The sequence below is a fragment of the Streptomyces sp. NPDC052101 genome (genome assembly GCF_040680235.1).
Lineage (GTDB): Bacteria > Actinomycetota > Actinomycetes > Streptomycetales > Streptomycetaceae > Streptomyces.
In genome coordinates this window covers 1-54,751 of record NZ_JBFAWH010000038.1, presented here as the reverse complement: position 1 = coordinate 54,751, position 54,751 = coordinate 1, and the positions used below count along the sequence as shown (strand labels likewise).

Genomic DNA, 54,751 nt, shown 5'->3' with positions numbered 1-54,751 from the left:
GCAGACGATCGTGCAACCTCAACCAAGCTTGAGGTCAACCGGGAAAGTGATGCGCGACCACCGAGCGGAGTGCGGTATTGTTTCCCTGCGCGTTTCGACCGGGGAAACCCCAGGTCAAACGGCACCGGGACGTGGCGCAGCTTGGTAGCGCACTTGACTGGGGGTCAAGGGGTCGCAGGTTCAAATCCTGTCGTCCCGACTTGTGTGAGCACAGGTCAGGGGTCGTGTCGGAGTGATCCGATACGACCCCTTCCGCATGTCCGGGCCCGGACACGGGCCGAGGGCCCCGGCCCGGATGTGCCGCGGCCCCGAGGCCCGTCGGAGCGTCCTCAGACCGTCGGCTCGGTGTCCCGGCGGGACAGGGCCAGGAAGGCCACGAAGCCGACGATCGCCACCGTCCAGGACAGCGTCACCGGCCCCAGTCCCCACTCGAGGCCGCCGCGCCTGCCCGGCAGCGCCATCCAGTCGGCGAGGGACGCGCCGAGCGGGCGTGTGATGACGTACGCCGTCCAGAACGCGGTCACCGCGCCCAGCAGGCGCATACGGTGGGCGACGGCCGGGACGCAGATCGCCGCGGCGAACAGGACGACCGAGCCCAGGTAGCCGAGGCCGATGGTCGCCGTGAGGTCGCCCGCGGCGGTGCCCAGGGCGAACGTGGCGAGGACGGCCGCCCAGTAGAAGAACTCGCGGCGGCGGGTGCGGATGGAGTGGATGGACAGGGTGCGCTCGCTCGCGTACCAGAGGGCGAAGACGGCCGCGAGGGCGGTGAGGAAGAGCGGGGTGGAGAGCGTGTACGGAACGCCGAGGCCCACGTGGAGCACGTCCGCGGCCATCGTGCCGAACACGCTGACCATCACGATCGCCGTCCAGTAGATCCAGGCCACGTAGCGGCGGACGGCGAACTGGAGCACGAGCGCCGCCGCGAACGCGACACCGCCGAGGCCGACCGCCGGGATCGGGCCCAGCAGATGGGCCAGGAAGTCGGAGGCGGTCTCGCCCATACCGGTGGTGAGGACCTTGATGATCCAGAAGTAGACGGTCACCTCCGGCACCTTGTTCGCGCTCTCGCGCAGGCGCGCGCGGGCATGCGTGCGGGGCCGGTCGTCCAGGACGTGCTCTGTGCTCATGGTCCGCACCCTCGCACGCGCAACTGCCGTTTCCCCAGACCTCTTTGCCGTTGTTTTGGGGCTTCTGGTGCAGCTGTTGCCACGGGCCGCCGCGAGCCTGAACGCAACCTGAACGCGTCGGTGAAATCCCTGGTCGGCGGCCTGACGGGCCTGATAAACAGACTGGTCAGGCCGCCTTCGGCGTCAGTACGCGTGGCCGACGTGCGCGAGCGCCTGCCGCAGCAGCACCCCGTGCCCGCCCGGCATCTCGCTCTGCACGGCCGGGGACGCGGCCTCCTGCGGGCTGAACCAGACCAGGTCCAGGGCGTCCTGGCGGGGGCGGCAGTCACCGGTGACCGGGACGACGTAGGCGAGCGAGACCGCGTGCTGACGCGGGTCGTGGTACGGGGTGATGCCCGCCGTCGGGAAGTACTCGGCGACGGTGAAGGGCTGGAGCGAGGTGGGGATGCGGGGGAGCGCGACCGGTCCGAGGTCCTTCTCCAGATGGCGCAGCAGCGCGTCGCGGACCCGTTCGTGGTGCAGGACGCGGCCGGAGACCAGGGTCCGGCTGACCGTCCCGTCCGGGCCGATGCGCAGCAGCAGCCCGATGCTGGTGACTTCGCCGCTGTCGTCCACGCGCACGGGAACGGCCTCGACGTACAGGATCGGCATCCGGGCCCTGGCCATTTCCAGCTCGTCCGTGGACAGCCAGCCGGGCGTCGTCTCGGTCATGTCAGACATTGCTTGATCATACTTTCCGGGTGGGGCGCCCGCCGGGGTCGCGCGCCGAGGCGGATGAGTGGGGTCCGTACAGGCGTCGGGCGTTGTCGCGGCCGGTCCAGGCCGCGATCCGCAGGGCGTCGGGCAGGCTCAGCTCGTCGGCGTCGACGCGGGCCTGCAGCAGATCGGCGAGTCCCTGCCGGAAGCACAGGGCGCCGAGGTGATGGAATTCGGCCACCCCGTAGGCGTCGGAGCTGTAGAGCAGCTTGCGGAACGGGGTGATCTCCAGCGCCTCCTCCAGCACGGTCCGGCAGCGGGCCGGGCCCGTGTGGTGCAGGGCGAGGCCCACGTCCAGGTACACCTGCTCGAACACCGCGGCCAGATAGGCCGCTTGGCGGTGGTAGGGCCAGCAGTGCAGCAGCAGGACCGGGACCGTGCCGGAGACGAGGCGCAGCCAGTCGGTCAGCAGGGCCGGGTCGGCGTGGTGCAGCCGCAGGTCGGCGTCCCCGAAACCGGTGTGCAGCTGCAGCGGCAGTCCGAGGTCCACGGCGGTCCACAGCAGATGCCGTACCAGCACCGGGTCGGTGAGCCGGCCCCCGGCCGCGAGCCAGCGCCGGGCGGCCTCGGTCACCTCGGCTTCCGCCGGGCGCGCCGGATCCAGGGCGAAGCCCGTGCGATAGGCGGCCACCGACTTCACCGCCACCACACCCGGACGGCGTACGGCCTCCTCGGCGGCGGTGCGGAAGGCGCGCGCGTACCCGCCCGGCTCCACGCCCCGCGCGGCCACCGCCTCCGCCACCTGCTCCAGGCGTACGACCTCGCGGGCGGCGGCGCCCGCGGCCTCGGCCAGCTCGGCGGGGGAGGTGAGCGGGTGCGGGGCGTAGCCGGTGTCCACGAAGAACGCCTCGGCTCGCGCGGCGGTCAGGAAGCGGCGGTTGACCTCCTGCCAGCCCAGGGCGGCACGGCGGGCCGTGTAGTCGTCCGGGGGCGCGTGCCGGGGGAGGTCCAGCAGGGGTGCGCAGTGCCGGCGCACGGCCACGCCGACGGGGCTGTCGAAGGGCGACACGCCCGGCCAGGCCTCGCCCTCGGTGAGCAGCGAGGCGAACTCCTCGGGCGCGAGGTCGGCCGTCACCGCGCCGTGGCAGTGGTGGTCCACCAACTCCAGCTCGGCGAGGGCCTCGTGGACCGGTCCCGGCGTGGCCACGGTCAGTACACCCAGCGGTAGGCCGCCGCCACCCGCGCGTCGTCCAGCCCCTCGACGGCCGCCGCCTCGCCGAGCCGTACGGCGGTCACCGCGTCCGCGAGGACGGGGCCCAGCGCGGCCCGCAGCACCTGGTCCGCCCGGAACTCCCGGGTGGCCTGCGGCAGCGACTGCGGCAGCCGCCGTACGCCGAGGGCCGCCGCCTCGTCCGCGCCGTACCGGGCCGGGTCGCCGGTGATCTCCTCGGGCAGCTCCAGCCCCTCGGCCAGACCGTGGAGGCCCGCGGCGATGACACAGCCGAGGGCGAGATAGGGGTTCGCGGCCAGGTCGACCGGTTTGACCTCCAGATTGGCGTCCTGCGCGCCGTGGCCCGCCGTGCCGGTGACCATCCGCAGCGCCGCCTCGCGGGTCTCCCGGCCCCAGCACGTGAACACCCCGGCCCACTGGGACGGTTTGAGCCGCAGATAGCTGGCCGGGCTCGGCGCGGTCACCGCCGTCAGCGCGGGGAGGCGGCCCAGGATCCCGGCCGCGAAGGACTCCGCCTCGGACGTCATGCCGTACCGGCGCGCGCCGCCCGCGTGCAGATTCGTATCGCCACGCCAGCAGGACAGATGCAGATGGCCGCCGTTGCCGACGCCCTCCGCGAACACCGCGGGCGCGAACGACACCCGCAGGCCGTGCCGCTGCGCCACCGCCCGGATCGTCTGCCGGACCAGCACGCTGCGGTCGGCCGCCGCCACCGGGTCCAGCGCGCCCACCGAGACCTCGAACTGCCAGGACGCGGACTCGGGATGGAGCTGGTCGACGGCCACGTCCTGCGCGGCGAACGCGGCCAGCAGATCGGCGGTGTAGTCGCTCAGCTCCACCTGACGGATCGCTCCGTAGGCCGGTCCTGACGCCGCCGACACGAACTCACCGGCCGGCGCCGAGCCCAGCCCGACCGCCCACTCCACCTCGATCGCCGCCTTGAACGCGAGGCCGTGGTGCTGCGCCGCGTCGGTGACGATCCTGCGCAGAAAGGTTCTGGCACAGCAGGGGTGCCGGGCGCCCTCCTGGGTGATCCGGTCCACCGGCGCCCACGCCCAGCCGGGCTGCCCGGCCAGCGCCACCAGCTGGTCCAGGTCCGGAAAGAGCCGCAGATCACCGTCGGGGGAGCCGAGGACGTCGGTGGTGACGATCGAGCCGTCGGCCAGGAAGGTGTCGAACACCGGGGACATGCCGACACCCCAGGACACGGCCGCCTCCAGCCGGGCCGTCGGAATCGTCTTCACCCGGCAGACGCCCGCGGTGTCCACATAGGCCAGCACGATCCCGCGCACGCCCCGCGCCGCCAGGTCCGCGGTGAACCCGGCGACCCGGCGCAGATCCTCCGGGCGCCCGCCGGGCACGGGGTCGGCAAGGGTGGTCATACGTCCTCCTCGGCTTGACTCCTCCCCGGCGGGTCCGCGCGGTGCCGGCGCGTCAGGGTTTCACGGCCACGGCGCCGAACTGCGGCACCGCGGCGGCGGACGCCGACCCCGCACGCCACTGCGAGCAGGGCACCAGGCCCGGCTCGACCAGCTCCAGACCGTCCAGGAATCCGGCGATCTCCGCGCGGCTGCGGGCGGTGATCGGCGGGGTGGCGTTGGCGTTCCAGAACTCCATCGCGGCCACGTTGCCCTCGCCGCCCACGTCGGCGTCGTAGGTCGGATGGGTGAGGACGAGATGGCTGCCCGAGGGCAGCGCCGCCATGAGCCGGCGCACGATGTCGCCGGCCTCGTCGGTGTCCAGGACGAAGTTCAGGATGCCCAGCATCATCAGCGCCACCGGCCGGGTCAGGTCCAACGTTTCGGCGGCGCGCTGCAGGATGCCGTCCGGGTCGCGCACATCGGCGTCCACATAGTCCGTCGTGCCCTCGGGGGAGCTGGTGAGCAGCGAGCGGGCGTGCACCAGCACGATCGGGTCGTTGTCGACGTACACGATCCGGGACTCGGGGGCGATCCGCTGCGCGATCTCGTGGGTGTTGTCCACGGTGGGCAGTCCGGTGCCGATGTCCAGGAACTGCCGTATCCCGCGCTCGGCGGACAGGAACCGCACCGCCCGGGCCAGGAACTCCCGGTCCGCGCGGGCCACCGCCCGGATCACCGGGAACATCCCGGCGACGTGCTCACCGACCCGCTGGTCGACCTCGTAGTTGTCCTTGCCGCCGATCCAGTAGTTCCACACCCGGGCGTTGTGCGCCACGGAGGTGTTCAGCTTCGCCGGTCCGGCTGCCGGGGACTGGCCCTCGGTCACGTCGCCGCCCTTCTCCGGTTGCGGTCCTCCGCCGTCATTGTGCCGCCGGTCGATCGCCCTGTCCCGGGAACCGCGCACCATGGGCGGTTCGGGGCGGCTCCGGGACGCCCCGGTACATAAGGAACACTGGACCGGTACGCCGTCCCCGACCGGAAGCAGGACATGCCCGCCACGCCCACGCCCCTCCTGGACCTCCCCGGCCTGCCCGCCGGCCCCGCCGACATCCGGCTGATCGTCACCGACATGGACGGCACCCTGCTGGACGACGCCAAGCGGATCCCCGACGGGCTGTGGCCGATGCTCGCCGAGCTGCGCCGGCGCGGGGTGCTGTTCAGCCCGGCGAGCGGCCGCCAGTACGCCACGCTGGCCCGGCAGTTCGCGGACGTCGCCGAGGGCATGGTGTTCATCGCGGAGAACGGCACATATGTGGTCCGCGACGGCGTGGAGCTGAGCAGCGACATCCTCGACGCCTCGGTGGCCGCCGGCGTGGCGAGGACGGTACGGCGGCTGGTCGCGGACGGCGTGGACGTCGGCGCCGTGGTGTGCGGCAAGCGGGCGGCGTACGTCGAGCGGACCGACGAGGCGTTCCTGGCGGAGGTGCGCAAGTACTACGTCGAGCACCGGATCGTCGAGGACGTCACCGCCGTCGACGACGATGTGATCAAGGTCGCGCTGTTCGACTTCGGGCCCGCCGAGCACTCCACCGCCCCGGCCCTCGCCCCCTTCGCCGGCACCCACCAGGTCGTCGTCTCCGGCGAGCACTGGGTCGACGTCATGAACCGCACCGCCGACAAGGGCACCGCCCTGCGGGGCCTGCAGCGGGCGCTCGGCATCACCCCGGCGCAGACCATGGTCTTCGGCGACTACCTCAACGACCTGGAGATGCTCGACGCGGCCGACTGGTCGTTCGCCATGGCCAACGCCCATCCCGAGGTCGTCCGCCGCGCCCGCCACCTCGCCCCGTCCAACAACGACAACGGCGTGCTGCGGACCGTCTCCCGCGTCCTCGGCCTGTGACTCGGCTGCCGGGGCGGGCCGCGTCCGTGTCAGGGCTTGCGGCCCACCGCTCCGTACAGTGACACGGGGCCCGCGCCGTCCGGGGGCTCGGTGGGGCGCCAGTCGGCGACCGGTACGACGCCCGGGTCCAGCAGATCGAGTCCCTCGAAGAAGGCGGCCACCTCGTCGCGGGAGCGCGCGACCAGGGTCACCCCGCCCGCCGCGTACGCGGCGATGCCCTTCTTGACGTTCTCCGGTTCGAAGTCGGCCGTCATCGTCGACAGCACCAGGCAGCTGCCCGGCGCCAGTGCGTCCAGCAGCGTCGACACCACCGCGTGGGCGCCGTCCTCGTCGGCGACGAAGTGGAGCAGCGCGATCAGGGACAGGGCCACCGGACGGCCGAAGTCCAGGACCTGGGCGGCCTGTTCGAGGATGGCACCCGGATCGCGCGCGTCGGCCTGCACATACTCCGTCACGCCCTCGGGTGTGCCGCGCAGCAGCGCGTTCGCGTGGGCCAGCACGATCGGGTCGTTGTCGACGTAGACCACCCGCGCGTCGGGCGCCACGGACTGGGCTATCTGGTGCAGGTTCGGCTCGGTCGGTATGCCGGTGCCGATGTCCAGGAACTGGCGCATGCCGTCCTCGGCGAGCGTGCGCGTGGCCCGGTGCATGAAGGCGCGGTTGGCGCGCGCGGCGCGGACGGCTCCCTGGTCGATCTCCGTGATGCGGCGGCCGAGTTGCTCGTCGACGGGGTAGTTGTCCTTGCCGCCGAGGAACCAGTCGTACACCCTGGCCGGATGCGGTCGCGTGGTGTCTATGTACTGCGTGGCCGGCTGGGTCCCCGTCACGTGCTGCTCCTCCGCTCGGCTGGTCACTCCGACGTGCGAACAGCAGTTTGACACGGCTCCGACTCCTCGCGGGCTTCTCTCACCTGCCGGGCGGTCCAGCCGGTCCGATCAGCTGGGGAGCGACCGGTCCAGGAAACGGATCACCTCCGCGAAGACCTCCTTCTTGTCGATCTCGTGGAACACCTCGTGCCGTGCCCCGGCGAAGATCCGCTCGGTCGACCGGCCGCCGGCGAGCCGCTCGACACCGATGCGGCTGCCGGGCAGCGGCACCAGCCGGTCGTCGTCCCCGTGCAGCCACAGCAGCGGCAGCGGGCCCACGTCACCACCCTGCTCGACAGCCCGAAGGGTCCGCGCGAACGCCTCCACCGTCGGCCGCTTCATCGGCCCGTGCCACACCAGCGGATCGGCGGTGTAGGCGGCACCGACGGCCGGGTCCCGGGAGAGCGCGGCCGGGCTGATCGGCGTGTCCGGGATCTCGGGAAGGGCCAGCAGCCGCCCCGGCAGCTCCCAGGCGCCGATCACCGGCCCGGACAGGATCAGCGCGCTCAGTTCGGCGCCGTACCGCTGGGCGTAGCGGGCCGAGATCAGTCCGCCCATGGAGTGGCCGACCAGGACGAGCGGCAGGCCGGGGTGCGCGGCCCGGGCCAAGTCCGCCACGCGGTGCACATCGGTGACCACGTCCTCGAAGTCCTCGATCACCACCCGCTCCCCGGCCGACCTGCCGTGGCCGACGTGGTCGGGCCCGTACACGGCCGCCCCGTGCCCGGTGAGGACGGTGGCCAGCTCGTCGTAGCGGCCCGCGTGCTCGCCGTAGCCGTGCACCAGCAGGGCCAGATACCTCGGTGCCGGGTGCGGCCATTCGTGTACGGCGACCGGGCCGCGGGTGCCGTCGAGAGTGCGCTCGCGCACGTGGGGCATGTCTCCTCCGGCTGACTCGGTGAACGTCTCCGGGGATCTTCCCAGCGGGCCGGTCCGAGGTCTATAGTCCAAAACTAGCAGTGCTAATTAAGTGTCCCGTAGTGTCCCGTGTCGTAGGTAGTCGTCAGTAGTCGTAGGTATAGGTACAGGAGTCGAAGCCGTGCGTCCCGTCCACTTCGCGGCCGCCCGCCGCACCCCCATCGGCAAGCTGCGCGGAGCCCTGTCCTCCGTCCGGGCCGACGACCTGGCGGCCACCGTCATCCGCCACCTGGTGGCCGAGGTGCCGGGGCTCGACCCGGCCCGCATCGACGACGTCTACTGGGGCGCGGCCAACCAGGCCGGCGAGGACAACCGCAACGTCGCCCGCATGGCCGCCCTGCTCGCCGGCCTGCCCGACTCCGTGCCCGGCGCCACCGTCAACCGGTTGTGCGCCTCCGGCCTCGAAGCGGTCACCACGGCCGCGCGCACCGTCGCCGCCGGCGAGGCCGACATCGTGATCGCGGGCGGCTCCGAGTCCATGAGCCGTGCCCCCTTCGTGCTGCCCCGGCCCGACGAGGCCCTGCCGCAGCGCATCGAGACCCACGACACCCGGCTCGGCTGGCGGCTGGTCAACCCGGCGATGAGGGAGCTGCACGGACTGCTGTCCATGGGCGAGACCGCCGAGGAGGTCGCCGAGCGCTACGGCATCTCCCGCGAGCGGCAGGACGAGTTCGCCCTGCGCAGCCACCGACTCGCCGCCGCCGCACGGAAGGACGGCCACTTCGAGGACGAACTGCTGCCGGTGGAGCGCCCGGACGGCATCGTGGTCGAGCAGGACGAGTGCGTCCGCGAGGACACCTCGCTGGAGAAGCTGTCGCGGCTGAAGCCGGTCTTCCGCCCGGGCGGTACGGTCACCGCGGGCAACGCCTCGCCGATGAACGACGGTGCGGCCGGACTGCTGCTGGTCAGCGAGGAGGCCCTGAACGAGCTGGGCCTGGAGTCCCTCGGCCGGTACGTCGCCGGTGCCTCCGCCGGGGTCCACCCCGACGTGATGGGCATCGGCCCGGTCCCCGCCACCCGCAAGGCGCTGGCCCGGGCCGGCTGGAGCGTCGGTGACGTCCAGGAGGCCGAGTTCAACGAGGCGTTCGCGGCCCAGGCCCTGGCCTGTGTCGATCGGCTCGGCATCGACCCCGACCTGGTGAACCCGACCGGCGGTGCCATCGCCCTCGGCCATCCCCTCGGCTGCTCGGGCGCCCGCATCCTGACGACGCTGCTGCACCGGATGCGGCGCACGGGCGCGGAGCGGGGCCTCGCGACCATGTGCGTGGGCGTGGGGCAGGGGACCGCGGTGCTGGTCGAGCGGCACTGAGACGTCTTCAACGGGGGCTCACCGCACGGGGATTCGGCAGCACGAGCCGCAGCAAGGAAACGGAGCAGCACTCCATGGCAACCCTGTCCGTCGCCACCATCCTCGCCGAGAACGCCAGGCGTCGTCCCAACAAGACCGCCCTGGTGGAGGGGGATCTGCGGCTCACCTTCGCCGAGGTGTGGCGCAAGGCGCTGGCCCAGGCGGGTGCGCTCACCGGGCTCGCGGTACGGCCGGGCGACCGGGTCGCCCTCATGGCCCCCAACACCGCCGAGTTCCCGGTCGCCTACTACGCGATCGCCGCGGCGGGCGGGGTCGTCGTCCCCGTGCACCTGCTGCTGTCGGCCGGCGAGGTCGAGCATGTGCTCCAGGACAGCGGGGCGGCCCTGCTGCTCGTCCATCCGGGCCAGGCGGAGACCGGACGGGCCGCCGCCGACGCCCTGGGCGTCCGAGTCGTCGTCCTGGGCGAGGAGTTCGACAAGCTCGCGGCCGACGCCGAGCCGCTGCCGTCGTACGTCAGCCGCGTCGCCGACGACCCGGCGGTGATCTTCTACACGAGCGGGACCACCGGCGTCCCGAAGGGTGCGGTCCTCAGCCACTTCAACATCGTGATGAACGCGACCGTCAACGCCTTCGACGCCAACGACATCCGCGCCGACGACATCGCCCTCGGCGCGCTGCCGCTGTTCCACGCCTTCGGCCAGACGGTGTCGCTCAACTCCACCTGGCGGGCGGGCGCCACACTCGTGCTGCTGCCCCGCTTCGACGCGGCCCGCGCCATCGAGCTGATGGTGAAGGAGGGGGTGAACACCTTCCAGGGGGTGCCGACCATGTACGTCGCCCTCGCGGCGGCAGCGGCGCAGGCGGACCGGCTGCCCGAGCTGCGTGTGTGCATCTCCGGCGGGGCCTCGCTGCCGGTCGCCGTGCTGGAGCGGTTCGAGGAGGCGTTCGGCGCGCGGATCTACGAAGGCTACGGGCTGTCGGAGACCTCGCCCACGGCCACCGTCAACCAGCCGCTGTTCGGGACGAAGCCCGGCACCATCGGCCATCCGCTGTGGGGTGTCGACGTGGAGATCGCCCGTGCCGAGGTGGAGGGCCGCATCGAGCTGCTGCCGCCCGGCGAGCTGGGCGAGGTCGTCATCCGCGGCCACAACGTCTTCTCCGGGTACCTGGGCCGGCCCGAGGCCACCGCGGAGGCCCTGGTCGACGGCTGGTTCCGCACCGGCGACCTCGGCACCAAGGACGACGAGGGCTTCCTCAGGATCGTCGACCGCAAGAAGGACGTCATCATCCGCGGCGGCTACAACGTGTACCCGAGGGAGGTCGAGGAGGTCCTGATGCGTCACCCCTCGATCGCCCAGGTCGCGGTCATCGGCCTGCCCGACGAACTGCACGGCGAGGAGATCTGCGCCGTCGTCGTACCGGCACCCGGCACCGCCCCCGACGCCGCCGCCGTCACCGACTGGTCCAAGGAGCACCTCGGCCGGCACAAGTACCCGCGCCGTGTGGAGTTCGCCGAGGCGCTGCCGCTGGGGCCCAGCATGAAGGTGCTGAAGCGGGAACTCCGGGCACGGTACGCGGAAGGGGCATAACGGGCGGCAGGGGTCACCTGGCGAGACGGTCCTTACGTCGGAGGGTTGTCAGGACATAACATCGGTCCCCGCATGAACACGATGACGCTCTGGCACATGTCCGGCTGGGGGTTCGCCGCGCTCTCCTTCGCGGCCCTGCTCGTCGGCTTCTCCAAGACCGCGGTGAGCGGGGCCAACACGGTGAGCCTCGCGATCTTCGCGGCCGTCCTTCCGGCCCGCGCCTCCACCGGCGTGCTGCTGCCCGTCCTGATCGCCGGTGACGTGCTCGCCGTCCTCACCTACCGGCGCCATGCCCACTGGCCCACCCTGTGGCGGCTGTTCCCGGCCGTCGCCGGGGGTGTCGTGGTGGGCACGCTCTTCCTGATGTGGGCCGACGACGGGATCGTACGGACCTCGATCGGCGCGATCCTGCTGCTCATGGCCGGTGTCACGGTGTGGCGGCGGCGCACGGCGGACGCCGTGGAGCCGCCCGACCCGGTCACCACTCGGACCGGCCGCGCCAAGGCCCGCTCGTACGGCGTGCTCGGCGGGTTCACCACGATGGTCGCCAATGCGGGCGGCCCGGTGATGTCCCTGTATCTGCTGTCCGCCGGATTCCGGAAGCTGGGCTTCCTCGGCACCTCCGCCTTCTTCTTCCTCATCGTGAACGTGTCCAAGGTGCCGTTCAGCGCGGGCCTCGGTCTGATCGACGGGCGCTCGCTGCTCCTTGACGCCGCGCTCGCGGTCTTCGTCGTACCCGGTGCGTTGTTCGGCAAATGGGCTGTGAACAGGATCAACCAGCGACTCTTCGAACAACTCGTGATCGCGGCGACGATCGTGGGCGGAGTGCAGCTGCTACTCCCCTAGCCCCAGCAGCGCCGGGAGGTCCGCGAAGGAGTCCAGGACGTGGTCGGGGGTGCCGCTCGCGCCGTCCAGCGTCTCCTGCTGGAACTTCCCGGTCCGCACCAGCACCCCGGTGAGCCCGGCCCGTTGCGCCGCGAGCACGTCCGACTCCACGTCGTCGCCCACCATCAGCGCCTGCCCGGCGCCGACCCCGAGCCGGGCCAGCGCCGCCTCGAAGAAGGCCCGCGACGGCTTGCCCGTCACCTCCGCCTCGACCCGGGCCGCCTTCTCCAGCCCGAGCAGAAACGCCCCCGAGTCGAGCTGCAGCCCCGCGTCCGTGCGCCAATACAGATTGCGGTGCATGGCCACCAGCCGCGCACCGCGCTGCAGAAACCCGAACGCCCGGTTGAGCGCCGCATAGCCGAACTCCGGCCCCGCACCGCCCAGTACGACCACCTCGGGATCGTCGTCCACCAGGGTGACCCCGGCGATATCCTCCGCGATGTCCCCGCTGTTCAGCAGCGCGCAGCGGGCGCCCGGGAAGTGCTCGGCCAGGTGGGCGGCGGTGACCGAGGGCGCCGTGAGGACGTCCTCGGCACCCACCTCGAAACCGGCCCCGGCCAGCGTCTCGGCGATCGACGCCCGGGTCCGGGACGTCGTGTTCGTCACCAGCGCCACACCGAGCCCGGCCGCCCGGATCCTGCCCAGCGCCTCCACCGCACCCGGCAGCGGCTTCCAGGAGACGGTGAGGACACCGTCGATGTCGATCAGCACGCCCCGCACGGACTCCATGACTCCCCTGACCTCCATGACGGCTACGAGGGCTATGACCGCTATGACGTCAGACCGTAGCGACCCGGACGCCGGAGAGGCCCGCACAACCTCGTACGCTCACCCCTATGCCCGCGCACGTCCTGATCCTCGGCGGCACCACCGAGGCCCGCCGCCTCGCCGCAGACCTGGCCGCCCGTCCCGGCGTCCGGGTCACCACATCCCTGGCCGGCCGGGTCGCCCGGCCGGGAGCGGTGGCGGGCGAGGTGCGGATCGGCGGCTTCGGCGGCGCGCAGGGCCTCGCCGACTGGCTGCGCGCCCACTGCGTGGATGCCCTGGTCGACGCCACCCACCCCTTCGCCGAGGCGATCACGGCCAACGCCGCCCGCGCGGCGGCCTCCACGGGGACCCCGCTGGTCGTCCTGCGCCGCCCCGGCTGGCGACCGGCCCCAGGGGACCGCTGGTACGACGTCCCGTCCCTGGCCGGTGCCGCCGAGGCGCTGCCCGGCCTCGGCCGCCGGGTCTTCCTCAGCACCGGACGACTGGGCCTTGCCGCGTTCGCCCATCTGACGGACCTGCACTTCGTCGTCCGCTCGGTCGAACCGCCCGAGCCGCCCCTGCCGCCGGACACCGAACTGGTCCTCGCACGCGGGCCGTTCACGGTGGCCGAGGAGACGGAACTGCTGCGCGCCCACCGCATCGAGGTCCTCGTGACCAAGGACAGCGGCGGCGAGGCGACGGCCGCGAAGCTGACGGCCGCACGCGAACTCGCCGTGCCCGTGGTCGTCGTACGCCGGCCTCCGCTCCCGCCGGGCGTGGCGGCGGTGCCCGATGTGCCGGGCGTACTGGAACGGCTCGGCCTCCGCCCCGGGTGAGGACCGACTCCCTCAGCCGGCCGACGGGCGACCAGAGTCAGCTGCTGCCCGTGTCGTACCAGCCGGCAGCGGCGGGCCCTAACGGTTCGCCGGTCACGGTTACGACGTCACGAGCACACGGGTGGACCAGTGCCGCATACGGGACGGCCCGCCCGAGTGCCGCCCGCTACCGATCGGCCGAGTTCACTGATCGCCAGGGTTCCTGCGCAGCAGATACGTGTCCATGATCCAGCCCTTGCGCTCACGGGCCTCGGCCCGCACCCGCTCGATGCGCGGAGCGGCCTCGGCGATCGGGCCGGAGACCAGGATCTCGTCCGCAGTGCCGAGGTACGCGCCCCAGTAGATGTCGATGTCGTCCCCGGCGTACTCCCGGAAGGCCTGGTGTGCGTCCAGCATCACGACCACGTCGTCCACGCCCTCGGGGAACCCCTCGGCCAGCCGCCGCCCGGTGGTGATCTGCACCGGCCGGGCCACCCGGTTCAGGCCCGTGCGATGCCGGGCGACCAGGGTGGAGACGCTGCTGATGCCGGGTATGACGTCGTACTCGAACACGACCTCTCCGCGCGCCAGCACCTCCTGGAGAATCCCGAGCGTGCTGTCGTACAAGGCCGGATCGCCCCACACCAGGAACGCGCCGGTGCCGTCCTCGCCCAGCTCCTCGGCGATCAGCCGCTCGTAGATACCGGCGCGGGCACTGCGCCAGTCCTCCACGGCCGGTGAATACGCCGGTCCGCCCGCCTTCCGGTCCCGCTCCGGGTCACGGGCCTCCACCACCCGGTACGACCCCTCGGGCAGATGCGCGTCCAGCATGTCCCGGCGCAACTGGGTGAGGTCGCTCTTCACCTCGCCCTTGTCGAGCAGGAAGAACACGTCCGTGCTCCGCAGCGCTCCGACGGCCTGCAGGGTCAGCTGCTCGGGGTCGCCCGCGCCGATACCGATGACATGAATCTTTCGCACACCCCGAGTCTGCCGCATGCCACTGACACCACGTCCATCGCCTCTGCGGGGCGCGCTGTCGTTCAGTGCGGACGTGGGGCGAGCCGGGGCGCCTCGGTGCGCGCGTCCACCGGTCCGGAGCCGTCGGCCACGCGCTGCGCCAACTCCCGCGCCCACCGGGCGAGGCCCGGCAGGTCCAGCCCGTACAGGCCGTCCGCGTCGCGGGCCACAGCCCACTCCTCGACCGCCGCCGCGCCCCGCCGCAGCAGGCGCGCCCCGCCGACGGCGTTGCCGCGGGCCGCGTGGGTGAGCCCGACCGCCAGCTGGGCCAGGCCCCGCCACAGTGCGCGCTCGTCCTCCGGGCCCGACTTCCAGGCGTCCTCGAACACCTCGTGCGCATGGAACGGCTTCCCCGCGTCCAGCAGCGCCTGTGCCTCGGTGACCGTCTCCCGAGGCGTCCGTACGACCCCCTCCGGTTGCCGGGGGACGCCCTGCGCGTCGTACGGCAGCGGCCGCCCGAGCCCGTCCCGGGGCCGCGCGCTGCGTGCCCGCCCGTCCGCGTCCCGGTCCCTGGCATCCGATGCGTCCGCGTTCGTCATACCGCCGATTGTCCCCCGCCCACGCCGGGCCCTCTTCGGCGCACCCCCGCGCGTGGGGTAAAGTTCTGTTCGCGCGATCACGCGGGCCACCGCGAGTGAGCGCATCGGGACGTGGCGCAGCTTGGTAGCGCACTTGACTGGGGGTCAAGGGGTCGCAGGTTCAAATCCTGTCGTCCCGACTTATGAGAATGAGTCAGAGGCTGTGCCGGAACAATCCGGCACAGCCTCTCTCATTTCTGGGCTTTCTGGGCTTTCTGGGCGGGCGAAAAGGTGAACTGCCCTGGGCCGAGGCGCGCTTCGGATCGAGTCGGCCGAACACAACCGCGAGCGGCTTGGCCCGGCTCACTGATCGAAGGCCCTCACTCACTGGTCGGCGTCGGGAAGCCAGGTGCTGCGCACCACCTTGTCCTCGCCCGCGCTGGCGAGATAGCGGCCGTCCGGATAGAACGCCAGGGCGTTCACCGAGCGGGCATGCCTGACGGTGAGCAGTGACTCCCCGGTACCAGCCCGCCATACGCAGACCGTGCCGTCCCTGCTGCCGGTGGCGACGAGGACGCTGTCGGGGCTGAACGCCACTGCTCGCAGACCGCTGTTGTGCTTCACCTGGAAGAGCGGGGTCCAGGCCTCCGTCTCGCTGATCCGGGCGGTACGGTCCTCGCTGCAGGTGGCGATCTTGCGCCCATCCGGGGAGTAGGCGGCACCGAGGACGAAATCGCCGTGCGGAATCCGCGCCTGCTGCCGTCCGGTGATCAGGTCCCAGACGTACGCGTTCTTGTCCTCGGACGCCGTGAGCAGCAGGCGCCCGTCCGGGCTGAAGGCGACGGCCTTGACCGCACGGGCATGGGGCAGGGACAGCAGACGGTTCCCGGTGCGTACATCCCACACGCAGGCCGTCGCATCCGCGCTCCCGGTGGCCAGGTATCGACCACTGTGGTCGAAGTCCACCGCGTTGACGAAGTGCTGGTGGGCCAGTTCGGCGGCCAGCGACCCGGTTGCCATCTCCCAGACGCGCGCAACGTTGTCCGTGCTGCCGGTCGCCAGTCCCTCGCCGTCGGGACTGAAGGCGAGCGCGTTCACCATCGTGCTCCATCCGCCGAGCCGGCGTGCCCAGGCCGGCCGGCCGGTGGTCATGTCCCAGACCCGCACGAGTCTGCGGGAGCCGGTGGCAAGCAGCCGGCCCTGCGGATGGACGGCCAGACTGACCACCCAGTGCTCGGTGTCGATCTCCGGTAGGGGGGTGATGCCCGGGGAGGGCTTCCTGCGGGGCGGCGGCGTCCCATGAGCAGGCGATGGCGAGGGCTCTGCGGCGGGCGCCTCGGTGTGCTTGGCACGCTCCGCCTCCCGCTGAAGCTCGTTGATCTCGTGGACCACGGTCCGCGCCGGAGCGGACGGTCGCGGGGAGGTGAGGTCGAAGAGCCGGGCGTCGCCGCTGCGCTGGTACAGGACGGGAGTGAAGCACTCCAGGCTGTCATCCTTGTCGGTGCGCAGCGCGATGCGGGCGGTGCGCACCGCCTCGTCGACCGGCCGGTTCGCTGCGAGAGACTGGTAGAAGGCCCGGGCGAAGAGGACGGCCGCCTTGTCGGTCACTGGGAACTGCATGGCCACGACGGCCGGCACCGTGTACTCCAGCTCGGCCGCAGTGCTGGAGAACAGATCCTGTCCGCGGGAGGTACCGGTCTCGCAACTGTTGAGCACGACCAGGCGCGGTGCCGGATCGGCGATACTGATCAGCGAGCCGAGCGCCTCGGCGTGCAGGGGATCCTCCCGGCCCTGCTCGTCCGCGAAGACGATCATCCCCTGGCGTCTGAGATCGTCGAACCTCCCGTGACCCGTGAAGTGAAGGATGTGGCAGCCGCGCAACAGGGCCTCGAAGAGATCCTGCTTGGTCTGGCCGCCCACCCACTCCAGCTGCACCACCCGCTCGTCGATCAGCGGTTTCAGAGCGGTGTCGAGGCTCTTCCGCTCGGCCTCCGCGTCCAGCGCCCCCAGCGAGCCGGGCAGGGACACCATGCCGAGGATGTGCAGCGGCGGCTCCACCCGCAGCGGTGAGACCGGCTCCAGAATCTCGACGTAGCGGATGATCGGGTGGTGCAGGCATAGGTATCCGCCGAGCTTGGCGTCGTGCAACAGCTCCCACGGCAGCGCCGCCAGTTCCGGGGAGCGGACCCGCAGCACCATGCGCAGCTTCTGCCCATGCTCCTGTGCCTTCTGCCTGCTGGAGAGGTAGAGAGCCTTGATCGCGCTCTGGAAGACGGCGTCGCACAGCATCCCCCCGACCTGTCGGGCGGGCGCCTCCAGCTCGGTCCCCGCACCCCGTGAGCGCACGGCGGACCCGAGCACCGCAGCCTGCAACGAGGGCATCCTGCCCAGCAGATCTTGCGCGTCGATCTCGGCAACCGTACGGTCCTCACCGCACGGGGATGACACCTCGATGCTGTAACCGGCGGGTGCCTCGCTCATTTCGAGGACGAAGTCGAATCCATCCGCCATGGCGCCGCGCCCTTTTCTCCCGCAGGCCGGTCAGCTTCCATCGGGGGTCTGCGAGGGCGTCGGGGGAGTGGTGTCTGTCGGCCCTGGGGGCTGTGAGGTGTTGTCTACCCAGTTGGTGAAGTCGGAGAATTTCTGTGGGTCCGATTCCTCGGCCATGACGACGATGTTGTAACGCCGGTCCGTGTATATCGCCACGGTGGAATTGCCGTCCATGTAACAGGCGTAGTCGCCGTCGGTGATCGACTGGTCACTGAGGAAGTAGGTCGTCTTGCTGCCCCTCTTGTAGTCGTCAATGGTGTTGCACTGGGTTCCTTGACGGTTCGAGGGGCTGGATTCCTGCATCCAGTACGTCTGCATGGAATTCACGTCGGGGAACATGACGTACCAGACGCTGTCCGGGACACTGCCCTGCGTGCTGCAGTCCAGCTCCACCCCTTTCTTCGGGGATTCCACGGCTTCCGTGCAGTTCAACGTGGACTTGACGTCGGGTGGAATGTGAGCCCTGAGGTCGGCCAGGGTGGGGGCGCTCTTCTCCGTCCCGGTCCACATCCCCCAGAATCCGCCCGCCAGCAGCAACACGCCGAGTGCAGCGAGCACGACGCGCGGTGCTCGGTGCATCTTGGGGATGGTCATGAGGCGGCGGGAGATGCCGCTGCCGATCAGGGCGGCAGCCAGCAGGAGAACTCCGATGACAATGAGAACGATCTCGACGGCGAGTGGCATGGCTCCGCTCCTCCGTGGGTGAAGCCGCATCATCTGCGGCCGAAACCCACCCGCCCTGCCCTCGTCTTCAGCGCACGCTGGGAAATAAGAGAACCATCAACTACCTAGCCATACTTGGTTTTTCGTGCTAATCCAGAGTTTATGGCGATTATGGAGTTCCCGCTACATGACGGCGGTGCCGTGCTCGTCAGAGTCTCCGACGAGCAGGCGCCGGGCCCCATGCTCACCCGGGGCGCACCGACCTCCGCAGTGATCGAGAAGGCCGAGGGCACATTCGACTCCCTCGCCCACGCCGTGCGCGTGGTGGCTCATGGCATGGCTGTCCAGATGGACGACCTCGTCCAGCGCCCGGACGTCCTCCTTGTGGAATTCGGTGTCGAACTGAACGCCCAGGCCGGGGCGGTCATCACCTCGGCTGGCGCCACGGCTCAACTGAAAGTCAGCCTGACGTGGAACAAGGCCTGACACCGTGTCCTGAAGGCGCTTGCTGGTGAGAAGTCACGTCGCGCCTGGTGCGGCCCCGGATGCGGTTCAACAGCGCGGTCAGCGTGGCCGGGTACCAGGCGGCGCCTGTGCGCGAGGGTGCCGCCGCGCTCGGCGTACGCCGACATGTTCGGGGCCAACACCAGGCGCCTCCGGGTGGGCGCGGAAGAACCACGCCGGAGGCGCCCCATGCGCGTGGTGCGCTTCACGTAGGTCTCTTTCAAGTGCCGGTGCTTCAGCCCTTGTTGGAGCCGAGGGTCAGGCCGCTGACGAACTGGCGCTGGAGGGCGAAGTAGACGACCAGGGTGGGGATCGCCGTCAGGAGGGAGCCTGCCGCCACCAGGTTGGGGTCGGTGAAGTACTGGCCGGAGAGGTTGTTAAGGGCCGAGGTGATCGGCATGTTCTCGCCGGTCGAGATCAGGACGAGGGCCCAGAAGAAGTCGTTGTAGATCCAGATCGACAGCAGGGTGGCCAGGGCCGCCATCGCGGGCTTGCACAGCGGCAGCGTGATCTGCCAGTAGAGCCGCCATACCGAGGCGCCGTCGACCAGCGCGGCCTCCGTCAGCTCGTGCGGCAGCGAGCGCATGTAGTTGCTCAGCACGAAGGCACAGAAGCCGGACTGGAACGCCACGTGGATCAGGACCAGGCCGAGCGCGGAGTCGTACAGCTTGCCGCTCGCCGTGATGCCCGGCAGGTCCGTCAGCAGGTACAGCCGGTACAGCGGGGTGACGATGACCTGCTGGGGCAGCAGGTTGCCGGCTGTGAAGACCAGCAGCAGGGCCAGGTTGAGGCGGAAGTCGAAGCGGCTGACGTAGAACGCCACGCAGGAGGACAGGAACAGGGTCAGCAGGACGGCCGGTACCGCGATGACCAGCGTGTTGCCGAAGTAGTGCAGCATGTCCGACTGCTGGAAGGCGTTCGTGAAGTTCTCGAAGCTCAGCTTGTCGGGCCAGGAGACATAGCCCTTGGTGCTGGTCTCGCTGTACGGACGCAGCGCCGAGAAGATCGCCCACAGGAGCGGGGCCAGCCAGGCCAGGGCGGTGCCCGCGAGGAAGACGTGCAGCAGGACACGGGCGGGACGGACCGGGGCGCGGCGCTTCAGCGGGAGAGTGGTGCTGCTCATGCGCGGCGCTCCTTGCGGAAGGTGGCGATCAGATAGGGGATGATCACGGCTAGGGAGATCACAAGGAGCACCACGGCGATCGCGGAGCCGTAACCGATCCGGCTGGATTCGCCGATGATGTTGTTGGTCACCAGGATCGACAGCAACTCCGTGCCCTGGGCTCCCTTGTTGAAGACGAAGACCAGGTCGAAGGCGCGCAACGCCTCGATGATGGTGACGACCAGGACGACCGTGTTGGTCGGGCGCAGGGTGGGGAAGATGACGTTCTTGAACGTCTGCCACTCGCCCGCGCCGTCCAGCGCGGCGGCCTCCCTGAGCGAGGGGTCGACGCTCTTCAGGCCGGCCAGGTACAGGATCATCATGTAGCCGGTGTGCCGCCAGGACGCGGCGATGAGGACCGCCCAGAGGTTCAGGTGCGGGTCGCCGATCCAGTCGATGTAGTGGCCGGGCTTGTTGGCGCCGATGATGCTGTTGATCAGGCCGGTGTCCGGGTTGTAGACCAGCTGCCAGACGAAACCGATGCAGGCCATCGAGATGACGACCGGCAGGAAGAACGCGGTCTGGTAGACCCGGCTGAAGCGGATCCGCTTGTCCAGCTGCACGGCCAGGAACAGGCCGAACGGCGTCGGGATCAGGATCAGCACCACGAACCAGACCACGTTGTGCTGGACGGCCGGCCAGAACTGCGGGTTGTCGTTGAAGAGTTGCTTGAAGTTGTCCAGGCCCACCCACTTGATCGAGTCGAACCCGATGCCGTCCCAGGTGGTGAAGGCGAGGAAGATCGAGGCGATGGCGGTGACCCACACCAGGAGCACGTGCAGGATCGTGGGCACGCCCGCCATCAGGGCGAGCGTCATCCGGTCGCGGCGGGTCAGCAGGCGCCGGCGGCTCTGCACGGCCCGCTTCCTTTGCGGCTTGGGCCCCGCGGGCGGCACGGTGGCCGCCTGCGGGGTCTGCGTCGTCGTATCCGTCGTCATCGGGTCGCTCACTCGGACGCGAAGATCGTCTTCTTCTGGCGCTCGATGGACGACAGCAGGCTGTCCACGCCCTGGGGGTTCTGGAGGAACTTCTGCAGGCCCGGCTGCATCACCGTGGAGGTGAAGTCGGGCCGGGAGTCGCGGTCCATGAACTGGGTGAGGCTCTTGGCGCTGCCGATCATGTCGAACGCCTTCTTCTGCAGCGCCGAGTACGCGGAGGTGCTCGCCTTGCTGGAGGCGGCGACCACGCTCGGGTCGCCCTTGAGGTACATCTCCTCGGCCGCCGGAGAGCCCAGGTACTCCAGCAGCTTGACGACACCGGCGTGGTTCTTCGGGGCCTTGCTGACCATGAAGCCGTCGGTCGGCGCCTCGACCGTGTCCTGGCCGTACGCGGAGTTGATCTCAGGGAAGGGGAAGAAGTCGAGGTCGTCCAGGTCGGCCTTGTTCGTGAACTGCTGGGCCACGAAGGAGCCGAGGAGATACATGCCGGCCTTCTTCGAGACCAGCGTCTGCGCGGCGTCCTGCCAGGTACGGCCCATGAAGCCGTCCTGGTGGTAGGGGAGCAGCTCGGCCCAGTGGTCGAAGACGGCCTTCACCTTGGCGTCGGTCCAGGAGGCCTTGCCCGCCATCAGCTGCACATGGAAGTCGTAGCCGTTGAGGCGGAAGTTGATCTGGTCGAAGGTGCCCATGGCCGGCCAGGCGTCCTTGTCGCCGAAGGCGATCGGGATCAGGCCGTCCTTCTTCATCTGCTTGCACAGGGCCACGAGTTCGTCCCAGCCCGCGGGGACCTTGTAGCCGTGCTGCTGGAAGACGCTCTTGCGGTAGAAGATCGCCCAGGGGTACGTCGTCAGAGGCACGAAGTAGTACTTGCCGTCCTCGCCCTTGCTGAGCTTCTTCATCGCGTCCGGGAAATTGTCCCCGATCTTCTGCCACACGTCGTCGATCGGTGTGGCCAGCTTCTTCGCCGCGAAGAACTGCATGCGGTAACCGGCGAACCAGTTGAACACATCGTCCGGCGTGCCCTGCAGGTAGGAGTTGATCTGCTCCTGGAAGGTGTTGTGGTCCTTCGTGTTCACGGCGACCGTGATGCCGGACTGCTTCTTGAAGTCGGCGTACACGGCCTCGAAGGCCTTCTTCGGCACGGCGTCCGAGGCGTTGGAGCCGAGCGTGACGGTCTTCGGGTCGGAGGAGGAACCGCTGCCTCCACAGGCGGACAGCAAGGGTATGCCGGCACCGGCGAGCAGGGCGGCACCGCCCGCTCCGCGCAGCAGCGAGCGACGGCTGGGACCCGGGACGGAAAGACCGGAGGGGGAGAGGCGCATGGCGGCTCCTGAGGAATACAGGGCTCGGTCAAGGGGATGAGTTGATCACCGAAAGATCGTCGAAACCGCTCAGAAACCAACTCGACCGAACATCGTGGGCGTAATAACAGCCCCAAGTCCGCTCATGCGTCAATAGGTCGGCCTCCACTCGACGGTCTCTTGCCCGAAACGTAATCGTCATCGTTACCTGCGTGTTCGCCGCGGCGCAGGCGCGACAGCCCCCACGGCTCGGGCGGCCGTGGGGGCTGTGTGAACACGAGTGGTTCCGCTTCCGGTTCTGACCAGCGGTTCGGGTTCTGAGGGGCGGGGTTCGGGTTCCGGCGTTCAGGTTCTGGGGTTCGGGTTCCGGGTTCAGGTTCTTACGAGCAGCTGGAAGTCGAAGGCGTACCGCGAGGCCCGGTAGACATGGCTGCCGTACTCCACCGGCCGGCCCGTGACGTCGTACGCGGTGCGTCGCATGGTCAGCAGTGCCGCGCCCTCCCTCTCGTCCAGCAGGGCGCCCTCCTCGGCCGTCGCGCTGCGTGCGCCGATGGACTGGCGGGCGCTGTGCAGGACGATCCCGGCGGACCGCAGCATGCGGTACAGACCTGTCGACTCCAGCTGCCGGGTGGGGAGTTCGAGCAGGTCGGCCGGCAGGTAGTTGCACAGGAACGCCACCGGCTGGTCGTGGGTGCGGCGCAGCCGCTCCAGCGTGATGACCTCGGTGTGCTCGGGGAGGGCGAGGGCCGCGGCCACCTCCGGGGGCGCTGGGATCCGTTCGTTGCGCAGCACCCGGGTGGTCGGGCCCTGTCCGGCCGACTCCAGGTCGTCGTAGAGGCTGCTCAGCTCCAGCGGTCGCCTGACCTTGCTGTGCACGACCTGGGTGCCCACCCCGCGGCGGCGCACCAGCAGTCCCTTGTCGACCAGGGACTGGATGGCCTGGCGCACGGTGGGCCGGGACAGGCCGAGCCGTACGGAGAGGCCGGCCTCGTTGCCCAGGAGGTCGCCCGGGGCCAGCGTGCCGTGTTCGATGGCCGCCTCCAGCTGCTGGGCGAGCTGGTAGTAGAGCGGCACCGGGCTCGTGCGGTCCAGGGTGAAGGCGAGCGGGGCGAGCGCGCGATCACCCGGTGCCGTTCGCTGCTCGGTGCGGTGTACTGGGCTCATGCCTCTCAGGTGTAGGTCCGGGGAGGCGAAGGTGTCAATGGTTTGTACTTACATTCGGACCTGCTTGTGAAATGATGTCTTAACAAAGTATTGACAGCGGGCTCGCCAAGGACTTTGATCCCGTCCCAACGCAACAGCGTCCCTTCCCCCGTCGCACGCACAGTGAGGTGCAGGAAAGATGGACCGCTCTTCTCCCTCCCGCTTCCGGAGACTGGCCCCGGCCGTGGCCGTCGCCGCCGCGACCGCCCTGACGCTGGCGGGCTGCGCCAGCGCCCATGGCGGCAAGAAGGCCGAGGAGGCGGCACAGAACGCCTCGGCGGGCAAGGCCAACACCCCGCGCATGACCGTCGCCCTGGTCACGCACCAGGCACCCGGTGACACCTTCTGGGACACCGTCCGCAAGGGCGCCGAGGCCGCCGCGGCCAAGGACAACATCAAGCTCGTCTACTCCGCCGACCCCAACGCCGGCAACCAGGCCAACCTGGTGCAGAACGCGATCGACCAGAGGGTCGACGGCATCGCCGTCACCCTGGCCAAGCCGGACGCGATGAAGAGCGTCATAGGCAAGGCCCAGCAGGCCGGCATCCCCGTGGTGGGCCTGAACTCGGGCCTGAGCGACTGGAAGAAGCTCGGCCTGCTGGAGTTCTTCGGGCAGGACGAGAGCGTCGCGGGCGAGGCCTTCGGCGACAAGCTGAACACCACCGGCGCCAAGAAGATCGTCTGCGTGATCCAGGAGCAGGGCAATGTGGGTCTCACCCAGCGCTGCGACGGTGTGCAGAAGACGTTCAAGGGCACCACTGAGACGCTGTATGTGAACGGCACGGACATGCCGTCCGTGCGGTCGACGATCACGGCGAAGCTGAAGCAGGACAGCTCCATCGACACCGTCGTCACTCTCGGTGCCCCCTTCGCCCTCACCGCCGTGCAGTCGGTGGGCGACGCGGGCAGCAAGGCCGAGGTGGCCACCTTCGACCTGAACAAAGACCTGGTGAAGGCGGTCCAGAACAATTCGATCGAGTTCGCCGTCGACCAGCAGCCCTATCTGCAGGGCTACCTGGCGGTCGACGCACTGTGGCTCTACAAGTACAACGGCAACTACAGCGGTGGCGGGGTGCAGCCGGTACTGACCGGCCCGGCCTTCGTCGACAAGTCCAATGTCGACAAGGTCGCCGAGTTCGCCGCGAAGGGGACCCGGTGATGAGCATGGCGCAGCAGGCTGGGCCGGCCCTCGGCAGACCGCCGGCGTCCGGTCCCAAGGAGGCCGACGGCCGTACCGCCCGGCGCCCGCTGGCGCTGCGGCTGCTGGCCCGCCCCGAGGTGGGTGTCTTCCTCGGCGCGGCCGCCGTACTGGTCTTCTTCCTGATCGTCGCGCCTTCGGTCCGCCAGGGCAGCTCGATGGCCACGATCCTCTATCAGTCCTCGACGATCGGGATCATGGCGCTGCCGGTGGCACTGCTGATGATCGGCGGCGAGTTCGACCTGTCCTCCGGCGTCGCCGTGATCTCCTCGGCGCTGACCGCGAGCATGCTCAGCTACCAGCTGACCATGAACGTGTGGACCGGGGTGATCGTCGCCCTGGCGGTCTCGCTCGCGATCGGTTTCCTCAACGGCTGGATGGTCGTCAGGACCGGCCTGCCCAGCTTCCTGATCACCCTGGGCACATTCCTGATCCTGCAGGGTGTGAACCTGGCCGTGACGAAGTGGGTCACCGGCAATGTCGCCACCGACGACATCAGCGACATGGACGGCTTCGACCAGGCGAAGAAGGTCTTCGCGTCGAGCTTCGACGTCGGCGGCGTCCAGGTGAAGATCACGGTGGTGTGGTGGCTGGTCTTCGCCGCGTTGGCCACCTGGGTGCTGCTGCGCACCAAGTACGGCAACTGGATCTTCGCGGTCGGCGGCAACAAGGAGTCCGCGCGGGCGGTGGGTGTGCCGGTGACCTTCACCAAGATCACCCTGTTCATGCTGGTCGGCTTCGGCGCCTGGTTCATCGGCATGCACAACCTGTTCTCCTTCAACACCGTGCAGTCCGGTGAGGGCGTGGGCCAGGAGCTGATCTACATCGCGGCGGCCGTGATCGGCGGCTGCCTGCTCACCGGCGGCTACGGCTCCGCGATCGGCCCGGTCTTCGGCGCGTTCATGTTCGGCATGGTCAACCAGGGCATCGTCTACGCCGGCTGGAACCCCGACTGGTTCAAGGCGTTCCTCGGCGTGATGCTCCTGGGCGCCGTCCTGATCAATCTGTGGGTCCAGCGCACGGCGACCCGGAGGTAGCACGATGACTGACAAGGCAACCGGCTCGCACGGCGCGGTCCTCCAGGACGCCGTACCCCCGCAGAACGGCCCGCTGGTCGAACTGCGCGGCGCGGGCAAGTCCTACGGCAACGTCCGCGCCCTGCACGGCGTGGACCTCACCGTCCACGCCGGCCAGGTCACCTGCGTCCTGGGCGACAACGGCGCCGGCAAGTCCACCCTCATCAAGATCGTCTCCGGGTTGCACCAGCACACCGAGGGCGGGTTCCTCGTCGACGGCGCCCCGGTGCGCTTCAGCAGCCCGCGCGAGGCCCTGGACCGTGGCATCGCCACCGTCTACCAGGACCTGGCCACGGTGCCGTTGATGCCGGTGTGGCGCAACTTCTTCCTCGGCTCGGAGAAGACCAAGGGCCCCTGGCCGCTGCGGCGTCTGGACATCGCCGCGATGAAGACGACCGCCGACCACGAACTGCGCGAGATGGGCATCGTCCTGGACGACCTGGAACAGCCCATCGGCACCCTCTCCGGCGGCCAGCGCCAGTGCGTGGCCATCGCCCGCGCCGTCTACTTCGGCGCCCGCGTCCTCATCCTGGACGAGCCCACCGCCGCCCTCGGCGTCAAGCAGTCCGGCGTGGTGCTCAAGTACATCGCCGCCGCCCGCGACCGCGGTCTGGGCGTCATCTTCATCACCCACAACCCGCACCACGCCTACATGGTCGGCGACCACTTCAGCGTCCTGCGCCTGGGCACCCTCGAACTGTCCGCCGACCGCAGCGAGGTCTCTCTGGAGGAGCTGACCAACCACATGGCCGGCGGCGCAGAACTCGCCGCCCTCAAACACGAACTGGCCCAGGTACGCGGCGTCGACACCGAGGAACTCCCCGAAGAGAGCGACCTCACCGCACCCGTCGCACCCTCCCCGGAAGGAACCCCCTGACCATGGCCACCCCCACCCCGCTGGACCGTATCCGGGTCGGCTCGGCCCCCGACTCCTGGGGCGTCTGGTTCCCCGACGACCCGCGGCAGGTGCCCTGGGAACGCTTCCTCGACGAGGTCTGTGAAGCGGGCTACGAGTGGATCGAACTCGGCCCCTACGGCTACCTCCCCACCGACCCCGCGCGCCTCGGGGACGAGGTGGCCCGGCGGAACCTGAAGGTCTCGGCGGGCACGGTCTTCACCGGTATGCACCGCGGCCCGTCCGTCTGGGAGGAGACCTGGGCCCATGTCAGCCAGGTCGCCGCGCTCACCCAGGCGACGGGCGCGCGGCACCTGGTGGTCATCCCCTCCTTCTGGCGGGACGACAAGACCGCCGAGATCCTGGAGCCGCCGGAGCTGACCGGGGAGCAGTGGGCGCACCTGACCAAGGGCATGGAGCGGCTCGGCCACGAGGTCAAGGAGACATACGGCCTGGACATCGTCGTCCACCCGCACGCCGACACCCACATCGACACCGAGGACCACGTCGAGCGGTTCCTCGACTCCACCGACTCCGAGCTGGTCAACCTCTGCCTGGACACCGGGCACTACGCCTACTGCGGCGGGGACAGCGTCAAGCTCATCGAGACCTACGGCGAGCGCATCGGCTACCTCCATCTCAAGCAGGTCGACCCGCAGGTCCTGGCCGAGGTGCAGGCCAAGGGGACTCCGTTCGGGCCGGCCGTGGCCCAGGGCGTGATGTGCGAACCGCCCTCCGGCGTACCCGAGTTGGGCCCGGTGCTGGAGGCGGCGCAGCGACTGGGCATGGAGCTGTTCGCGATCGTCGAGCAGGACATGTACCCGTGCGAGCCGGACAAGCCGCTGCCGATCGCGGTGCGCACCCGGCGCTTCCTGCGGTCCTGCGGGGCCTGACCTGCCACAACACCGCGCAGGGGATCGTAGGGTCCCCTGCGCGGCGCTGTTCCTGCGGGGCCGCGACGGATTCGGACCCGCGATGGCCGGGAACGAACCGTTGCACGTGGGCGTTGACAACGATGACGGGGGACGCCCGCGAAGACGGGAGGACGAGATGACGCAGCGCGGGGAACTCGACGAGAGCGCACAGGACACCATCGACGCGGCGGTTCTGCGCCGCACCCGCTTCGGCTCACTGCCCGAGCGGATACGCCCACAGGACACGGTGGAGACCAGCCCGGCCACCAAGCCGGACCCGGACCGGGACACGTACAACCCCGACGAGTGGCTGATCCGTTACTGCGGCTGAGAAAGAGCCGCGGCTGAGACAGGGCTGCGGCTGAGACACACGGGCGACGCCGGGCAGGTGCCCGGCGCCGCCCCGTCGGCTCAGGCCTGCCGGACCTCCGCCAGCGTCACCGGCCGGTGCTCGTTGAGCGACAGGGTGCAGGCCTCGGCGATCCAGCCTGCCTCCAGCGCGTCCTCGACGGTGCAGGGGGAGGGACGGGTGCCGGCCACGACCTCGGTGAACGCGGTGAGTTCGGCGCGGTAGGCGTCGGTGAAGCGGTCCATGAAGAAGTCGTGCGGGGTGCCGGACGGGAAGGTCACCCCGGCTTCGACCGAGCGCAGCGGGAGCTTGTCGTCCAGGCCGACCGCGATCGAGTCCGCAAAGCCGTGCAGCTCCATACGGACGTCGTAACCCCGCGCGTTGTGGCGGGAGTTGGAGACCACCGCGATGGTGCCGTCGTCCAGGGTGAGGATCGCGCCGGTGGTGTCGGCGTCGCCCGCCTCCCTGATGTAGTCGGCGCCCCGGTTGCCGCCGACCGCGTACACCTCGGTGACCTCATGGCCGGTCACCCAGCGGATGATGTCGAAGTCGTGCACGGAGCAGTCACGGAAGATGCCACCGGACGCGGCGATGTACGCGGCCGGCGGCGGCGCCGGGTCCAGCGTCGTGGAGCGAACCGTGTGCAGCTTGCCCAGCTCGCCCGCCCGGACGGCGGCGCGCGCGGCGCTGAAGCCCGCGTCGAAGCGGCGGTTGTAGCCGATCTGGATCGGCACATCGCTGCCGCGCACGGCCTTCAGCACCTCGACGCCCTCGCTCATCGTCCTCGCGACGGGCTTCTCGCAGAAGACCGGGACGCCGGCCTCGACGCCGGCCAGGATCAGGGCGGGGTGGGCGTCGGTCGCGGCCGCCACCACGATGCCGTCCACGCCGGCGGCCAGCAGCGCCTCCGGCGAGTCCACGACCTCGGCCCCGAACCGCTCCGCGGCGGCCTTGGCCGCGTCCGCGAACGGGTCGGTGACGACGAGCGAGTCGACGGCGGCGAGGCCGGAGAGGGTCTCGGCATGGAAGGCGCCGATGCGGCCGAGGCCGAGGATTCCGATGCGCATGAGGATGAGGCTCCTTGCAGTTCTTACGGGGACGAGCGGAGAGAGAGGTTCAGTCGAGGCCGCCGAGCACGTTCTGGTCCCAGTCGATCACCGACCCGGTGACCACGCCGGAGCGATCGGACAGCAGGAACACCACGAAGTCGGCGATCTCGTCCGGTTGGCCCAGCTTGCCCATCGGCAGCTTCGCCGCGGCCTGCTCCCGCCAGTCGTCGCCGGCGCCGTGGAAGGCGCGCTGCGTGGCGTCCTCGCCCTCCGTGGCGGTCCAGCCGATGTTCAGGCCGTTGATCCGGATCCGGTCCCAGCGGTGGGCGTGCGCCGTGTTGCGGGTCAGGCCCACGAGGCCTGCCTTGGCGGCGACGTACGGCGCCAGGAACGGCTGACCGCCGTGCGCCGAGGAGGTGATGATGTTGACGATCGTGCCGGGCGCCTTGCGCGCCACCATGTCGGCGACCGCCGCCTGCATCGCGAAGAACGGCCCCTTGAGGTTGATCGCGACATGCGCGTCGAACAGCTCCGGGGTCGTGTCCAGCAGCGTGCCGCGCGAGGTCAGCCCCGCCGCGTTCACCAGGCAGTCGATCCGGCCGTAGCCGTCCACCACCTCGGCGACGGCCGCCTTGGCCTGATCCGCGTCCGCCAGATCGGCGCGCACGAACACCGCCCTGCCCCCGGCCGCCGCCAGCTCGGCCACCAGCGCCTCACCCGGTTCCGTACGGCGGCCGGTGACCGCCACGACGGCGCCCTCCCGGACGGCGGCCCGCGCGATCGCGGCACCGACCCCCTGGCTGCCTCCGTTGACCAGCACGACCTTGTCGTCGAGAAGTCCCATGACCTGTCCCTGACCTTCCTCAGCTCTCTCGGCGTTCCGCACCGGCCCGCAGCTCCGCACGGAGCCGCTCCGGGCTCCACTCCTCGCGCACCGCCCGCCGCAGCACGTCCGCCGGCGTGGGCGGGGCCAGACCGTCGACCGGCGGGTCGCTGTCGAGGTTGGTGGGGAAGGGGTAGCCCTCGGCGCTCGCCGCGATCACGTTCTCCAGCCATTCCCCGCCGGCACCCTCGGCCGCACGCCGCAGCAGCACCGGGAACACCGCGTTCGCCACGGCCTCCCGGTCCACCGTCTCCATCGCGCGCCCGAAGGCGGAGGAGACCTGCAGCAGATTGGCCGTGCGCCGCACGTCCGCCGTGCGGTTGGTGCCGGCGGCGTGGAAGAGCGCCGGGTTGAAGAAGGCCGCGTCGCCCTTGGCGAGCGGGAGCTGCACGTGGTGCGCCTCGAAGTACGCCCGGAACCCGGGCAGCCGCCAGGCCAGATAACCCGGCTCGTACCGCTGTGAGTACGGCAGCCAGAGCGTCGGACCCGACGCCACCGGCATGTCGCAGTGGGCGACCGCGCCCTGGAGGGTGAGCACCGGGGAGAGCCGGTGCACATGGGCCGGGTAGGCGGCCGCCGTCGTGTTGCTCAGGAAGCCGAGGTGGTAGTCACGGTGCGCGGTCTGCCCTGCGCCGCCCGGGTTGACCACGTTGACCTGCGAGGTCACCTGGTAGCCGGGGCCCAGCCAGGCCGAGGAGACCAGGGCCAGGACGTCGTTCGCGTAGTAGTCGGCGAACGCCTCCGCGTCGTACAGGGCCGTCTTCTCCAGCGCGTTCCACACCCGGTCGTTGGCGCCCGGGGCGGCGAAGTGGTCGCCGGCGCCGGCCCCGCAGGCCCGCTGCTCGGCGATCAACGCCTCGAAGACCTCGGTGACCCGGTCGACGACGGACGGGTCCGGGTAGGCACCCTTGACCACGACGATCCCCGGCCCGTCGGCGAACGCCCGCACCAGCTCCGCCCGCACGACGTACCGGTCCTCGGCGGTGCGCAGCCGCTCGCCCTCGTACACCAGGACGTTCTCCGCGACCGAGGCGGCGTGCGGGTAGTCCGCCAGATGTGTCGTCCGGTCGATCAGGGCACGGAAGGCGCCGAGGTCGCAGTCCTGCTCGGACAGCCAGACACGGCCTGGCACGGAAGCCACGGACATCGGTGTCCTTCTTTCGGTCACGAGAGCCGCACAGCCCTGTCATTCTTGTCAGTACAAACCCCTCGAACAACCAGCAGCCAGCCATCAAAAACCCCTCAAGGAGCCGGGCCATGGGCCATCCGTTCCCGATCCGGGAGATCGCACGCCAGGCGGGCCTCAGCGAGGCCACCGTGGACCGTGTGCTGAACGGCAGGGGAGGGGTGCGCGCGAGCACCGCGCAGGAGGTGCACCGGGCCATCGCCGACCTCGACCGGCAGCGCACCCAGGTCCGGCTGGTCGGCCGTACCTTCATGGTCGACATCGTGGTGCAGGCGCCCGACCGGTTCTCCACCGCCGTGCGCGCCGCCCTGGAGGCGGAACTGCCCTCCCTGCACCCGGCCGTGGTCCGCTCCCGCTTCCACTTCCGTGAGACCGGCCCGGCCGCCGAGCAGGTCAGGACCCTGGACCGGATCGCCCGGCGCGGCTCCCAGGGCGTCATCCTCAAGGCACCGGACGTCCCCGAGGTCACCGCCGCCGTGGGCCGCCTCACCGCGGCCGGCATCCCCGTCGTCACCCTCGTCACCGACCTGCCCGCCAGCGGCCGCCTCGGCTGCGTCGGCAGCGACAACCGCGCCGCCGGCGCCACCGCCGCCTACCTCATGGGCCAGTGGCTCGGCGATCGGTCCGGCAATGTCCTCACCAGCCTCAGCAGCGGCTTCTTCCGCAACGAGGAGGAGCGCGAGATGGGGTTCCGGAGCGTGATGCGGGCCCGGCACCCCGAGCGGACCCTGGTGGAGATCGCCGAGGGGCAGGGCCTGGACGCCACCCAGTACGACCTGGTCCGCGCCGCACTGCGACGGGACCCGGAGATCCGGGCCGTGTACTCCATCGGCGGAGGCAACGACGCCACCCTGCGCGCCTTCGCCGACCTCGGCCGCACCTGCGCGGTGTTCATCGCCCACGACCTCGACCAGGACAACACCCGGCTGCTGCGCGAGCACCGGCTGTCCGCCGTACTCCACCACGATCTGCGCCAGGACATGCGGGAGGCCTGCCATCTGGTGATGCGGGCACACGGTGCGCTGCCCCCGGCCGGCCCCGCGCTGCCGTCCGCGATCCAGGTCGTCACGCCGTACAACATGCCCGCGCAGACGGCCGAGTGAAGGGGGGGCGAGCCGGTGACCCGTACCGAGCACGTGGAGATCGAGGGCGTACCGCTGCTCGCGACCCTCGTACCGGGCAGCGACATCGGGCTGCTGGCCCTGCACGGCAGCCTCGAAGGAGGTACGGCCGAACTCGCCGACCTCGTGACCCGCCGCTGCGGTGCCACCAGCCTGGTCTTCACCCAGCCGGGCGTACGGCAGCCCGTGCACATCCCGTCCCCGCGCATGGCGGCCGCCCCCTGCGCACTGCTGCGGGAGTTCCTGGACCGGGTCTCCCTCACGGTCTCCCTGCACGGCCATGTGCGCCCCGGGGCACAGCACACGGTCTTCCTCGGCGGCGCCAACCGGGCCGCGGCCCATGTCGTCGCCGAGGCGTTCGCCGCACAGGCCCCGCATTTCCCGGCCGTCGTCGACCTGACGGCGATCCCGCCCGGCCTGCGCGGCGTACATCCCGCAAACCCGGTCAACCTGACCCGCCTCGGCGGAGTCCAGGTGGAACTGCCCCTTCAAGCCCGTACGAGCGGCGGCACCGACATCCCGCCGGGAGCGGTGGCCGACGCGCTGGCGGCGGGTGTGGAAGCACTGGGCAGGGCGGCTCCGGGAAGGGGCGCGACCAGCCACCGCGGCGCCCCGGACTCCTGACGGCATACCGTGGCACCTCCGGGGGCGCCCTCAGCCGACCCCGACCTCCACCCAGCAGCCCCGCTCGGCCGACCGGGTCATCGCGTCCAGCGCGGCACCGCTGGCCACCGCATCCGCGAGCGTCGCGCCGTAGGGCACACCCTCGGCGACGGACCGCACGAACCGATACGCCTCGATCACCTTCAGGTCGTCGTACCCCATCGCATTCGCCGCCCCCGGCTGGAACGCCGCGAACTCACCGGCACCCGGCCCGACGTACACCGTGCTGACGGGCTGGTCCTGATACGTTGAACCCCGGCTCACCGCCAGCTCGTTCATCCGCCGGAAGTCCCAGAGGACGGCCCCCTTCGTGCCATGCACCTCGAAGCCGTAGTTGTTCTGTTCGCCGACCGAGACCCGGCAGGCCTCCAGGACCCCGCGGGCGCCGGAGGCGAAGCGCAGCAGGCAGTTGACGTAGTCCTCGTTCTCGACCGGGCCGGGCTCGCCGCCGGAGGCGAGCGCGTGGCCGGCGGTGGCGCCGGTCGGGCGGGCGCGTTCCGGGAGGAAGATCGCGGTGTCGGCGGTGAGCGAGGCGATGTCGCCGAGCAGGAAGCGGGCCAGGTCGGCGCCGTGCGAGGCCAGGTCGCCGAGCACCCCGCTGCCGCCGCGCGCCCGCTCGTACCGCCAGGTCAGGGCGGAGTCCGGGTGGGCCGCGTAGTCGCTGAAGAGGCGGATGCGGACGTGGGTCACCGTGCCGATCTCACCCGAGGCGATCAGCTCGCGGGCGGCTTCGACGGCGGGCGCGTTGCGGTAGTTGAAACCGACCGCTCCCTGTACGCCGGCCTTGGCGACCGCGTCGGCGACGGCGCGGGCGTCCTCGGAGGTCAGTCCGACCGGCTTCTCGATCCAGATGTGCTTGCCGGCCTCGGCCATCGCCACGCCGATCTCCCGGTGCAGGAAGTTCGGCGCGGTGATGCTCACGGCCCGCACCCGGGGATCGGCGGCCACCTCCCGCCAGTCGCGGGTCGCGGAGGCGAACCCGAACTGCCCTGCGGCCTCCTCGGCCCGCCCCGGCACCTCCTCGGCGACGGTGATCAGCCGGGGGCGCAGGGGAAGACGCGGATAGTGGTGCGGCAGCCGCGCGTACGCCTGGGTGTGCACCCGGCCCATCCAGCCGAACCCGACGACGGCGACACCCAGCTCATCCACCATGACAGCCCCTCCTGGGCGCATTGGACCGGTCCATGTTCCTGTCCAGACCACCTTTGTTCGGACATGGGCCCGTGTCAACCCTCCGAAAGCGGAACCACGAGGAAACGACGGGGACAGAGGATGCCCGGTCATCCCATTGGCGATGCCCGGTCGCCCCTTTGACAGAGCGGCACACGGCATGGAACGGTCCATGTCATGAGACAGCCGACCATCCGTGACGTGGCCGAACAGGCCGGAGTGTCCAAGTCACTGGTCTCGCTGGTGCTGCGCGACTCGGGACCGGTCAGCCCCGTGAAGCGGGAGGCGGTGCTGCGGGCCGTGCGCGAGCTGGGCTACCGGCCCAACGCGGCCGCCCGCAGCCTGAGCGAACAGCGCACCCGCACGGTCGGCGTCCTCCTCGACGACCTGCGCAACCCCTGGTTCGTCGATCTCCTCGACGGCCTCAACTCCCCGCTGCACGCCGCCGGTCTGCACATGCTGCTCGCCGACGCCAGGTTGAACCGGCGGACGGGGCACGACCTCGCCGAACCGTTCCTGGACCTGGGCGTCGACGGGCTGGTGATCGTCGGCACGGTTCCCGGCGCGGGCGGTCTCGGCGTGCTCGCGCAGCGGATGCCGGTGGTCGTGGCGGGCGCCCGCGAGCCGCAGCCGGCGGGCGTGGACGTCGTCGCCGGGGACGACGAGCACGGGGCCCGGCTCGCCACCGAGCATCTGCTCGGCCTCGGCCACCGCAGGATCGCCCACCTGGCGGGCCACGGCGCGGTCGGCGCGTTGCGCCGGCGCGGCTTCGAGGCGGCGATGCGGGCACACGGCGCCGAACCGGTCGTGGAACAGGGCGACCTGACCGAGGAGGGCGGCTACCGGGCGACCGTGCGCCTGCTCAGCCGTCCCGAGCGGCCGACGGCACTCTTCGCCGTCAACGACATGGCGTCGGTGGGCGCGCTCTCGGCGGCCGGGGAACTGGGGCTGGGCGTACCGCGCGATCTCTCGGTGGCCGGCTACGACAACACCAGCATCTCCCGGCTGCGGCACCTCTGGCTGACCACCGTCGACACCGCCCCGCACGAGATCGGCCGGCGCGCCGCCCGTTGCCTGCTCGACCGGTTCGAGCGGCCGGACCGCGAGGGGCGCGTCCACCTCGCCGAACCGACACTGGAGATCCGGGGTACGACGGCGCCGCCCTCCTGAGGCGTCCTCACAGGGTGATCGCGTACGCCTTGCGCAGTGTCTCGTGCACCGTCCATGTCGTACGGTCGCCCGCGCGCAGCACGGCCATGTCGCCCGGTCCCACCGTCAGCGTCGGCCCGTCCGCGATCTCGATCGTCGCCGAACCGCTGATCACCACGAACAGCTCGTCCGCCTCCGTGTCGGTGACCACGCCGGGCGTGATCTGCCAGATCCCGCGGATCTGCCGGCCGTCCGGCGACTCCCAGACCACCTTTCCGGTGACCTCCGGATCCCCGGAGACGATCTGCTCCGGGTCGAGGGGCTCGGGTACCAGGTCGGCGTCGGGGATGTGCAGTGCGAAGCTGTGCGTCATGCGGCGAGCCTAGCCAGCGCCCGGGGCGCGCCGCCGTCGACAGAGTGTGGGGCGTCGGGGCTGGTGGGAGGACACTTCGTCGGTCCGTGCGGACTGGCGGACCGGGCCGCCTCGGGTGATCGTGGGGAACATGGCTGACTCCCCGGCGGTCGGCACGGCGCCGTCACCGCCCCGGCAGCACGACACACGCGAGGTCGTGCTGTTCGGCGGGGTGTACGGAGCCGTCCTCGCCAGCTCGATGGTGGCGGCGCTCAGCCAGTACGGGCACACGTCCGCCAAGGTCCGTGGCTATGACGCCGCCTGGGTGCTGGTGACCGCGCTCGCCTCCGCCCTGGCCCACGGCTACGCCCACTACATCGCCGAGCGGGCCCCGCATCGCCGCTGGGACGTGCTGCGCACGCTGCGGGACGAGTGGCCGCTGGTCGCGGCCGTCCTGCCCACGGTCTTCGTGCTGGCGGGCGCGCACTGGGGATGGTGGGCGGCGAAAGGCGTCGAGTACGCGGCGTTCGTCCTCAACATCCTGATCCTGTTCGTGCTCGGCGTGATCACCGCCCGCTGGTCCGCGCGGAGTTGGCCGACGGCGGTCCTCATGGGCGTCGGGGACGCGCTGCTGGGCCTGTTCGTGGTGGTGGCGAACGCGCTGATCAAGTAGGCGGAGGTACGCGCTGGGCCCCCTGGCGTCAGCGGCCGGTGCGTACGCCGTCCCGCGCGATCGCGAGGACCCGGTCGCGCTGGGCGTCGTCGTCGAACGCCGGAAGATCTCCGATAGACGCTCTCGAACAGGTCGCGGCGGGTGGGGAAGTTGCGGTACAGCGTGCCGATGCCGATGCCGATGCCGATGCCGATGCCGATGCCGATGCCGATGCCGACGCCGACGCCCGCGCGGCGCGCGATGTCTTCCAGGGAGGCGTTCGAGCCGTGCTCCGGGAACGCCTCGCGGGCGGCGGCGAGCAGGGAATCGAAGGTGCGGGCGGCGTCCTCCCGGACCGCCTGGAGCCCCGCGTCGGTGCCAAGGCGCTCCTCACCACCGGCGCCGCACTCGGCGCGCCGGCCTGCGGCTTCCTCACCCTCTGGCACGACGCCCAGTGACAGACAGCCGTGATCGCGGGGCTCTTCGGCCTGGGTATCGGACTGGTCTTCGCCGCCATGGCCAACCTCGTCGTCGACAGCGTCCCGCCCGAGCAGACCGGCGCCGCGACCGGCATGAACGCCGACATCCGCACCATCGGCGGCTCCATCGGCGCCGCGCTCACCAGCGTCCTGGTCACCGGCCGGCTCCAGCCTTACGGCTCCGGCCACACCCACGGCTGGGCCCTGCTCGCCCTGCTCTGCCTGGCCGCGGCCGGCGCCGCCCTCCTGGTGCCGGTCCGCCGCCAGGGCCGTACGACGCTCCCCACCGCCACCGGGGCGACACGGGCACCCGCTCAGGTGCGGTAGGGTTGACCTGCGTGATCACACGGGGCACCCGGGTGAGACCGCAACGGGACGTGGCGCAGCTTGGTAGCGCACTTGACTGGGGGTCAAGGGGTCGCAGGTTCAAATCCTGTCGTCCCGACTAGAGGAACACTGATAGTCGCAGATCAGAGCCCTACTTCACATCACGTGAGGCAGGGCTCTTGATCGTTTTCCGGGTCACGTGTCACATTTGGTCACAAAACCTGGTGGATCTTCCTCAACCGGCGAGCAGCTGCCCGAGCTTGTCCGAGCCCGCCTTGAGGCTCTGCGGGTCGGGGTGCACGTAGAACCGCTTGGTGAAGGACAGGTCACTGTGCCCGGCCCAGGCCGAAACCACGGTGTCGGGCACCCCATTGTTGGCCATCCAGGACAGGCACGCGTGGCGCGCATCGTACAAACGCACCTTGCGAACGCCAGCCCCCTCCATCAGCCGGTGTGCCTCACGGCGCAGCTTGTCCGTCTTGAAGGGTCGGCCCAGCTCGTCAACGACTACATAGCCGCTTGCTTCGTACGCTTCTCCCGCCGCGAGCTTCTCCTGCGCCTGCCGTGCCCGGAAGCTCAGAAGCGCTGCTTGCAGGGGCTTGGGCAGGGGGAGGACACGCTTGCCGTTTTGGGTCTTGGGGTCCTTCTCAACGACCTTGTTGCGCTGCCCCTTCGGCAGGCTCCGGTCATAGACGATGGTGCGGGTATTACCCACTGCAATGGTGCCAGCCCCGCGGCGGAGGTCAACGTCCTGTTCCCAGCGGGTACCGCATACCTCGGCGGGACGCTCGGCGATAAGCGTTAGGAGCATCACGCCGAAAAGCCGGTCACCCTTGGTCGCCTCGATAAACGCCTTCACCTCTGATGCGTCCCATGGCCGACGTTTCACGCCGTCCTGGGCGGCTCTTCGTACAGCGTCACGCGGCACCCGAACGTGCTCGGCAACATTACGTGCTACCCAGCCACGGCGAACCGCGAGATTAAGTGCGCAGCGCAGCCGGCCAAGGGTTAGCCGCACTGAGCGCAGGCCAAGGCCAGTCCCCGGCTTTCCCCCGCGCACTCGCCCACGGGTGAGCATCCAGTCGACAAACGCTTCGACATCCTCTTCGCTCAGCTGCTGAAGCCGCTTGTCTCCAAGAAACAGCCGTACAGGGCGGATGGCATTGTCGTAGTTGGACGCGGTCGCGTCCTCGACTCCTCTGACCGCGCTCCTGAGCCACAGGTCGAGAAGCTGGTCAACCGTTACCTTGGTCGGCACGACGAACGTGCCGGTTGTGGACTGATGCCGGATGCGGGCCAGCTCCGCGCGGGCCTCTTTCTTGGTGTCGAAGGTCTTTCTGATCTGGCGTCTTTTGCCGCTTGCCTGACGGGGCCCGTCAGTGACGAAGCGGTACCGCACCGTCCCGTCCGCGAGCGTGATCTTCTTGATTGGCTCACCCACCGTGTCACCTACTTATCGGTTGACCCCCCAAGGTGGTGCTCCCGAGTGTGAGCCCCGCACCGGGCAAAAGCAACAGGCTCCAAAACCCTTATTACAGCGCTTCGAGATAGCGGATCAGAGACGCCGTGAGCACCCGGTAGCGAGCCCCAAACGCCACGACCCGAAACGGCACCTCACCCCGCTTGATCAACTCGTAGAGGTGAGACTTGGAAATCCCCAGGGCCGAGGCGGCCTGACACACGTCAACCGTGGCTGCCCACGACCGGATCTCATCAAGGGTGGGTTGCAAGCTGATCACGCTCCTCGGCGACACCGCCGCAAGAGGCGATGGCGAACATTCCCAACAGACCGTTGGTGGAGATTTGAGGATGCTCGGCTGCACAAGAAGGGTCAGCCTGCTTCCTCCAGTTTATCCGGGAAACGGCCAAAATCCAAGGAGTATCGGGGGAAATCGGACACCGGTGAGAAAAAGGCTTACTCACCTGCCGAGAAGTTGTCGCTTCACCAGCTCCCACCATGAAATCCGACTCGGCTCCGTCTCGGCCCGGACTCCTGGCGGCTTAACGAGATCCCGGACATGAAAATCCCGTTCAACACCAAGCTCGCGGGCTTCAAGGAACCGGTCGGTTGCTTCCCGCTGGGTTGCTCCCGGAACCCGGTACACCCGAATAATCGTGTATTCCATAACGCATACCTCCTTTCTGCGCCTCTTTGCGCGTAGTCCACACGACACAGGGCGCGCCGGCGAGTCCAGACCGAAGCGATAGCGCAGCCGCCGCAGCGGAGCCCATAGGGCTGTCTTGACACGCCGGTCAGAGCCATGTGGCACATTGCGAAAGCGCGAAGAGGCGCAGAGGTACGAGATACCCCGAAGCCAAAACCCGGCAGGCCGGCAACCCGCCAGTCCCCTGCTCGGACAGCCAGTCCGCTGCCTTCTCGCGAAGCGACCATTTGTGATCGCGACGCGATCCGTTCTCCCGCGTCAGCGGCTTATTGCCACACGGCGGAAGGAAGGTCTGGAAGGAATGCCGCAGGGTGGCCACTGTGGCCCCCCTTGGGGGGTGGACTCGGAACCGGCACACACCCGAAGGGCTGGTCGTAGACCTTGTGTGCTGGTGGAGAGGACGGGGGGAGTCAGCCGCGCCACCGACCGCCGGGAGCTGTGGAACAACCCCAGGTGCGGCTGACTCCCCCCGTCCGATGACCACCCCGAACCCGCTGGTCAGCGGGCTGTTCCTTCCAGCTAGAACCGGCCGCAGGCTGCTTCCTTGAACCGTTCTCTGTGTACCGGTTGGTGTACCGGCCTGAGACGGTACGACACCCGTCCTCGCAAACCGGGTACGAAAGCTACTCGAACACACGAATCGATCAAAGTTTGTGTTCACGAAGCTAGCCTCGACGCCGTTTTTGGGTACGACAAGGAAACCCCCTAAGGTCCCCCTTGGTGGCTCCCCTATTCCCCGCTCGCTTCGTTCTCTCGTTTCCCTTCGCCTTCCTATCGACGCTGACGCGTCGCTTTTCAAAGAAGGCATACGGGTCAGCGACTCGTCGATGAGGTAACTCAGATCATCTGGGCTGATGCCCAGCGTCCTAGTTCGATCCGGTACTTTCTGGATCGACCATGTTGCTTCAGTCACTCGGTCACTTGCTCACGGCCAGCTAGTCCATCTTTAGTCGCAAACCCCAAAATGGGGGAGACGGCGGCTGCTGTGTCTGCGTACATTAAGTGAAACAAATTAGAGATGGCCTTGCACAGTCCCGGCACCGGTGCCGGTCCCAGGTGCCGGACGGGGTCCGGTACCGGAACTGGTACGCGTGCCGGTACCGGTACGCAAAATAGAAGTTTCCATCCTTCCCGAAGAAAAGGAAAAGCAGGGACAGGGAGCTAGGAAGGTACCGGTACCGGGTCCGGTACCGGAGCGCATTAGCGGTTCTTCTTCTGGTGGGCAACAAGGATGTCAGCGAACAGCTCGATGATCGTACCGCGGAATCCTTGACGCTTCTGTGCGTCAAAGAGGGGGCGTAGTGAAAAGTACATATCAAGGGCATCCCGCACCATAGCGGCTCGACTACCGCCTAAGCCCTGCTCTTTCTCAAGTGTTGAAAGTGTATCCAATGCCGCCACTTGGTCTTCATAAGGGTCAACGGGATACCTGCGTACAATAAGTCGTTTTCTAAATGGCGAGATAGAGGGTTGGTTCCCTGGTACCGGTACCGGTACTAGATCCGGTACCGGAGTGGGTATCGTTGGGGCGTGTACTTGCATATTTGAAATTACAGCAGGTACTGGCGTTGAAAGTTCAGTGAGTTTATCGAATCTCCCCATAGTCAGATGCGCAAGTTCTGCGCTTTGGCAATCTCCTCGACCTGCTGTGGTGTCGCGTGTGAGCGTCCCTGCACGGCAAGTTCAATAAGCACCTCAAAGCACACCTTGATGGCATCCCTGGGGAGTCCCTTGGTGTAGGCATAAAGGAGGTGGTACGCCTCCTCGGCGTTATTGTCCTCGAAGAGTGAGTCCCTGCGGCCGGCGACGGTGAGACGAAATTGCACCATGTCGCGTAGGTCTTCGAGAGACATCGCGTTCATGGCGATGGGGAACATGCGGGAGGCAAGTTCGCGGTAGTTCACGATCTTGGTTCCGAGTTCCTCCTGGCCGACGAGGACGATCTGCAAGAGCTTGGTCTTATTGGTCTCAAAGTTCAGCAGGTAATGAACAAGCTTGAGCTGCTCGCGCGTCATGTACTGGGCTTCGTCAACAAGGAGTACGGGGATCCTTTCGTTCTCGAACTGATCCAGCAGAAAAGTCTCGAAGTTTCCCAAGGAGGCAGCGTAGGAGCGCTCGGTCTTCACATCGAAGCTCTCCATGACAAGGCGGAGGAAGGCGTTGCTGCTCTTAAGGTTGGGAGAGATCAAGAGCTTGACGTTGAAGCGCTCGTCCTGGCTTAGCTTCTCGTGGAGCCGGCGGACGAGGGAGGTCTTCCCTGAGCCGATCGGGCCGTACATGTAGATGGGGCCAATGCGATCGCGTGCCATGAACTCGCACTTGGCGAGGGCCTCGCGGACCTGGGAGGAGAAGTATAGAAACCGCGGATCAGGACTCGTGATGAACGGATGCTCAGTAAGACCGAAATATTTGACAATTGCGTTAATGTCCATATTGTGTAACTATTAATGAATATGGCAAAGTTGGGGCAATTTGTCAATAGGGGAAGAAAGTTCGGGGAAATCGGGAGTTTCTACATGCACAACGAAAAAGGCCGGGACCCTGCTGGAGGAACACCAGCCGAGCCTCAATGGGGGACTATTGCCTGAAGCACTCAGGACGGCCGGCCGGCAGTGCCGAAGAGGGTGCCGATGTGCCCCTCGGTAGGGGCCTCGATGACCTTCACTCCAGCTCGGTGGAAGCCGTACTCCAGCAGGAGGTTCTTCCACTTCCGAGGGGTGTAGCTGTACCGGTAGGTGTAGGCGGGCCTCCCTGCGAAGCCGCCCTTGTACATGCCCTGGGGTCCGTAGGCGCCCGGGATGGCCGGCGGCTGCGAGAAGGCAAAGATACCCCTGGGATTCAGACGATCGAGCACCAGTGGAAAGAGGTGCAGCGGATTGGCGAACCAGGCACATCCGAAGATCGAGTAGATGGCGTCATACGTTTCTTTGGTCGTCGCCAGGAAGGACAGCACCTCGCCTTGGTGGAAGACGGCTCCTGTGTCCGACCACCTGTCGGTGATCTTCTTGACCATGACGGGGGACAGGTCGAGTCCGTGTGCTTCTACGCCGAGCTGGGCGAGATAGACGACGGCGCGGCCGGTACCGCATCCGATCTCCAGCGTCTTGTGCGGCTCGCCGAGGATCTCGGGTCCTGGTCCGTGATCCTTGTACTGGGTCCAGCGGAACGCAGGCTGGGCATCCGGCTCGAACGCCGATTCCGCGTATGCGTCCCATACCTCAGTCTCGATGGCGTAGTCATGACGTGCAGACACGAGCGTCCTTGTCGTCGCGATGTACAGGGACCCCGCCCTCGGGGAGTGGGGTTGAGGGCGGGGCAGTCTTGCTGGGGCGCTGGCGGCCGTCAGTGGGAGTCGGGCACCTTGTCGTCGCAAGGGCCGCACTCGGAAGCGTCGACCTCCCACAGCTCCATGTCGACGGCGAAGCCGTTGCTCCGGATGATCTCTGCCGTCCGCATGACGATTCCGTCACGGCGGCGTTCGATCAAGGGTGCGTGGTGCTTGTACAGACCGCTGTTGTACCTCTCGCAGATGGCGAAGTACACAGGGGTGTCGAGGATGATCTGGTGGACGCCTTGGTCGACCTCGAAGCCCGGCCCCATGTCGTTGCCCGGCTTCTCCATGGCGGTGATCAGATACGCGACACCCTGACCCAGGATGCGCTCGGCGAGGCTGCGGACCCGCACGGTGTCACGCATGAGGAGTCGCACTTCGCGCTCCCACAGGCCGATGCCGGGATCCGGGATCAGGTGGGCATTGGCCTGCCCGATCTCGTCCAGGATCGCCTTGGGGTCCCGGACCTTCATGGCCTCAGGAACCTCAAGCAGTACTGTCATGGTTGTTCCCTCTCTGTGTGGAGTGAGGGTGTGGAGCCCACCCGCTTGGCAGACTGCTCAGGAAGACCAGGCGGGTGGGGACTTGCCCCGCCCAGCTCTGTCGGGGGAGGCAGAGCTGAGACGGGAGTTTGAATGGGCTGTGCGTCCCGTTGCCGGTTGTAGCTCCGGACAAAGCCGCGCATATAGGTGCAGCAGCTGACGCATGCATGGACGGGAGCTGACATGCCGTCTGATTCAACCGGGCCTATGAAGACGACCATGTCGTAGTGGCGGCCGAGGACGCACCAGCCCCAACTTAAGGCCCTGCGTGGTCGACTTGTCACGACGTCGGCTCCACGATCGCGTAGTCCTCGAAGCTGCGCTTGAACCGTTGGTGTCCGGTCTGGGCGGTGTGGTGCGCCATCCAGTCGTTAACGGCTGCATCGCTGCCCAGGACCATCGACTCGGTCCCGCATTCCGTGTCGTCACCTGAGACGCAGCGCGCCTCGTAGGTGAACTCCCCATCGGGATCTCGGATGGTCTTGTAGTTGACGAAGCGCAGTACGGCTCTCACGGCGCGGTGATCCCGTTCATCTTCGTGTAGGCCGACAACAGAGCCCTGGCGAACACCGCGGCGTCGTGCATGTAGTTGAAGGCCTCGTGAGCCTGCGAACGACCCGTCGGCCGGCTACTCAAGGCCAAGTGCCGGTCCACCATGCCCAGCAGCCGCAGCACATCCTGGTCCTCGTCTTCACCGAGACACTGGCCCTTGAGCAGGTTCAAGAACCCAGTCAACTGGCCCACTCTCGTGTCGATGTCCACGCGCTTCGAGGTACTGAGGCTCATCCGAAGAACGAGGTCGACGGCCGCCGAGATTGTCTCTACGTCGATGGGCAAGCCTGCGGCTTCGGCCTCCGACATCACACGCTCGTCAGTCACACTTGCCACCACGTGTCTCCCCTCGATGCCGCCTGGGCGGGTTTGGGCTTGGTGACGAACGTAGGGCGGCCTGTGGCCAAGTCCCAAGTAGATTGCGCGAGTTTGCAGCACGCTGATTGACGGGCGGCAACAGCCTGCCGACCATTGTCTCGTCGCGCAATCCGGAGCAAGGCAGCGGACGGGAGAACAACCATGAAGCTACGGTTCCTTGGGAAGAACTCCACCCCGGGAGACAGCCCCACCCTGTACGCCAGCGACCAGAACACCTACGTCATCCAGGGATGGAAGGTGTACGCCAACGAACACCTCATGAAGCTTGACGTACCGGAGGGGCAGACCGTCATCGAGGTGCCGCCCGAGCTGTTCGAGCACCTGACCAAGGATGGGCAATCGTCCGGCCAGATCCGCACGTTCGCCGATCCGATCAAACTCGTCACCGAACAGGGAACATGCATCCTGCAGGGCCCGCAGATGCATGACACTGAAGCCCTGAGCCAGATGCGCATGCCCGACTATGAGACCTGCATCGAGGTCCCCAAGTCCTCGATCACGGCCCTACTGGAGGAAGACAGCAGTGGACCTGATCACTCCCGCCCAGCGTGACGAGCTGTTCAACCAGTTCGAACGGGACGCCTTCCACCTGGAGCTGCGAGACGACTACGGCTCTCCCATCGAGGACACGCCGTACGCGAGGTGGCAGCGGGGTAAGCCTGACGACTACGCCTGGCTCAACGACTGGACGAGCCTGATGAAGCGCGTCACTGGCGAGAGCAAGACAGTGCGCCGTGTTCGCGTGATCACGGAGCCTCACAGCCAGTACGTCACGTGGGAACACTCGCTCACGCACCTGAACATCGAGATGGGCGAGGACATCCGCTGGCTACCGCGGCACCTGCTGCCCAAGGGCATCACCTTCCCCGTGAACGGGAACGACTGGTGGCTGTACGACGACCGACTTCTTGCTGTCGGGCACTTCGACCATGAGGGCCGAGTGCTCGGCTCGGAGATCGTGAAAGACCCTGACACGGTGGCCAAGTGCATCAGCCTACGCGACCAGCTCTGGTCCATCGCCATCCCACACGCCGAGTACAAGCCCTGACCCATCAGTGAGCAACCAAGCACAAGAGGCACGAGAGGCGCTGGGTGCCCGGCTTCGCGGATTCCGCAAGGATGCGGGGTTCACGAGCGGCCGGGCATTCGCGCTGGCGACAGGATGGCAAGAGTCCAAGGTCTCTCGGATCGAGAACGGCAAGCAGAACGCCAGCGAGGAGGACATCCGCGTCTGGTGCACCAAGACCAACAACACTTCCCAGATCGAAGACCTGATCGCCACCGTGCGTCACATCGACGAGCTGTGGCTGGAGTGGCGCCGGCAGCTGGCGACCGGGGCGGAGAAGCGGCAGCAAGCCGCGATACCGGTCTACTCCAAAACCAAGGTCTTCCGCATCTGGCACCCAACGCTGGTATGGGGAACCCTCCAAACCGCTGAGTACGCCGCGGAGACCTTCAGACAGGTCCGCGACTACTACCAGATCCCCGATGACACCGAGGCCGCAACAGCCAAGCGGCTTGAACGACAGCAGTACCTGTACCAAGGCAATCGGATCTTCAACGTCGTGCTGGGTGAGCAGGCGCTGTACAGCAACTTCGGCGGACCGGAGGTGATGAAGGGGCAGCTCGACCGATTGTTGGCTGTCATGCGGCTTGCTCGACTGAGCCTGGGCATCGTGCCTCGGTCCGCGCCGTTGCAGATCTGGCCTGGCAACTCGTTCTCCATGTTTGATGACAAGCTCGTCCTCGTTGAGACGTACTCAGCCGAGTTCTCGGTGACACAGCCCCGAGAGATCGAGCTGTACATGAAGGCATTCGCCCTGTTGCAACAGTCAGCGGTCTACGGGACCGCTGTCCGAGACCTCATCTTCACTGCAATCCATCACTTCGACCGCATGACAACCGGCTAGGAGACGATCAAGATGACAGTCGAACCCAACTGGCGAACCAGCACCTACACGAAGTCTGACAGCTGTGTGGAGGTGGCCGACAATGATCCACAGAGGGTGTTGATCAGGGACACCAAGGAGCGGGAAAGGGAAGCCCTTCGCGTTCATCCGACCAGCTGGACCTACTTCGTCGAATTCACCAAGGGCCTGATGCCCAACTAGCAGCCGACAGCCACTCCCGGCAGGCTCCCCAGCCTGAGGCTTTGGCCGGTGGCCTACATCGTGGTGGGAGCGGGGAGACCGTACGCTCGCCAGCGGATCGGGCAGCAGTACAGCTGCCCTTTAGTGTCCGATGAGGTCTCCCCGCGTCGGGTCCCACCGCGAGGGAGGTGAGTAAAGCCTCAAGGCCAAAAGACCACCAACTATGGCTTGTCAGCTATCTGGATGTCATCAATGGCAACAGCGGCAATCGTGTCTTTCCCCCACTGGTCGACACCTGTGAGAGTCAACAGACTAGTTGCATCAATGTAGTGTCCTCGGAGCCGCACCCGTTTACCTAAGAACGGCTTGAGCGGAACACGTGAGGATGTAACATAAGGGCTTCCCGTATACGGATACAAAGAACCAGGCCGCTGAAGATAGTAAAGTCCCGTGGGATCATCATCGGCCCGGAGAATATAAACGCCGCTTGGGTTCGGAAGGCGAAACGCTTTAAACTCAGTATCTGTGTCCCATAGCCAATAGGCGAGAACGGCGACACTGAGCGCAACCGCAATTAGAGCAAGAACTGTAAACCTTCGTGCCATGCCCTTTGATTATATCACTCGCTCTACGGGCATGAATATGTAATTGTCCAGGTCCCGTTGCGCCAGTCGGGGTGCAAATCTGCCCACCGGCTCGCTACTCCCCACACGTTCTTTGTCTGCGACCCTACGGTCTGCTTACCAAGGAACTTTGAAGTCTTGGTGAAGAATTCCGAATCATCTCCGTTGTGATACCAAACAACTGCCTTACCGTGATTGTAGATGTCAGTGATGTCTGTATCGTCGGTAACCGTAAGTTGATGACCATGTTCTATATCCCCGGTATCAACCGTCTGCATGCTCTGAGTACCAGGGATGCAGTCTGACGGAGAGACAGCCGACGCTGACGTTGCACCCACGGCAACGAGCGGAAACGTCAACAGGGAGACCACAAGGACGCAACCAACTGGTGATCTCATCGGACACCTCCATCAACGAGCAGGGGCTTGTTCTTACCAGCTTGTACCCGATCAAGAGAGATCGCACGGCGAACCACTGGCAGTGAGTAGCTACATACCGCTACGAGTAATTATTCATCGTCTGTGCTCATCCTAACCGCTATAAGACAACTCGTATGGAGCACTGCAACAAGACCTCCCGCAAACAATAATTAGCCTCCTGGAACCAACCGGAAGCGTCACTATGAGCCAGTTCGCGAGTCACGACAAAACAGCTAGCCTCAAAAGCCCGCCGTGGAACAATTCTTCTGCGACATGGGATGGCAACGACCCTGTGGTCTATGGGCTTTCCCTTCCTTCCTTTGCCGTCATGCTGCCGCGGTTTGCCTGCGCGTCAAGGACTTCGCAAGCCGGCTGCGTACCTCCGCCGGCCCTTGACCCGAGAGGCAAGCCCGCAAGAGACCGTCAATTAAGGGAGGGAAGGGAAAGATGGTCGGGGGGTTTAGCAACCTTTGTCTTCGAAGGAAGTAGATGGTCTTCTCACGTCATGAAGACGCTTTCACTTGTTCGTAAGACAGACGCCTACGGTCATCGTGATGTCGCCTCCTCTTTGGTGGGCAACTGATAGCCAGCTTTACGAAAGTGGTCATCGAAGCCGAAAATGTTCTTGGTCTCATAGTGCTCCGCAAAGGTCATCACCACGCAGTCGGTGTAACTAACGGAACCAGGTTTGTCCCTGAACATTTCCAAAGCGGCGTCTCTAAGGGCGTCCGACGTCTCAACGTGTACGAAGAGTCCAGGAGCAAGTAGCTCGCGGGCGGTTGCGTAGGAGTCGGCATGACCACTGAGCTTGCCTAATATGTTGACTGTTTCAGAGAAAACGTCCGCTGGTACAACAACCAGGATTGAGGCTTGTTTGAGTCTGCGTGCCTCGGCGACAGCCAGGCTGTGCAAGTCGTCTGCATTTACAGCTAACGACACGAGTCCGCTAGAATCAGCAATCATGATTTTGGCGTTATCGGTGTTCTCCATAGAGGTAGTCGTCAATCCGCGCCGACGCGTCTGATGGACCCTTGGCGCCAATATTCGCTAAGCGAAGAAGCGCGTGCCCAGTACTTTCGCGCTGCCTCGTCTGTGCACCCTCTTGCAGGAGTTCTCGGATCACCTGCGCCGTGGGCTTATGCTCTTTCTGGGCGATGAGCTCCAGAAGGTGCCTAAGAGTTTTTGGTAAATAAACTTGAGTGCGCTGCATATGTCTTGCTTATAGCATATATGGCGACCAAAGATCAACCCCCAAATCTATTACCTCTCGTCCCTTGCAGTCCGCGGAATAGCGTCCCTTTGGTTCTTACAGTTCGCGCGGTTGCGGTTGGCTTCCGCCTCCGGGTAATTGTTGCTGGAGTGGCCTTGGCCTGCGTGCTGGTCACGAGAGGGGCCTCGACGCTGGGCGGCTCGAAGTAGCGGTCGAGGTAGTACTGCTCGACCTCGGCGAGGGCTGCGGGTGGCTCACTGAGCTGGGGGAGGGACGGGGTTTTGACCTTGCGTACCTCGTCGGAGGGGAGCCTGACGAACGCCTCTCCCACGCGCAGCTGCTGGATGGACTGGACTTGCCTCTCCCACTGCTCCTGGAGGGCGTAGTACGTGGGGTGGGTGCGTTCTTCGGCGGCGTGGTCGGTGACGATGTGCTTGACGGCGTCAGGGTCGACGGTGCCGAAGAGCCGGGCCGAGTGCTCGGCGTCGGGTCTCCCGGCTTTGAGGATGACCTCCATGCCAACGTTCTGCAGGGCTCCCTTGAGCCGGTCTGATGCCTGGCTCCAGTTCTGGTGGGCCATGACGCAGAACAGGTTGTACTTGCGGGTCTCCGAGAGCATCCGGGTGAGGCTCTCCTCGCTCTGGGCCATGAACTGGGAGAACTCGTCAAGGATCAGAAAGTGCGGGGCTCGGCCTGAACCTGTAGCCCGGACGTTGGCCCGGCTGAGTGCCGCGGTCTCCATGCCAACGGTGAGCAGGCAGCCAAAGAGCCGGCGGGCATCGGGTGAGGCGACTGCCAGGTTGACGATCAGCGACGTCCCCGAGTCGATGAGGGCCCGGAAGTCCAGGACGTTTCGCTCATGTCCGAGGGCGTAGCGAAGGATGGGGGAGAGGGTCAGAAGGTCCGCCCGGTTGAGTGTTGACTCCTTCATCCGGGGTGCGTCCCGTCCCCACTGATCCATACGCAGCTTGAAGAAGCGGATCACCTGCGGGTCGGCAACGTGGGTCAGAAGCGTGTCTCGGAAGGCCTTGTCCGTCAGTAGATCCGACAGACGGGTCAGTGGGAGTCCAGCCTCGCGCAGTGCCACGACCGAGTGCTTGAGGATGTTCTCAAAGGTCGGCGCGCCGTGCGCCAGCTCGGGCCAGGCGCGGCGGGCTGCCTCGGCAACGTGCTCGGCCATCGCGTGGTCGTCGTAGGGCTGGGCGAGGAAGTTAAACGGCAGGAAGCGGCCCTCAACGGCCGCTGCCGGCACATCCAGATACATGAGCCGTGCTCGCTGCTGCGGGGTAACGAGCTGTCCGGCCTGGACAAGGTGCGCCAGGACCAACTGGGCCAGGTCTCCGTGCGGATCGATGAGCGTGACGGGCTGGCCTGCCAGGAAGAGCGAGAGAAACAGCGAGGCAAGGAAGTAGCTCTTGCCCGAGCCCGTCTTGCCCAGCACGTGCATGTGGACACGGGCCTCATCAAGGGGCAGATAGAGCGTGTGGGGGAGAAGCCACCTGCGGTAGGTGCCAAGCGGGATACGCGGGACTCGTTGGGCAGGAAAGAGTCTCATTCGATCTCCCGCTCCACCCCCTCCCACTCAGCGACCACGGTCGGTGCGGTGCCGCTCGGTTGCGACAGCTGGGGGGAGACCGGGAGGGGTGAGGCGATACCTGGCTCAGCTGGAGGTGGCGCATCAAGGAGGCTTACGGCGTAATCCTGGCCTGCCGGGTACCAACAGAGACTGAAGAACAGCTCGAAGGGGTCAGTCTCGACCGGGGAGGCCTCGCTGAAGAGGAAGATGTCGGAAACTTCGGCTCTGCCGATGCTCTCAAGCTCCTGGGCCGTCCACTCGGAGAGCTGGACGCGACGGGCTGTCGTGGGGACAGCGACCGCCACGGTGAGATTGTCGGTCTCAAAGGCCCGCCGGTACGGGCCCTCTGCCCAGGCAGTGAGGGCGGCGATCTTGCGTCGCCAGTGCTTCTGGCCCTCGGTTCCCCGGTCAAGCTCCAGGGCAATGGAAACCGGATCACATCCAACTCCTGTGAGCTGGAACCACGCGTCGGGGATGACAGCAACACGGGGCGCGTCAGGGCGACCAGCCGGTTGCACCCGGACACCGCTTCGCTTGAGCTGGCGCTCTATGAGCAGGCGAGGCATCGACACCTGGAACCCGCGACACAGGCGCTCGGCGGCAACCAGCACGTCCACGGCCGCGAGGGTGTGCTCCATGAACGGGTTGTCCTGGGCCTTGGCCCGCTCCTCAGACGGTCGGTAGTACGAGCTGGCAAGGAGGTCGCCACGACCCGCGACGAAGCGCCGGCCCCTATCCGCCAGGGTGAAGACGTGCGGTGCTGAACCGATGCGGGGTGTGGGCAGCTCACGGAGCCTGAGCAGGTAGCCGGCCTCGGCCAAGCTGCGAAGGCGGCGCTGCACGTAGCGGTTCTCGTCGTGCTGGTCGGGATAGAGGAGGCGGCCCACCTGGGCGGCGGTGATGTACTGGAACCGGTTGATGGCGCGGAGAATCTCCTCATCCACGGCCCCGATACGAAGCGGGCCGCGTGGCGTAGCACCGGGCGTATGAAGTGAGTCGTTCATTGAGCCACTTTGCCAAACGGGCGTGAGAACTTACGCTGCAACGGCGTAATAATCGCGCAAGAACCGGCTATTTTAAGAATCCGGGTGTTGCCGGAAGGCAATGATCAACTTATGCACGACAGATGCCTTCAGAGTTGAGTCAGGTGAACGGACAAACACACCGAGCTTCTCAAGTTCATCCATGACAACCTGATTCTCGACACCTAGTTCTTCGGCGAACTCGCAAACACGCATCTTGCCTTTCTTTGAGAGTCGGTCAAGTGCCCATGCAAAGCTACGGCTCGCCCGAGGGGCGCCCGCCTCGCCAAGGGCTTGTCGTTGTTCGGCGTCCTCATGCTGTTCGTGTGCGGTGTCGAGACGTTTTGGGGACCTCCTGCCGATAGGGGGAAGCACTGGGTGGCTCGCCTCAGGTTGCTCATGCACGGGCGGCTGATCATAGAAGGTCTCCGGAGTCTGCGGGTGCTCCTGCCGCCACTTCGCCCGTGCGGTATCCTGTGCCAGATTAATCTGAGATGAAATATGACTCTCGGGATTTGTCCTGCTGGCCCCACCGCGGACCAGGTGCTCCCGTCTCTGCTTGGTTTCCTCATCAACCTGAGCGCGAGGCGTGCCATAGTGATCACGGCTCTGCCTACGCACACGTTCTATTTCCAGTGGGTCCAGTGGGGATGACGCAATTGGTGAGCGCTTTGTCCTCCTAGCCCCATAGCGCCAATCGCGCATAAAATCTGACATCCTTCTTTGGAACTCCTCCGTCTTGAAGTATGTTCCTATCTCAGACGAATGACCGCTGAACTGCTGTATATCGAAGGGTTCGGCGTTTCTGATCTTGGAACTGATCCTCAACGCTCTCTTAAGTTGGTCGTCGAAATAGTGCGTCTCGGCCTGCTCCTCAGCGGTGGCGGGCGGTAGCGTCTGGATCCTATGCTCAGCCATGGGGCTTCTCCTCAGGATCGAAAAGCTTGCAGTACGCGACGTAACGAGGGAGATTTCGTATCTCCATCGCCGCCTCGGCCTGCATGTCTGCATATGTGCGCTGGTGCTCGCCTTGAGGACCGAACGCTAGAAAGATAGGATCTTGTGCCAGAACGGTATAAATTTTGAGAACGGAAATGAAATAGAACAGAAGTTGTGCGTAGGAGTCAGGGTGCGGGCCACCTGACCAATGAGGATCGTACTCAGCCATGGCCTTTTCGAGAGACGAAAATCGAGCCAGGGCTGATCGTTGGGGTGGCAGACCGGTCTGCACATCGTACAAGCAACGTCGAACAAAAGAGGTGAGCAAGTGGAGAAGTTCGACATGTTCTTCACGGTCTGGCAATGCCTCACTTGGACGGAGAGCCCAATTAAAATAGCTTGTGTTGCAAGCCCCCAAGGCAAGGTCAGACATAATGCTGACGAGAGGCTCTGTATGTGCTTCGGGCTGAATGCCGTGTTCCATGACTGAAACCAGCAATCGATCAAATTCCGCGAGTGCGTTATTTATGACATCGCCTTCTATGTAGAGCCCGGGATGGCTGGCTGTCCGCTGTCGTCCGGTGGTTGGATCTTCGAAAGTTGTGGATATGGGGAGATCGGAACGCGTAGCGGCTCGCGCATCATCGATGAGGCGATCCAACCCTCCTTCGAGTGAACGTACCGCACTACGAACTTCCGGGTCTGGGTGAGGTTGTGCATTCGCAAGAGATTTGAGCGGTGTCTGAGAAATTCCTGCCCTTACCCTCACAGAGGGAGGAGGCTTAGCAAATACCGGCGCGACAGTTTCAGCATCGTCGGGCGAGAGCTGAAAGACAATAAAACTCTCCACATTGAGGGCTTCACGCTGAGGCGTCTGGGCGAGGTTTTGGTGCGCGATGGTGACGCCCAGCTCGTACTTGCCGCCCTCCTCAAGAAGTTGCTGTGTGGTGGGCGTGGCGAAGCGGCCGTACTCGTCCAGGTACAAGTGCACGCGAGACCGCGGGGCGTCGGAGACTGAGCGCTGGTGTATGAGGTTGCTTAGCACCGAGAGAAACACCATGCCCAGAAACGCGATGGACTCACGATCCAGGCCGGCGAGGTTGAGGATGAGGGTTCCGCCTTCCTTCATGGCCTCTTTAAACGGAACGGTCGTCCTGGTTTGGCTGATCATGAGGCGGATGAGGTCGTCCTCAAGGAAGCGGCCGACCTTGTTGAGCACAGGATCGCGCCTCTCCTGCTGGCGCTGCCGAGTACTGGATTCGTACTCCTGCCAGTACTGATGCACGCCCGGATTGGTTACCTTGGCGAGTGCGGCGTGCCGGAACGTCGAGTCCAGGTAGAGCTGGGGTATCTCCGCCATGGTCAGGCCGTTGGCAATAAGCACCCGGGCGGTGTTGCGAAGTCCCGAGTCGATCACCGGCAGAAGTCCACCGCCCTCCACACCCATGAGCTTGTGGAAGATCCCAACGACGTTGCCAACGGTGGTAGTTATGACTTCGGCGGTGGCTGCCACAGGACACTCATACAGGTTCAGCCCAAAGGGGTGATCGTCATTGGCTTCGACCAGAACGAGCTTGTCCCGCGCGTTAGACGGCGCAAGGGAGATAAGGCGCTTGGTGAGATCACCATGAGCATCGATGACGATGGCGGCTGTGCCATCTCGCATGTCCTGCAAGACCAGGTGCTCAAGCAAGGTGGTCTTGCCGAAGCGGGACTTGCCCAGGATGGCTACGTGAGCGGTGCGGCGGTCGTAGCGCAGGTAGACCGGGGTAGTGCCGTCGTGGCCGAGTAGAACATTGGAGCCCATGACTGGCAGCTCCTTCTCAGAGAGGGATCCTCTCCCACTCGTCAAGCATAGGCCCCGTAAAGGTCACAGGACATCTGGAGACGACGCAGCGCTGATGCCGTCATCGGCGGCTACGGCCGAGTCGAGCGAGGGCTCGTTGAACGAACCTTCTCAAGGGGCGATCAGCCTTTGATGACCCGAGTTGATCCTTAATTGGCTCGTTGGTTGGCTGCTGGCCTTCTGGCTGCTCACCAAGCTCTCTCGCTATCCGCTCTTCCGCAGCCTTGCGTGTTCCACCTGGCCCCCATATCAGCTCCTTCATCCGTGCTGTCGCCGGATTCCGGGCTGCCTTTGCATACTCTTCGTCGATGCGCGCCCTATCCTCAGCTGACCCCGAGCGCTTGGGATATTCAGAGAGCCAGCTTGCCTCTTCTGGGTTTAGCTTTTCTCCTCCTTCTGGCATATATAGATCTTTTCTCATATTGGACATGTTGGTGTCAAGACGCAAAAAAGGGGCGACGCGTGTGTCGTCCCAAAAGAGTGCGCAGGGAGACCCTGGCTGTTTCTTGGTAGAAAACGATCGGGGCGCCGAGGCGTATCCACTGCCAAAGCCCGAGGGCTTGCCTCAGTGGCGTGTGACCGCAACTGAGTAGATCTCCTGCGCCGTCTTGGTTGTGCCGTCTCTACCCTGGTACTCCCGCTCGTGGAGATAGCCCACGACCTCGATCTCGTTGCCCTTGACCAACTCGCCGGCCTCTGTTCGCGTCTTGAGCGCTGCGGCGCGTTCGCCGAAGGCCACGATGTTGTGCCACTTGGTTGTGCCGTCGTCCAGATGGACGGCCAGGGGGAACTTACCAACGAGCTTGCCGGCCGCGGTCTCCCGCACTGTGGGGGTACGTCCGAGCCGGCCCACGAGCTTGACGCGTTGGCGCTCAGACTCGCCGGCTTCGGTGTCCTGCTGGGTGCTTTGTGCCTCGCTTCCACTCTTCGCAGGCTGCGTCTCCTGCGGGGGCGCGGCTACTGCCTTGGGCTGCGTCTCCGTCTTTCCATCAGCCAATACGTCCGGCGCAGTGCTTGCGACCTGGGCCATAGGGCGAACATCCGGGAAGGCTCCCGACACGCGCGAGGGTTTCTCCGGAGGCTTGGGCGCCTTGGGCTCAGCTTTCTCGGCCGGTGTGTTCACGGCCTCGTGACGCGCGATGATCTGCTCAGTGTCTTCCAGATCCTGCGGGAGGCCAGCGACCACAGCCGGGCCAGTGAGCTCTTTCAGCGTTGCCGCTCCAGCGTGAGGACGGCAGCGGCGATTGACGTCATTCGATTCGGGCTGCACCGGGATCGGCGGAAGATGCGCC

54 protein-coding genes, 3 tRNA genes and 3 pseudogenes are annotated in these 54,751 nt (G+C 67.2%); 23 read left to right on the top strand and 37 right to left on the bottom strand.

Translation table 11 applies throughout. The features are described from left to right. The first annotated feature begins 125 nt into the window (after positions 1-125). Positions 126-199: transfer RNA gene (locus AB0L75_RS38000), tRNA-Pro, on the top strand. A 130-nt stretch (positions 200-329) separates the two neighbouring features. Here AB0L75_RS38000 and AB0L75_RS37995 read toward each other — a convergent pair. The 5 genes from AB0L75_RS37995 to AB0L75_RS37975 form a co-directional block, all read right to left on the bottom strand. Then, a complete protein-coding gene (locus tag AB0L75_RS37995; RefSeq protein WP_365190634.1) occupies positions 330-1,127 on the bottom strand; it encodes a hypothetical protein in 798 nt (265 codons plus the stop codon). A 183-nt stretch (positions 1,128-1,310) separates the two neighbouring features. Beyond that, a complete protein-coding gene (locus AB0L75_RS37990; RefSeq protein WP_365190657.1) occupies positions 1,311-1,838 on the bottom strand; it encodes an NUDIX hydrolase family protein in 528 nt (175 codons plus the stop codon). Between the two features lie 16 nt (positions 1,839-1,854). Further along, complete coding sequence (locus AB0L75_RS37985) at positions 1,855-3,030, bottom strand: amidohydrolase family protein (protein WP_365190633.1); 1,176 nt, start codon at positions 3,028-3,030, stop codon at positions 1,855-1,857. A gap of 2 nt (positions 3,031-3,032) precedes the next feature. Further along, the gene (locus AB0L75_RS37980) at positions 3,033-4,436 is read right to left on the bottom strand and encodes a glutamine synthetase family protein (RefSeq protein WP_365190632.1); all 1,404 of its coding nucleotides are present in this window, start codon (positions 4,434-4,436) and stop codon (positions 3,033-3,035) included. A gap of 52 nt (positions 4,437-4,488) precedes the next feature. Beyond that, entirely contained in the window at positions 4,489-5,301 is an 813-nt protein-coding gene (locus tag AB0L75_RS37975) for an SAM-dependent methyltransferase (protein ID WP_365190630.1), read from the bottom strand. Positions 5,302-5,463: 162 nt separating this feature from the next. Between AB0L75_RS37975 and AB0L75_RS37970 the strand changes: the two genes are divergently transcribed. Further along, a complete protein-coding gene (locus tag AB0L75_RS37970; protein ID WP_365190629.1) occupies positions 5,464-6,318 on the top strand; it encodes a Cof-type HAD-IIB family hydrolase in 855 nt (284 codons plus the stop codon). A 29-nt stretch (positions 6,319-6,347) separates the two neighbouring features. Here AB0L75_RS37970 and AB0L75_RS37965 read toward each other — a convergent pair whose 3' ends face one another. Next, the gene (locus AB0L75_RS37965) at positions 6,348-7,145 is read right to left on the bottom strand and encodes an SAM-dependent methyltransferase (protein ID WP_365190628.1); all 798 of its coding nucleotides are present in this window, start codon (positions 7,143-7,145) and stop codon (positions 6,348-6,350) included. A 108-nt stretch (positions 7,146-7,253) separates the two neighbouring features. Then, positions 7,254-8,063, bottom strand: coding sequence for a lysophospholipase (locus AB0L75_RS37960; protein ID WP_365190627.1), 810 nt, complete (start codon positions 8,061-8,063; stop codon positions 7,254-7,256). A gap of 160 nt (positions 8,064-8,223) precedes the next feature. On the opposite strand from AB0L75_RS37960, the gene AB0L75_RS37955 reads away from it, so the two are divergent. From AB0L75_RS37955 to AB0L75_RS37945, 3 genes are all read left to right on the top strand, one after another. Further along, positions 8,224-9,411 carry a thiolase family protein gene (locus AB0L75_RS37955; RefSeq protein WP_365190625.1) on the top strand — a complete coding sequence of 396 codons (1,188 nt, stop codon included), beginning with the start codon at positions 8,224-8,226 and terminating at the stop codon, positions 9,409-9,411. A gap of 74 nt (positions 9,412-9,485) precedes the next feature. Next, complete coding sequence (locus AB0L75_RS37950) at positions 9,486-11,000, top strand: long-chain fatty acid--CoA ligase (protein WP_365190624.1); 1,515 nt, start codon at positions 9,486-9,488, stop codon at positions 10,998-11,000. 72 nt (positions 11,001-11,072) lie between these two features. Continuing rightward, the gene (locus AB0L75_RS37945; protein WP_365190623.1) at positions 11,073-11,846 is read left to right on the top strand and encodes a sulfite exporter TauE/SafE family protein; all 774 of its coding nucleotides are present in this window, start codon (positions 11,073-11,075) and stop codon (positions 11,844-11,846) included. On the opposite strand, the gene AB0L75_RS37940 is transcribed toward AB0L75_RS37945, so the two are convergent. Further along, complete coding sequence (locus AB0L75_RS37940) at positions 11,835-12,614, bottom strand: TIGR01458 family HAD-type hydrolase (RefSeq protein ID WP_365190621.1); 780 nt, start codon at positions 12,612-12,614, stop codon at positions 11,835-11,837. The two genes, AB0L75_RS37945 and AB0L75_RS37940, sit on opposite strands and share 12 nt — an antisense overlap. Positions 12,615-12,721: 107 nt before the next feature. Here AB0L75_RS37940 and AB0L75_RS37935 point away from each other — a divergent pair, with 107 nt between their 5' ends. Further along, positions 12,722-13,468, top strand: coding sequence for a cobalt-precorrin-6A reductase (locus AB0L75_RS37935; protein ID WP_365190620.1), 747 nt, complete (start codon positions 12,722-12,724; stop codon positions 13,466-13,468). Between the two features lie 183 nt (positions 13,469-13,651). Here AB0L75_RS37935 and cobF read toward each other — a convergent pair whose 3' ends face one another. Continuing rightward, complete coding sequence (gene cobF / locus AB0L75_RS37930; protein WP_365190618.1) at positions 13,652-14,425, bottom strand: precorrin-6A synthase (deacetylating); 774 nt, start codon at positions 14,423-14,425, stop codon at positions 13,652-13,654. Between the two features lie 62 nt (positions 14,426-14,487). Further along, positions 14,488-15,003 (bottom strand): DUF309 domain-containing protein, encoded by a 516-nt coding sequence (locus AB0L75_RS37925; protein WP_365190616.1) that lies wholly within the window; start codon positions 15,001-15,003, stop codon positions 14,488-14,490. 105 nt (positions 15,004-15,108) lie between these two features. Here AB0L75_RS37925 and AB0L75_RS37920 point away from each other — a divergent pair. After that, positions 15,109-15,182 (top strand) — tRNA-Pro (locus tag AB0L75_RS37920). 184 nt (positions 15,183-15,366) lie between these two features. On the opposite strand, the gene AB0L75_RS37915 is transcribed toward AB0L75_RS37920, so the two are convergent. Both AB0L75_RS37915 and AB0L75_RS37910 read right to left on the bottom strand, forming a co-directional pair. Continuing rightward, entirely contained in the window at positions 15,367-17,493 is a 2,127-nt protein-coding gene (locus tag AB0L75_RS37915) for a CHAT domain-containing protein (protein ID WP_365190615.1), read from the bottom strand. Positions 17,494-17,523: 30 nt separating this feature from the next. Beyond that, entirely contained in the window at positions 17,524-18,216 is a 693-nt protein-coding gene (locus AB0L75_RS37910; protein WP_365190613.1) for a hypothetical protein, read from the bottom strand. A gap of 141 nt (positions 18,217-18,357) precedes the next feature. Here AB0L75_RS37910 and AB0L75_RS37905 point away from each other — a divergent pair, with 141 nt between their 5' ends. Beyond that, on the top strand, positions 18,358-18,681 hold the full coding sequence (locus AB0L75_RS37905) for a CU044_2847 family protein (RefSeq protein WP_365190612.1): 324 nt from the start codon (positions 18,358-18,360) through the stop codon (positions 18,679-18,681). Between the two features lie 253 nt (positions 18,682-18,934). Here the strand turns inward: AB0L75_RS37905 and AB0L75_RS37900 are convergent, their stop codons facing one another. The 4 genes from AB0L75_RS37900 to AB0L75_RS37885 all read right to left on the bottom strand — a co-directional run bounded on the left by AB0L75_RS37900 (position 18,935) and on the right by AB0L75_RS37885 (position 23,264). After that, positions 18,935-19,822: a carbohydrate ABC transporter permease gene (locus tag AB0L75_RS37900; RefSeq protein ID WP_365190610.1), complete on the bottom strand. Its 888-nt coding sequence runs from the start codon at positions 19,820-19,822 to the stop codon at positions 18,935-18,937. Beyond that, positions 19,819-20,799, bottom strand: coding sequence for a sugar ABC transporter permease (locus tag AB0L75_RS37895; protein ID WP_365190608.1), 981 nt, complete (start codon positions 20,797-20,799; stop codon positions 19,819-19,821). The genes AB0L75_RS37900 and AB0L75_RS37895 overlap by 4 nt, the downstream gene beginning before the upstream one ends. An 8-nt stretch (positions 20,800-20,807) precedes the next feature. Further along, the gene (locus AB0L75_RS37890) at positions 20,808-22,121 is read right to left on the bottom strand and encodes an ABC transporter substrate-binding protein (protein ID WP_365190607.1); all 1,314 of its coding nucleotides are present in this window, start codon (positions 22,119-22,121) and stop codon (positions 20,808-20,810) included. Between the two features lie 351 nt (positions 22,122-22,472). Next, entirely contained in the window at positions 22,473-23,264 is a 792-nt protein-coding gene (locus AB0L75_RS37885; protein ID WP_365190606.1) for a GntR family transcriptional regulator, read from the bottom strand. 178 nt (positions 23,265-23,442) lie between these two features. Between AB0L75_RS37885 and AB0L75_RS37880 the strand changes: the two genes are divergently transcribed. From AB0L75_RS37880 to AB0L75_RS37860, 5 genes are all read left to right on the top strand, one after another. Next, entirely contained in the window at positions 23,443-24,462 is a 1,020-nt protein-coding gene (locus AB0L75_RS37880) for a substrate-binding domain-containing protein (protein ID WP_365190604.1), read from the top strand. Further along, a complete protein-coding gene (locus tag AB0L75_RS37875) occupies positions 24,462-25,538 on the top strand; it encodes an ABC transporter permease (RefSeq protein ID WP_365190602.1) in 1,077 nt (358 codons plus the stop codon). Before AB0L75_RS37880 ends, AB0L75_RS37875 begins: the two co-directional genes overlap by 1 nt. A gap of 4 nt (positions 25,539-25,542) precedes the next feature. Next, complete coding sequence (locus AB0L75_RS37870) at positions 25,543-26,454, top strand: ATP-binding cassette domain-containing protein (protein ID WP_365190600.1); 912 nt, start codon at positions 25,543-25,545, stop codon at positions 26,452-26,454. Positions 26,455-26,456: 2 nt separating this feature from the next. Beyond that, positions 26,457-27,365, top strand: a complete 909-nt coding sequence (locus tag AB0L75_RS37865; protein WP_365190599.1) for a sugar phosphate isomerase/epimerase — start codon at positions 26,457-26,459, stop codon at positions 27,363-27,365. Positions 27,366-27,522: 157 nt separating this feature from the next. Next, complete coding sequence (locus tag AB0L75_RS37860; RefSeq protein ID WP_365190597.1) at positions 27,523-27,717, top strand: hypothetical protein; 195 nt, start codon at positions 27,523-27,525, stop codon at positions 27,715-27,717. An 80-nt stretch (positions 27,718-27,797) separates the two neighbouring features. Here AB0L75_RS37860 and AB0L75_RS37855 read toward each other — a convergent pair whose 3' ends face one another. The 3 genes from AB0L75_RS37855 to AB0L75_RS37845 are packed head-to-tail and all read right to left on the bottom strand — an operon-like array spanning position 27,798 to position 30,814. Beyond that, positions 27,798-28,802, bottom strand: coding sequence for a Gfo/Idh/MocA family oxidoreductase (locus AB0L75_RS37855; protein WP_365190595.1), 1,005 nt, complete (start codon positions 28,800-28,802; stop codon positions 27,798-27,800). Between the two features lie 49 nt (positions 28,803-28,851). Beyond that, entirely contained in the window at positions 28,852-29,628 is a 777-nt protein-coding gene (locus AB0L75_RS37850; RefSeq protein ID WP_365190594.1) for an SDR family oxidoreductase, read from the bottom strand. 19 nt (positions 29,629-29,647) lie between these two features. After that, on the bottom strand, positions 29,648-30,814 hold the full coding sequence (locus AB0L75_RS37845) for a phytanoyl-CoA dioxygenase family protein (RefSeq protein ID WP_365190592.1): 1,167 nt from the start codon (positions 30,812-30,814) through the stop codon (positions 29,648-29,650). 110 nt (positions 30,815-30,924) lie between these two features. Here AB0L75_RS37845 and AB0L75_RS37840 point away from each other — a divergent pair, with 110 nt between their 5' ends. Continuing rightward, a complete protein-coding gene (locus tag AB0L75_RS37840; protein ID WP_365190591.1) occupies positions 30,925-31,956 on the top strand; it encodes a LacI family DNA-binding transcriptional regulator in 1,032 nt (343 codons plus the stop codon). 15 nt (positions 31,957-31,971) lie between these two features. Continuing rightward, the gene (locus AB0L75_RS37835) at positions 31,972-32,598 is read left to right on the top strand and encodes a poly-gamma-glutamate hydrolase family protein (RefSeq protein ID WP_365190589.1); all 627 of its coding nucleotides are present in this window, start codon (positions 31,972-31,974) and stop codon (positions 32,596-32,598) included. A gap of 30 nt (positions 32,599-32,628) precedes the next feature. Here AB0L75_RS37835 and AB0L75_RS37830 read toward each other — a convergent pair whose 3' ends face one another. Then, positions 32,629-33,789: a Gfo/Idh/MocA family oxidoreductase gene (locus tag AB0L75_RS37830; protein ID WP_365190588.1), complete on the bottom strand. Its 1,161-nt coding sequence runs from the start codon at positions 33,787-33,789 to the stop codon at positions 32,629-32,631. Between the two features lie 195 nt (positions 33,790-33,984). Here AB0L75_RS37830 and AB0L75_RS37825 point away from each other — a divergent pair, with 195 nt between their 5' ends. Further along, positions 33,985-34,977 (top strand): LacI family DNA-binding transcriptional regulator, encoded by a 993-nt coding sequence (locus AB0L75_RS37825; RefSeq protein ID WP_365190586.1) that lies wholly within the window; start codon positions 33,985-33,987, stop codon positions 34,975-34,977. Between the two features lie 7 nt (positions 34,978-34,984). Here the strand turns inward: AB0L75_RS37825 and AB0L75_RS37820 are convergent, their stop codons facing one another. Then, entirely contained in the window at positions 34,985-35,329 is a 345-nt protein-coding gene (locus tag AB0L75_RS37820; protein ID WP_365190585.1) for a cupin domain-containing protein, read from the bottom strand. A gap of 130 nt (positions 35,330-35,459) precedes the next feature. Here AB0L75_RS37820 and AB0L75_RS37815 point away from each other — a divergent pair, with 130 nt between their 5' ends. Then, positions 35,460-35,981 carry a hypothetical protein gene (locus AB0L75_RS37815; protein WP_365190583.1) on the top strand — a complete coding sequence of 174 codons (522 nt, stop codon included), beginning with the start codon at positions 35,460-35,462 and terminating at the stop codon, positions 35,979-35,981. A 113-nt stretch (positions 35,982-36,094) separates the two neighbouring features. Here AB0L75_RS37815 and AB0L75_RS37810 read toward each other — a convergent pair. Beyond that, positions 36,095-36,283, bottom strand: a pseudogene (locus tag AB0L75_RS37810) (TetR family transcriptional regulator); the annotation flags it as partial. 18 nt (positions 36,284-36,301) lie between these two features. Here AB0L75_RS37810 and AB0L75_RS37805 point away from each other — a divergent pair. After that, positions 36,302-36,766 (top strand): annotated as a pseudogene (locus AB0L75_RS37805) (MFS transporter); the annotation flags it as partial. Positions 36,767-36,810: 44 nt separating this feature from the next. Next, positions 36,811-36,884, top strand: a tRNA-Pro gene (locus tag AB0L75_RS37800). A 117-nt stretch (positions 36,885-37,001) separates the two neighbouring features. Here the strand turns inward: AB0L75_RS37800 and AB0L75_RS37795 are convergent. From AB0L75_RS37795 to AB0L75_RS37765, 7 genes are all read right to left on the bottom strand, one after another. Beyond that, positions 37,002-38,207, bottom strand: a complete 1,206-nt coding sequence (locus AB0L75_RS37795; protein ID WP_365190582.1) for a tyrosine-type recombinase/integrase — start codon at positions 38,205-38,207, stop codon at positions 37,002-37,004. A gap of 91 nt (positions 38,208-38,298) precedes the next feature. Further along, positions 38,299-38,448, bottom strand: coding sequence for a helix-turn-helix domain-containing protein (locus AB0L75_RS37790; protein WP_365190655.1), 150 nt, complete (start codon positions 38,446-38,448; stop codon positions 38,299-38,301). 2,087 nt (positions 38,449-40,535) lie between these two features. Further along, positions 40,536-41,363: an AAA family ATPase gene (locus AB0L75_RS37785; RefSeq protein ID WP_365190580.1), complete on the bottom strand. Its 828-nt coding sequence runs from the start codon at positions 41,361-41,363 to the stop codon at positions 40,536-40,538. Between the two features lie 161 nt (positions 41,364-41,524). Further along, complete coding sequence (locus AB0L75_RS37780; protein ID WP_365190578.1) at positions 41,525-42,184, bottom strand: class I SAM-dependent methyltransferase; 660 nt, start codon at positions 42,182-42,184, stop codon at positions 41,525-41,527. Between the two features lie 89 nt (positions 42,185-42,273). After that, complete coding sequence (locus AB0L75_RS37775) at positions 42,274-42,765, bottom strand: hypothetical protein (RefSeq protein ID WP_365190576.1); 492 nt, start codon at positions 42,763-42,765, stop codon at positions 42,274-42,276. A gap of 319 nt (positions 42,766-43,084) precedes the next feature. After that, complete coding sequence (locus AB0L75_RS37770) at positions 43,085-43,318, bottom strand: hypothetical protein (RefSeq protein WP_365190575.1); 234 nt, start codon at positions 43,316-43,318, stop codon at positions 43,085-43,087. Further along, positions 43,315-43,683: a hypothetical protein gene (locus AB0L75_RS37765; protein WP_365190573.1), complete on the bottom strand. Its 369-nt coding sequence runs from the start codon at positions 43,681-43,683 to the stop codon at positions 43,315-43,317. Before AB0L75_RS37765 ends, AB0L75_RS37770 begins: the two co-directional genes overlap by 4 nt. Positions 43,684-43,875: 192 nt before the next feature. Between AB0L75_RS37765 and AB0L75_RS37760 the strand changes: the two genes are divergently transcribed. The 4 genes from AB0L75_RS37760 to AB0L75_RS37745 are packed head-to-tail and all read left to right on the top strand — an operon-like array spanning position 43,876 to position 45,845. Next, positions 43,876-44,286, top strand: a complete 411-nt coding sequence (locus tag AB0L75_RS37760; RefSeq protein ID WP_365190571.1) for a hypothetical protein — start codon at positions 43,876-43,878, stop codon at positions 44,284-44,286. After that, positions 44,258-44,782, top strand: a complete 525-nt coding sequence (locus tag AB0L75_RS37755; protein WP_365190569.1) for a DUF6879 family protein — start codon at positions 44,258-44,260, stop codon at positions 44,780-44,782. Before AB0L75_RS37760 ends, AB0L75_RS37755 begins: the two co-directional genes overlap by 29 nt. Positions 44,783-44,789: 7 nt before the next feature. Then, positions 44,790-45,644, top strand: coding sequence for a helix-turn-helix transcriptional regulator (locus tag AB0L75_RS37750; RefSeq protein WP_365190567.1), 855 nt, complete (start codon positions 44,790-44,792; stop codon positions 45,642-45,644). A 12-nt stretch (positions 45,645-45,656) separates the two neighbouring features. Beyond that, complete coding sequence (locus AB0L75_RS37745; RefSeq protein ID WP_365190565.1) at positions 45,657-45,845, top strand: DUF397 domain-containing protein; 189 nt, start codon at positions 45,657-45,659, stop codon at positions 45,843-45,845. A 200-nt stretch (positions 45,846-46,045) separates the two neighbouring features. On the opposite strand, the gene AB0L75_RS37740 is transcribed toward AB0L75_RS37745, so the two are convergent. From AB0L75_RS37740 to AB0L75_RS37705, 8 genes and pseudogenes are all read right to left on the bottom strand, one after another. Further along, complete coding sequence (locus AB0L75_RS37740) at positions 46,046-46,429, bottom strand: hypothetical protein (protein ID WP_365190563.1); 384 nt, start codon at positions 46,427-46,429, stop codon at positions 46,046-46,048. A 983-nt stretch (positions 46,430-47,412) separates the two neighbouring features. Next, positions 47,413-47,856 (bottom strand): PIN domain-containing protein, encoded by a 444-nt coding sequence (locus tag AB0L75_RS37735; RefSeq protein WP_365190561.1) that lies wholly within the window; start codon positions 47,854-47,856, stop codon positions 47,413-47,415. Positions 47,857-48,110: 254 nt separating this feature from the next. Continuing rightward, on the bottom strand, positions 48,111-49,631 hold the full coding sequence (locus AB0L75_RS37730; protein ID WP_365190559.1) for a DUF87 domain-containing protein: 1,521 nt from the start codon (positions 49,629-49,631) through the stop codon (positions 48,111-48,113). After that, positions 49,628-50,596 carry a replication-relaxation family protein gene (locus AB0L75_RS37725; RefSeq protein ID WP_365190557.1) on the bottom strand — a complete coding sequence of 323 codons (969 nt, stop codon included), beginning with the start codon at positions 50,594-50,596 and terminating at the stop codon, positions 49,628-49,630. The genes AB0L75_RS37730 and AB0L75_RS37725 overlap by 4 nt, the downstream gene beginning before the upstream one ends. 132 nt (positions 50,597-50,728) lie before the next feature. Then, positions 50,729-51,592: a translation initiation factor IF-2 N-terminal domain-containing protein gene (locus tag AB0L75_RS37720; protein ID WP_365190555.1), complete on the bottom strand. Its 864-nt coding sequence runs from the start codon at positions 51,590-51,592 to the stop codon at positions 50,729-50,731. Continuing rightward, positions 51,585-53,420, bottom strand: coding sequence for a DUF87 domain-containing protein (locus AB0L75_RS37715; protein ID WP_365190554.1), 1,836 nt, complete (start codon positions 53,418-53,420; stop codon positions 51,585-51,587). The genes AB0L75_RS37720 and AB0L75_RS37715 overlap by 8 nt, the downstream gene beginning before the upstream one ends. Positions 53,421-54,024: 604 nt before the next feature. Beyond that, a complete protein-coding gene (locus AB0L75_RS37710) occupies positions 54,025-54,489 on the bottom strand; it encodes a single-stranded DNA-binding protein (RefSeq protein ID WP_365190654.1) in 465 nt (154 codons plus the stop codon). Positions 54,490-54,665: 176 nt separating this feature from the next. Next, a pseudogene (locus AB0L75_RS37705) lies at positions 54,666-54,751 on the bottom strand (IS5/IS1182 family transposase); the annotation flags it as partial.

Excerpts from the sequence above, each read along its gene's own strand:
- AB0L75_RS37740 (WP_365190563.1), bottom strand. The coding sequence starts at position 46,429 with ATGGCACGAAGGTTTACAGTTCTTGCTCTAATTGCGGTTGCGCTCAGT.
- AB0L75_RS37815 (WP_365190583.1), top strand. The coding sequence starts at position 35,460 with ATGGCTGACTCCCCGGCGGTCGGCACGGCGCCGTCACCGCCCCGGCAG.
- AB0L75_RS37775 (WP_365190576.1), bottom strand. The coding sequence starts at position 42,765 with ATGACAGTACTGCTTGAGGTTCCTGAGGCCATGAAGGTCCGGGACCCC.
- AB0L75_RS37890 (WP_365190607.1), bottom strand. The coding sequence starts at position 22,121 with ATGCGCCTCTCCCCCTCCGGTCTTTCCGTCCCGGGTCCCAGCCGTCGC.
- AB0L75_RS37995 (WP_365190634.1), bottom strand. The coding sequence starts at position 1,127 with ATGAGCACAGAGCACGTCCTGGACGACCGGCCCCGCACGCATGCCCGC.
- AB0L75_RS37900 (WP_365190610.1), bottom strand. The coding sequence starts at position 19,822 with ATGAGCAGCACCACTCTCCCGCTGAAGCGCCGCGCCCCGGTCCGTCCC.
- AB0L75_RS37915 (WP_365190615.1), bottom strand. The coding sequence starts at position 17,493 with ATGGCGGATGGATTCGACTTCGTCCTCGAAATGAGCGAGGCACCCGCC.
- AB0L75_RS37715 (WP_365190554.1), bottom strand. The coding sequence starts at position 53,420 with ATGGGCTCCAATGTTCTACTCGGCCACGACGGCACTACCCCGGTCTAC.
- AB0L75_RS37885 (WP_365190606.1), bottom strand. The coding sequence starts at position 23,264 with ATGAGCCCAGTACACCGCACCGAGCAGCGAACGGCACCGGGTGATCGC.
- AB0L75_RS37945 (WP_365190623.1), top strand. The coding sequence starts at position 11,073 with ATGAACACGATGACGCTCTGGCACATGTCCGGCTGGGGGTTCGCCGCG.
- AB0L75_RS37845 (WP_365190592.1), bottom strand. The coding sequence starts at position 30,814 with ATGTCCGTGGCTTCCGTGCCAGGCCGTGTCTGGCTGTCCGAGCAGGAC.
- AB0L75_RS37925 (WP_365190616.1), bottom strand. The coding sequence starts at position 15,003 with ATGACGAACGCGGACGCATCGGATGCCAGGGACCGGGACGCGGACGGG.
- AB0L75_RS37895 (WP_365190608.1), bottom strand. The coding sequence starts at position 20,799 with ATGACGACGGATACGACGACGCAGACCCCGCAGGCGGCCACCGTGCCG.
- AB0L75_RS37735 (WP_365190561.1), bottom strand. The coding sequence starts at position 47,856 with ATGGAGAACACCGATAACGCCAAAATCATGATTGCTGATTCTAGCGGA.
- AB0L75_RS37785 (WP_365190580.1), bottom strand. The coding sequence starts at position 41,363 with ATGGACATTAACGCAATTGTCAAATATTTCGGTCTTACTGAGCATCCG.
- AB0L75_RS37940 (WP_365190621.1), bottom strand. The coding sequence starts at position 12,614 with ATGGAGTCCGTGCGGGGCGTGCTGATCGACATCGACGGTGTCCTCACC.
- AB0L75_RS37860 (WP_365190597.1), top strand. The coding sequence starts at position 27,523 with ATGACGCAGCGCGGGGAACTCGACGAGAGCGCACAGGACACCATCGAC.
- AB0L75_RS37935 (WP_365190620.1), top strand. The coding sequence starts at position 12,722 with ATGCCCGCGCACGTCCTGATCCTCGGCGGCACCACCGAGGCCCGCCGC.
- AB0L75_RS37970 (WP_365190629.1), top strand. The coding sequence starts at position 5,464 with ATGCCCGCCACGCCCACGCCCCTCCTGGACCTCCCCGGCCTGCCCGCC.
- AB0L75_RS37865 (WP_365190599.1), top strand. The coding sequence starts at position 26,457 with ATGGCCACCCCCACCCCGCTGGACCGTATCCGGGTCGGCTCGGCCCCC.
- AB0L75_RS37990 (WP_365190657.1), bottom strand. The coding sequence starts at position 1,838 with ATGACCGAGACGACGCCCGGCTGGCTGTCCACGGACGAGCTGGAAATG.
- AB0L75_RS37820 (WP_365190585.1), bottom strand. The coding sequence starts at position 35,329 with ATGACGCACAGCTTCGCACTGCACATCCCCGACGCCGACCTGGTACCC.
- AB0L75_RS37950 (WP_365190624.1), top strand. The coding sequence starts at position 9,486 with ATGGCAACCCTGTCCGTCGCCACCATCCTCGCCGAGAACGCCAGGCGT.
- AB0L75_RS37760 (WP_365190571.1), top strand. The coding sequence starts at position 43,876 with ATGAAGCTACGGTTCCTTGGGAAGAACTCCACCCCGGGAGACAGCCCC.
- AB0L75_RS37710 (WP_365190654.1), bottom strand. The coding sequence starts at position 54,489 with ATGGCCCAGGTCGCAAGCACTGCGCCGGACGTATTGGCTGATGGAAAG.
- AB0L75_RS37830 (WP_365190588.1), bottom strand. The coding sequence starts at position 33,789 with ATGGTGGATGAGCTGGGTGTCGCCGTCGTCGGGTTCGGCTGGATGGGC.
- AB0L75_RS37745 (WP_365190565.1), top strand. The coding sequence starts at position 45,657 with ATGACAGTCGAACCCAACTGGCGAACCAGCACCTACACGAAGTCTGAC.
- AB0L75_RS37960 (WP_365190627.1), bottom strand. The coding sequence starts at position 8,063 with ATGCCCCACGTGCGCGAGCGCACTCTCGACGGCACCCGCGGCCCGGTC.
- AB0L75_RS37880 (WP_365190604.1), top strand. The coding sequence starts at position 23,443 with ATGGACCGCTCTTCTCCCTCCCGCTTCCGGAGACTGGCCCCGGCCGTG.
- AB0L75_RS37980 (WP_365190632.1), bottom strand. The coding sequence starts at position 4,436 with ATGACCACCCTTGCCGACCCCGTGCCCGGCGGGCGCCCGGAGGATCTG.
- AB0L75_RS37905 (WP_365190612.1), top strand. The coding sequence starts at position 18,358 with ATGGCGATTATGGAGTTCCCGCTACATGACGGCGGTGCCGTGCTCGTC.
- AB0L75_RS37910 (WP_365190613.1), bottom strand. The coding sequence starts at position 18,216 with ATGCCACTCGCCGTCGAGATCGTTCTCATTGTCATCGGAGTTCTCCTG.
- AB0L75_RS37825 (WP_365190586.1), top strand. The coding sequence starts at position 33,985 with ATGAGACAGCCGACCATCCGTGACGTGGCCGAACAGGCCGGAGTGTCC.
- AB0L75_RS37850 (WP_365190594.1), bottom strand. The coding sequence starts at position 29,628 with ATGGGACTTCTCGACGACAAGGTCGTGCTGGTCAACGGAGGCAGCCAG.
- AB0L75_RS37855 (WP_365190595.1), bottom strand. The coding sequence starts at position 28,802 with ATGCGCATCGGAATCCTCGGCCTCGGCCGCATCGGCGCCTTCCATGCC.
- AB0L75_RS37870 (WP_365190600.1), top strand. The coding sequence starts at position 25,543 with ATGACTGACAAGGCAACCGGCTCGCACGGCGCGGTCCTCCAGGACGCC.
- AB0L75_RS37840 (WP_365190591.1), top strand. The coding sequence starts at position 30,925 with ATGGGCCATCCGTTCCCGATCCGGGAGATCGCACGCCAGGCGGGCCTC.
- AB0L75_RS37730 (WP_365190559.1), bottom strand. The coding sequence starts at position 49,631 with ATGAGACTCTTTCCTGCCCAACGAGTCCCGCGTATCCCGCTTGGCACC.
- AB0L75_RS37875 (WP_365190602.1), top strand. The coding sequence starts at position 24,462 with ATGAGCATGGCGCAGCAGGCTGGGCCGGCCCTCGGCAGACCGCCGGCG.
- AB0L75_RS37720 (WP_365190555.1), bottom strand. The coding sequence starts at position 51,592 with ATGGCTGAGCATAGGATCCAGACGCTACCGCCCGCCACCGCTGAGGAG.